52 protein-coding genes (1 of these 52 only partly in view) are annotated in these 56190 nt (G+C 68.1%); 29 read left to right on the forward strand and 23 right to left on the reverse strand.

All coding sequences use genetic code 11. The features are described from left to right. Positions 1 to 35: 35 nt before the first annotated feature. The gene (locus ACIBHX_RS51055; RefSeq protein ID WP_397076139.1) at positions 36 to 680 is read right to left on the reverse strand and encodes a response regulator; all 645 of its coding nucleotides are present in this window, start codon (positions 678 to 680) and stop codon (positions 36 to 38) included. Positions 681 to 805: 125 nt separating this feature from the next. On the opposite strand from ACIBHX_RS51055, the gene ACIBHX_RS51060 reads away from it, so the two are divergent. The 4 genes from ACIBHX_RS51060 (at position 806) to ACIBHX_RS51075 (ending at position 6406) form a co-directional block, all read left to right on the forward strand. Beyond that, the gene (locus ACIBHX_RS51060) at positions 806 to 1477 is read left to right on the forward strand and encodes a universal stress protein (RefSeq protein WP_397076141.1); all 672 of its coding nucleotides are present in this window, start codon (positions 806 to 808) and stop codon (positions 1475 to 1477) included. A gap of 67 nt (positions 1478 to 1544) precedes the next feature. Then, a complete protein-coding gene (locus ACIBHX_RS51065; RefSeq protein ID WP_397076143.1) occupies positions 1545 to 3173 on the forward strand; it encodes an MFS transporter in 1629 nt (542 codons plus the stop codon). A gap of 264 nt (positions 3174 to 3437) precedes the next feature. Next, the gene (locus tag ACIBHX_RS51070) at positions 3438 to 3860 is read left to right on the forward strand and encodes a hypothetical protein (protein WP_397076145.1); all 423 of its coding nucleotides are present in this window, start codon (positions 3438 to 3440) and stop codon (positions 3858 to 3860) included. A 26-nt stretch (positions 3861 to 3886) separates the two neighbouring features. Next, complete coding sequence (locus ACIBHX_RS51075) at positions 3887 to 6406, forward strand: DUF4132 domain-containing protein (RefSeq protein WP_397076147.1); 2520 nt, start codon at positions 3887 to 3889, stop codon at positions 6404 to 6406. A 466-nt stretch (positions 6407 to 6872) separates the two neighbouring features. On the opposite strand, the gene ACIBHX_RS51080 is transcribed toward ACIBHX_RS51075, so the two are convergent. Then, complete coding sequence (locus ACIBHX_RS51080; RefSeq protein ID WP_397076149.1) at positions 6873 to 8465, reverse strand: amidohydrolase family protein; 1593 nt, start codon at positions 8463 to 8465, stop codon at positions 6873 to 6875. A gap of 12 nt (positions 8466 to 8477) precedes the next feature. After that, a complete protein-coding gene (locus tag ACIBHX_RS51085; RefSeq protein WP_397076150.1) occupies positions 8478 to 9755 on the reverse strand; it encodes an amino acid deaminase in 1278 nt (425 codons plus the stop codon). A gap of 50 nt (positions 9756 to 9805) precedes the next feature. Here ACIBHX_RS51085 and ACIBHX_RS51090 point away from each other — a divergent pair, with 50 nt between their 5' ends. Further along, entirely contained in the window at positions 9806 to 10744 is a 939-nt protein-coding gene (locus ACIBHX_RS51090; RefSeq protein ID WP_397076152.1) for a LysR family transcriptional regulator, read from the forward strand. A 4-nt stretch (positions 10745 to 10748) separates the two neighbouring features. On the opposite strand, the gene ACIBHX_RS51095 is transcribed toward ACIBHX_RS51090, so the two are convergent. Genes ACIBHX_RS51095 through ACIBHX_RS51105 form a run of 3 tightly spaced genes read right to left on the reverse strand, consistent with a single transcriptional unit; the run spans position 10749 to position 12791 of the window. Continuing rightward, positions 10749 to 11546 carry an SDR family NAD(P)-dependent oxidoreductase gene (locus ACIBHX_RS51095; RefSeq protein ID WP_397076154.1) on the reverse strand — a complete coding sequence of 266 codons (798 nt, stop codon included), beginning with the start codon at positions 11544 to 11546 and terminating at the stop codon, positions 10749 to 10751. A gap of 25 nt (positions 11547 to 11571) precedes the next feature. Then, complete coding sequence (locus ACIBHX_RS51100; protein WP_397076155.1) at positions 11572 to 12330, reverse strand: SDR family oxidoreductase; 759 nt, start codon at positions 12328 to 12330, stop codon at positions 11572 to 11574. 8 nt (positions 12331 to 12338) lie between these two features. Then, positions 12339 to 12791: a 2,4'-dihydroxyacetophenone dioxygenase family protein gene (locus ACIBHX_RS51105; protein ID WP_397076157.1), complete on the reverse strand. Its 453-nt coding sequence runs from the start codon at positions 12789 to 12791 to the stop codon at positions 12339 to 12341. Between the two features lie 270 nt (positions 12792 to 13061). Between ACIBHX_RS51105 and ACIBHX_RS51110 the strand changes: the two genes are divergently transcribed. The 3 genes from ACIBHX_RS51110 to ACIBHX_RS51120 are packed head-to-tail and all read left to right on the forward strand — an operon-like array spanning position 13062 to position 13616. Continuing rightward, the gene (locus ACIBHX_RS51110) at positions 13062 to 13244 is read left to right on the forward strand and encodes a hypothetical protein (RefSeq protein ID WP_397076158.1); all 183 of its coding nucleotides are present in this window, start codon (positions 13062 to 13064) and stop codon (positions 13242 to 13244) included. An 8-nt stretch (positions 13245 to 13252) separates the two neighbouring features. After that, complete coding sequence (locus ACIBHX_RS51115) at positions 13253 to 13426, forward strand: hypothetical protein (RefSeq protein ID WP_397076160.1); 174 nt, start codon at positions 13253 to 13255, stop codon at positions 13424 to 13426. A gap of 49 nt (positions 13427 to 13475) precedes the next feature. After that, positions 13476 to 13616 (forward strand): hypothetical protein, encoded by a 141-nt coding sequence (locus tag ACIBHX_RS51120; RefSeq protein WP_397076162.1) that lies wholly within the window; start codon positions 13476 to 13478, stop codon positions 13614 to 13616. Between the two features lies 1 nt (position 13617). On the opposite strand, the gene ACIBHX_RS51125 is transcribed toward ACIBHX_RS51120, so the two are convergent. Further along, complete coding sequence (locus tag ACIBHX_RS51125; RefSeq protein ID WP_397076163.1) at positions 13618 to 14421, reverse strand: enoyl-CoA hydratase/isomerase family protein; 804 nt, start codon at positions 14419 to 14421, stop codon at positions 13618 to 13620. 45 nt (positions 14422 to 14466) lie between these two features. On the opposite strand from ACIBHX_RS51125, the gene ACIBHX_RS51130 reads away from it, so the two are divergent. The 7 genes from ACIBHX_RS51130 to ACIBHX_RS51160 all read left to right on the forward strand — a co-directional run bounded on the left by ACIBHX_RS51130 (position 14467) and on the right by ACIBHX_RS51160 (position 21474). Beyond that, positions 14467 to 15258, forward strand: coding sequence for an enoyl-CoA hydratase/isomerase family protein (locus tag ACIBHX_RS51130; RefSeq protein WP_397076164.1), 792 nt, complete (start codon positions 14467 to 14469; stop codon positions 15256 to 15258). Then, the gene (locus ACIBHX_RS51135) at positions 15255 to 16799 is read left to right on the forward strand and encodes an AMP-binding protein (protein ID WP_397076166.1); all 1545 of its coding nucleotides are present in this window, start codon (positions 15255 to 15257) and stop codon (positions 16797 to 16799) included. Before ACIBHX_RS51130 ends, ACIBHX_RS51135 begins: the two co-directional genes overlap by 4 nt. Then, positions 16796 to 17542, forward strand: coding sequence for an SDR family oxidoreductase (locus ACIBHX_RS51140; RefSeq protein WP_397076167.1), 747 nt, complete (start codon positions 16796 to 16798; stop codon positions 17540 to 17542). Before ACIBHX_RS51135 ends, ACIBHX_RS51140 begins: the two co-directional genes overlap by 4 nt. Positions 17543 to 17614: 72 nt before the next feature. After that, positions 17615 to 18274 carry a TetR/AcrR family transcriptional regulator gene (locus ACIBHX_RS51145; protein WP_397076169.1) on the forward strand — a complete coding sequence of 220 codons (660 nt, stop codon included), beginning with the start codon at positions 17615 to 17617 and terminating at the stop codon, positions 18272 to 18274. A 251-nt stretch (positions 18275 to 18525) separates the two neighbouring features. Continuing rightward, positions 18526 to 19872 (forward strand): amino acid permease, encoded by a 1347-nt coding sequence (locus tag ACIBHX_RS51150; RefSeq protein WP_397076171.1) that lies wholly within the window; start codon positions 18526 to 18528, stop codon positions 19870 to 19872. Beyond that, complete coding sequence (locus tag ACIBHX_RS51155) at positions 19872 to 20690, forward strand: 3-hydroxyacyl-CoA dehydrogenase family protein (protein WP_397076173.1); 819 nt, start codon at positions 19872 to 19874, stop codon at positions 20688 to 20690. Before ACIBHX_RS51150 ends, ACIBHX_RS51155 begins: the two co-directional genes overlap by 1 nt. A gap of 19 nt (positions 20691 to 20709) precedes the next feature. Further along, positions 20710 to 21474 (forward strand): crotonase/enoyl-CoA hydratase family protein, encoded by a 765-nt coding sequence (locus ACIBHX_RS51160; protein WP_397076174.1) that lies wholly within the window; start codon positions 20710 to 20712, stop codon positions 21472 to 21474. Positions 21475 to 21483: 9 nt separating this feature from the next. Here ACIBHX_RS51160 and ACIBHX_RS51165 read toward each other — a convergent pair whose 3' ends face one another. Further along, positions 21484 to 22131, reverse strand: a complete 648-nt coding sequence (locus tag ACIBHX_RS51165; RefSeq protein WP_397076176.1) for a TetR/AcrR family transcriptional regulator — start codon at positions 22129 to 22131, stop codon at positions 21484 to 21486. An 89-nt stretch (positions 22132 to 22220) separates the two neighbouring features. On the opposite strand from ACIBHX_RS51165, the gene ACIBHX_RS51170 reads away from it, so the two are divergent. After that, entirely contained in the window at positions 22221 to 23372 is a 1152-nt protein-coding gene (locus tag ACIBHX_RS51170; protein WP_397076178.1) for an acyl-CoA dehydrogenase family protein, read from the forward strand. Positions 23373 to 23403: 31 nt separating this feature from the next. Continuing rightward, positions 23404 to 24591, forward strand: a complete 1188-nt coding sequence (locus ACIBHX_RS51175; RefSeq protein ID WP_397076179.1) for a thiolase family protein — start codon at positions 23404 to 23406, stop codon at positions 24589 to 24591. Between the two features lie 108 nt (positions 24592 to 24699). Here the strand turns inward: ACIBHX_RS51175 and ACIBHX_RS51180 are convergent, their stop codons facing one another. Continuing rightward, the gene (locus ACIBHX_RS51180; RefSeq protein WP_397076180.1) at positions 24700 to 24873 is read right to left on the reverse strand and encodes a hypothetical protein; all 174 of its coding nucleotides are present in this window, start codon (positions 24871 to 24873) and stop codon (positions 24700 to 24702) included. Positions 24874 to 25122: 249 nt separating this feature from the next. Between ACIBHX_RS51180 and ACIBHX_RS51185 the strand changes: the two genes are divergently transcribed. Further along, positions 25123 to 26043 (forward strand): DUF6745 domain-containing protein, encoded by a 921-nt coding sequence (locus tag ACIBHX_RS51185; protein WP_397076182.1) that lies wholly within the window; start codon positions 25123 to 25125, stop codon positions 26041 to 26043. Beyond that, positions 26040 to 26195, forward strand: a complete 156-nt coding sequence (locus ACIBHX_RS51190) for a hypothetical protein (RefSeq protein WP_397076183.1) — start codon at positions 26040 to 26042, stop codon at positions 26193 to 26195. Before ACIBHX_RS51185 ends, ACIBHX_RS51190 begins: the two co-directional genes overlap by 4 nt. 90 nt (positions 26196 to 26285) lie before the next feature. Here ACIBHX_RS51190 and ACIBHX_RS51195 read toward each other — a convergent pair whose 3' ends face one another. Continuing rightward, entirely contained in the window at positions 26286 to 26984 is a 699-nt protein-coding gene (locus ACIBHX_RS51195; RefSeq protein ID WP_397076185.1) for a response regulator, read from the reverse strand. After that, positions 26981 to 28195, reverse strand: coding sequence for a sensor histidine kinase (locus tag ACIBHX_RS51200; RefSeq protein ID WP_397076186.1), 1215 nt, complete (start codon positions 28193 to 28195; stop codon positions 26981 to 26983). The genes ACIBHX_RS51195 and ACIBHX_RS51200 overlap by 4 nt, the downstream gene beginning before the upstream one ends. A 152-nt stretch (positions 28196 to 28347) precedes the next feature. On the opposite strand from ACIBHX_RS51200, the gene ACIBHX_RS51205 reads away from it, so the two are divergent. Then, entirely contained in the window at positions 28348 to 29433 is a 1086-nt protein-coding gene (locus ACIBHX_RS51205) for a lipocalin-like domain-containing protein (RefSeq protein WP_397076188.1), read from the forward strand. A 185-nt stretch (positions 29434 to 29618) separates the two neighbouring features. On the opposite strand, the gene ACIBHX_RS51210 is transcribed toward ACIBHX_RS51205, so the two are convergent. The 3 genes from ACIBHX_RS51210 to ACIBHX_RS51220 all read right to left on the reverse strand — a co-directional run bounded on the left by ACIBHX_RS51210 (position 29619) and on the right by ACIBHX_RS51220 (position 32213). Next, positions 29619 to 29996 (reverse strand): hypothetical protein, encoded by a 378-nt coding sequence (locus ACIBHX_RS51210; RefSeq protein WP_397076189.1) that lies wholly within the window; start codon positions 29994 to 29996, stop codon positions 29619 to 29621. Between the two features lie 583 nt (positions 29997 to 30579). After that, positions 30580 to 30960: a hypothetical protein gene (locus ACIBHX_RS51215; protein ID WP_397076191.1), complete on the reverse strand. Its 381-nt coding sequence runs from the start codon at positions 30958 to 30960 to the stop codon at positions 30580 to 30582. A 383-nt stretch (positions 30961 to 31343) separates the two neighbouring features. Then, complete coding sequence (locus ACIBHX_RS51220; protein WP_397076192.1) at positions 31344 to 32213, reverse strand: helix-turn-helix domain-containing protein; 870 nt, start codon at positions 32211 to 32213, stop codon at positions 31344 to 31346. Positions 32214 to 32284: 71 nt separating this feature from the next. Here ACIBHX_RS51220 and ACIBHX_RS51225 point away from each other — a divergent pair, with 71 nt between their 5' ends. Then, positions 32285 to 33142: a phytanoyl-CoA dioxygenase family protein gene (locus ACIBHX_RS51225; protein WP_397076193.1), complete on the forward strand. Its 858-nt coding sequence runs from the start codon at positions 32285 to 32287 to the stop codon at positions 33140 to 33142. Between the two features lie 184 nt (positions 33143 to 33326). On the opposite strand, the gene ACIBHX_RS51230 is transcribed toward ACIBHX_RS51225, so the two are convergent. The 4 genes from ACIBHX_RS51230 to ACIBHX_RS51245 all read right to left on the reverse strand — a co-directional run bounded on the left by ACIBHX_RS51230 (position 33327) and on the right by ACIBHX_RS51245 (position 38884). Continuing rightward, positions 33327 to 35750, reverse strand: coding sequence for a hypothetical protein (locus ACIBHX_RS51230; protein WP_397076195.1), 2424 nt, complete (start codon positions 35748 to 35750; stop codon positions 33327 to 33329). After that, positions 35747 to 36532, reverse strand: a complete 786-nt coding sequence (locus tag ACIBHX_RS51235; protein WP_397076196.1) for a carbohydrate ABC transporter permease — start codon at positions 36530 to 36532, stop codon at positions 35747 to 35749. Before ACIBHX_RS51235 ends, ACIBHX_RS51230 begins: the two co-directional genes overlap by 4 nt. 98 nt (positions 36533 to 36630) lie before the next feature. Further along, a complete protein-coding gene (locus ACIBHX_RS51240; protein ID WP_397076198.1) occupies positions 36631 to 37521 on the reverse strand; it encodes a carbohydrate ABC transporter permease in 891 nt (296 codons plus the stop codon). Between the two features lie 82 nt (positions 37522 to 37603). Further along, on the reverse strand, positions 37604 to 38884 hold the full coding sequence (locus tag ACIBHX_RS51245) for an ABC transporter substrate-binding protein (RefSeq protein ID WP_397076200.1): 1281 nt from the start codon (positions 38882 to 38884) through the stop codon (positions 37604 to 37606). A gap of 163 nt (positions 38885 to 39047) precedes the next feature. On the opposite strand from ACIBHX_RS51245, the gene ACIBHX_RS51250 reads away from it, so the two are divergent. Then, positions 39048 to 40082, forward strand: a complete 1035-nt coding sequence (locus tag ACIBHX_RS51250; RefSeq protein ID WP_397076202.1) for a LacI family DNA-binding transcriptional regulator — start codon at positions 39048 to 39050, stop codon at positions 40080 to 40082. Positions 40083 to 41365: 1283 nt separating this feature from the next. Beyond that, positions 41366 to 43783 (forward strand): glycosyl hydrolase family 95 catalytic domain-containing protein, encoded by a 2418-nt coding sequence (locus ACIBHX_RS51255; RefSeq protein ID WP_397076203.1) that lies wholly within the window; start codon positions 41366 to 41368, stop codon positions 43781 to 43783. 16 nt (positions 43784 to 43799) lie between these two features. On the opposite strand, the gene ACIBHX_RS51260 is transcribed toward ACIBHX_RS51255, so the two are convergent. From ACIBHX_RS51260 to ACIBHX_RS51270, 3 genes are all read right to left on the reverse strand, one after another. After that, positions 43800 to 44912: a transposase family protein gene (locus tag ACIBHX_RS51260; RefSeq protein ID WP_397076205.1), complete on the reverse strand. Its 1113-nt coding sequence runs from the start codon at positions 44910 to 44912 to the stop codon at positions 43800 to 43802. 69 nt (positions 44913 to 44981) lie between these two features. Further along, entirely contained in the window at positions 44982 to 47381 is a 2400-nt protein-coding gene (locus tag ACIBHX_RS51265; protein ID WP_397076207.1) for an ABC transporter permease, read from the reverse strand. Beyond that, positions 47378 to 48106, reverse strand: coding sequence for an ABC transporter ATP-binding protein (locus tag ACIBHX_RS51270; protein ID WP_397076208.1), 729 nt, complete (start codon positions 48104 to 48106; stop codon positions 47378 to 47380). The genes ACIBHX_RS51265 and ACIBHX_RS51270 overlap by 4 nt, the downstream gene beginning before the upstream one ends. A gap of 144 nt (positions 48107 to 48250) precedes the next feature. On the opposite strand from ACIBHX_RS51270, the gene ACIBHX_RS51275 reads away from it, so the two are divergent. Next, positions 48251 to 49459 (forward strand): sensor histidine kinase, encoded by a 1209-nt coding sequence (locus tag ACIBHX_RS51275; RefSeq protein WP_397076209.1) that lies wholly within the window; start codon positions 48251 to 48253, stop codon positions 49457 to 49459. Continuing rightward, positions 49456 to 50139, forward strand: coding sequence for a response regulator (locus ACIBHX_RS51280; RefSeq protein ID WP_397076211.1), 684 nt, complete (start codon positions 49456 to 49458; stop codon positions 50137 to 50139). Before ACIBHX_RS51275 ends, ACIBHX_RS51280 begins: the two co-directional genes overlap by 4 nt. A 642-nt stretch (positions 50140 to 50781) precedes the next feature. On the opposite strand, the gene ACIBHX_RS51285 is transcribed toward ACIBHX_RS51280, so the two are convergent. Continuing rightward, positions 50782 to 51183 (reverse strand): bifunctional DNA primase/polymerase, encoded by a 402-nt coding sequence (locus tag ACIBHX_RS51285; protein ID WP_397076229.1) that lies wholly within the window; start codon positions 51181 to 51183, stop codon positions 50782 to 50784. A gap of 54 nt (positions 51184 to 51237) precedes the next feature. Here ACIBHX_RS51285 and ACIBHX_RS51290 point away from each other — a divergent pair, with 54 nt between their 5' ends. From ACIBHX_RS51290 to ACIBHX_RS51305, 4 genes are all read left to right on the forward strand, one after another. Beyond that, positions 51238 to 51681: a hypothetical protein gene (locus ACIBHX_RS51290; RefSeq protein WP_397076231.1), complete on the forward strand. Its 444-nt coding sequence runs from the start codon at positions 51238 to 51240 to the stop codon at positions 51679 to 51681. 1585 nt (positions 51682 to 53266) lie between these two features. Beyond that, on the forward strand, positions 53267 to 54271 hold the full coding sequence (locus ACIBHX_RS51295; protein WP_397076212.1) for a hypothetical protein: 1005 nt from the start codon (positions 53267 to 53269) through the stop codon (positions 54269 to 54271). A gap of 240 nt (positions 54272 to 54511) precedes the next feature. Then, entirely contained in the window at positions 54512 to 54709 is a 198-nt protein-coding gene (locus ACIBHX_RS51300) for a hypothetical protein (RefSeq protein ID WP_397076213.1), read from the forward strand. 206 nt (positions 54710 to 54915) lie between these two features. Further along, entirely contained in the window at positions 54916 to 55500 is a 585-nt protein-coding gene (locus ACIBHX_RS51305) for a DUF2867 domain-containing protein (RefSeq protein WP_397076215.1), read from the forward strand. Positions 55501 to 55642: 142 nt separating this feature from the next. Here ACIBHX_RS51305 and ACIBHX_RS51310 read toward each other — a convergent pair whose 3' ends face one another. Then, positions 55643 to 56190, reverse strand: the end of a protein-coding gene (locus tag ACIBHX_RS51310) for a polysaccharide lyase 8 family protein (RefSeq protein WP_397076216.1). Its footprint extends 1741 nt past the window's final position; 548 of the gene's 2289 nt are visible here — the last part of the coding sequence; its start codon lies off the right edge, out of view; its stop codon occupies positions 55643 to 55645.

Here is a 56190-nt window from a genome sequence, read left to right on the forward strand (position 1 = left end):
TGCCCTCCAGCATCGCCGGGCCGGGCGGGCAGAGGTTAGAGGCTTTGGTCCCTGGTTCGCAGCCGGGCGGCCAGCGCGGCGGCCTGGGTGCGGCGCTGCATGTTGAGTTTGGCCAGCAGGTTGGACACGTAGTTCTTGACCGTCTTTTCGGCCAGGAACATTTTCTCGCCGATCTGGCGGTTGGTCAGCCCTTCGCCGATCAGCTCCAGGATGTGCTTCTCCTGCTCGGACAGCGCTGCCAGGGGGTCCTTTCTGGTGGCCTGCTCGCGCAGCCGGGTCAGCATCGCGGCGGTGGTCTGCGGGTCGAGCAGCGACTGGCCGCAGGCCACCGTCCGGACGGCGCCGACCAGGTCCGAGCCGTGGATCTGCTTGAGCACATAGCCGGACGCCCCGGCCATCACGGCCTCGAACAGGGCATCGTCATCGGCGTACGAGGTCAGCATCAGGCAGGCCAGGCCCGGCAGCCGGGAGCGCACCTCCCGGCACACCTCCACGCCGCTGCCGTCCGGCAGCCGCACGTCCAGCACCGCGACGTCCGGCCTGAGCGCCGGAATGCGGCCGATCGCCGACTCCGCGGTGCCGGCCTCGCCGATCACCTCGATGTCGTCCTCGGCTTCCAGCAGCGCCGCGACGCCCCGCCGTACCACCTCATGATCGTCGACGAGGAAAACCCGAATCATGCCTCCGACGGTAGCCCCTTCCAGATCCGAAAGGTAGGGACCAAGGTCCCACGTGAGAGGCTCCTGACGGCCCTACAACCCGCCGCTGGTCCTGGTCCAGAGTGACAGGCATGGAGCGATCTGACATGAAACCGATCGTGGTCGGTTATGACGGCTCCGACTTCGCCATGCAGGCTCTCGACTGGGCCATGGACGAGGCCGAGCTGCGCAAGACTCCGCTGCTGCTCACCCACACCTGGCAGTGGCCGTACGGCGAGGCCGCCGAGGAGGCCAAGTCCCACCTGCGCACGGCGGCCGAGCACGTGCTCTGGCACGGCGCGGAATGCGCCCGCAACACCAGCGCGATCACCGACATCCACACCGACCTGTACGAGGGACATCCGGCCCAGCACCTCATCGATCTGTCCGCCGACGCCGCCATGATCGTGGTCGGCTCGCGCGGCCTCGGCCTGCTGCCCACCCGGGTGCTCGGCTCGGTGGCCGAACACGTGGCCGCCCAAGCCGCCTGCCCGGTCATCGTCGTACGCGGACCCGGCCCCATCCCCGCGAGCACCCGACCAGGCCCGATCAAGGTCGAGGACGACGGCGGCGCCGTGCTCGAGTTCGCCTTCCACGAAGCCGAGCTGCGCGGACTACAGGTGACCGGAGCGCCGCCCGCCCTCTGGGGTGAGCGCTACCCCGGCGTCGAACTCGTCGAACAGCCGGAGGCCGGCCCCAGCCTGCTCGTGGTCGGCCGCAAACACGCCCGCCACACCCTGCACCACGCCACCTGCCCGGTGGCGGTGGTTCCTTCCTGACGTCAAGACCTGTACAGGCACGGCGAGCCACTGAAGAACTACTCGTCGTGGTCGAGATCATGCAGGTATGACGGGGAAGACATCGGCGAAATTCGTCCTGCTGACCCTGGCCGCAGGGCAGTTCCTGATGGCGCTCGACACCTCCGTGATGAACGTGGCGATCGCGTCGGTGGCCGAGGACGTGGGCACCACGGTGGCCGGGGTGCAGGGCGCGATCGCGGCGTACACGCTGGTCATGGCGGTCCTCATGATCCCCGGCGGCAAGCTGGGGGCGATCATCGGACGTAAACGCGCGTTCATGATCGGGTGCGTGATCTACGGTTGCGGCTCGTTCACCACGTCGCTGGCCCCGAACCTGCCCGTCCTGCTGCTGGGCTGGTCGTTCCTGGAAGGTGTCGGTGCGGCGTTGATCCTGCCCGCGATCGTGGCGCTGGTCGCGGGCAACTTCGTCCAGCAGCAGCGGCCGGCCGCCTACGGGCTGGTGGCGGCGGCCGGGGCGATCGCGATCGCGGTCGGACCCCTCATCGGGGGGATCGCGACGACGTACTTCTCCTGGCGGTGGGTGTTCGCCGGCGAAGTCGTGATCGTGCTGGTCATCCTGCTGTTCGCCCGCCGGGTGGCCGACGCCCCGCCGGACGTCCGCCCGCGCATCGACGTCGTCGGGGCCCTCCTGTCGGCGCTGGGGCTCGGGACCTTCGTCTACGGCGTGCTGCAATCGGATGTGTGGGGCTGGTTCATCCCCAAGCCGAACGGTCCCTCCTGGTTCGGGATCTCGCCGGTCGTGTGGCTGATGCTGGCCGGCGTGTTCGTGGTGTGGCTGTTCCTGCAATGGGAAAGCCATCTCGCCAAGCGCGGCAAGGAACCTCTGGTGGACCCCGGGCTGCTGCGCAACAGGCAGCTCGTGGGCGGCCTGACGATGTTCTTCTTCCAGTACCTGACGCAGCTGGGTGTCTTCGTCATCGTCCCGCTCTATCTGTCGGTCGCGCTCGGGCTGTCCGCCCTGGCCACCGGCGCGCGCATCACGCCGCTCTCCCTGCCGCTGCTGGCCGCGGCGCTCGCCATCCCTCGCCTGCTTCCCGAGGCCTCTCCCCGGCGGCTGGTACGGCTGGGGATGCTGTCGGTGACCCTGGGCGCCGCCGTCCTGCTGGCCGCTCTGGAGGTCGGCGCCGGCCCCGAAATCGTCACCGTTCCGCTGCTGCTGATCGGCCTGGGCATGGGCACACTGGCCTCTCAGCTCGGCGCGGTCACCGTCTCGGCGGTGCCGGACGAGCGGAGCGCGGAGGTCGGCGGCGTCCAGAACACCGTCACGAACCTCGGCGCCTCCATCGGCACCGCGCTCGCCTCCTCGATCATGATCGGCGCGATGACGAGTGCGTTCCTCACCGCCGTGGAGCTCAACCCGGCGATCCCCGCACAGGTCAAGCAGCAAGCGCAGGTGCAACTCGTCGGCGGCGTGCCCTTCCTGTCGGACGCCCAGCTGGAGACCGCCCTCGGCAAGGCCGGCATGCCTCCCCAGGCGGCGCAGGCAACGCTGCAGGCCAACGCCGACGCCCGCATCGTCGGGCTCAAGGCCGCCCTCGCCATCCTCGTGCTCGCCGGACTCATCTCACTGTTCTTCGTCCACCTGATCCCCACCACCCAGCCCGGCTCAGCCCGCCAGGAGGACTCGCCCGAAAACGAGCCGCCACCCTCCTGAACTGGCCGGCACATCGCTCGGTCAGTGCTCGAAGCTCCGCGGAGAGCGGATGCCCGTGCAGACGTTGGGGATGTTGCACGGCCAAAACGAGGTTCCCGCCCCGGGAGCGAAGGTCGGCCTTTCCCCACCCGAGCAAGCACCCGCGACCCGGCTCGACCTGGAACCGCGAGTGCTGTTCGCCCTGCGCACCTGACCGGTGAGGCCAGTTCACTGCGGTGACGGTATATGGCCAGATTGTCCGCCCGCTGTTCTATGGTGGCGGCCATGGTCGACATCGAGGTGCGCAGCCGGATGCCTGGCATGTCCGGCGATGACGTGCCGGCGGTCCTGGTACAGCTGGCCGATGATCGCACGACAGTGCGGGAGCTGATCCGGCGCACGGTCGAGGAGCAGATCCGGGAGCTGCGCGCCGACGCCGCGCGCTGCCGGCGGATCCTCGACCGCCAGTACCTGTCAGACGACGATCTCCGGACGCAGGCGAGCACCGGTGCGATCAGGATGCCGCCGCAGGTGCCGGCGGACCCGGACGTGACTGCGGAAGTGGCCCGGGCGCACCGGGCCTTCGCCCGGGGCACGTTCGTGGTCTTCGTCGGCGGACGGCAGGTCGTCGACCTGGACGAGGAGGTCACGCTTCGGCTTGGTGAGCCGGTCGTGTTCCTGCGGCTGGTCGCGCTGGCGGGAGGCTGATTGCGGTGGAGCGTCCCGTACCAGAGATGTACATCGACGTCGTCCATGAACAGCGCGAGGCGCTGTGGCGGCTGGTGGACCAGGCGCGGGTCGCGGCGAAGGTCGGCGATCTGGCGGTCCTGCGGGACACCGCCGAGGAGGTTCGGCTTCGGATCAAGCAGGGCGACGACCAGACGATCGGCAACCTGGCACCGCACGTGGGCGACATCGTCGCGGAGCTTGACGAGCTCTACGACGCCGGCTTCCCGGTCGACCGGCCGGACGACATCACCGGCTTGCTGGCCGCGCCGTGGCCGACGGCTCGCCGGAAAGCCCTGCTCGCTGCGTTCCTCGGGTGCGACGTCCGCCACCGGCTGCTGCTGGACGAAGCGGCGGAGCGGGCCATCGCCGCCACCGACACCCATCTGCTGCGCCTGCTTGTCTTCACCCCGCTGGGTACCCTGCGCCGGGAGACCGTGGCGCAGATTCTCGACACGCTGCACCGGGCCGGCGGCCTGGACGCCACCGTGGTCGAACGGGCCTTCACCGACGACCCCTACCTCGGCTACGCCATCATCGGCCAGTCGCCGACTGGCGACGCGACCAGTCCGCCGCTGGCCTGCGCGGACGCCGTACGGAAACACGTGGACGCGCTGACCTGGCGGCTCGTCTCTGCACCAGCCCCGCCCGACTGGGACGAGCTGCCTAAGGTGCCGGTACCGCGCGGCCTGCGGTTCGTTCGGGCGGCGCTGAGCTGGCACAGTGACCAGCGGGTGGCCGACCATCTCGGCGTGGCGGAACTGACCGACGCGGACCGCGGCGCCCTGCTCGACCTGTTGCGGGATCGGCCGGTGGAGGAGCAGCGCCAGGCGTTCGGATGGCGGCTGCGCGCGGGTGACGCCGACGCGCTGCTACCGCTGTTCGGCCTGGCATGCGCCGCGCCGTTGCTGCGCCTGATCCGGGCGATGCCAGTCCACGAAGCCACCCGCCAGGACCGGGCCGTCCTCCTCGCCGCGATCGAGGATGCCGGCGCGGACGCCACCCGGCGCCTGCTGCAACTCGAACCGAACGAGCTGGTCTCCGCGGTCATGGGGTGGAACCGCGCCCAGGTACTGAAGCGCGTCAAGCACAACGCGCTGCAGGGCATCGCCGCATTCGGGATGCTGCCCCTCGCTCCGGACGAGACAGTCCTCGACCGCTACCTGGCGTTGCGCGACTCCGCGAAGAAGGGCGCCAAGCTCGGCCCCAACCGCAGACACAGCCACGCCGCCGCGATCGCGATCGCCCTCGACCACCTGGCGCAGGTGGCCGGCATTCCGGACGCGAGCCGCCTCGAATGGGACTGCGAGGCACGCATCGCCACCGAGACCCCCACGGAGGCCGACGTCGGTCACTACCGGATCGCGTTGCGGTTTGACGGCGCCGACCCGACGATGACGGTCAGCCGGGCGGACAAAGCGCTGAAATCGGTGCCGGCCGCCGTCCGCACCGACCCCGGCTACCAGGAGCTGCGCAAGCACCAGGAGCGACTGCGGGACCAGGCTCGGCGGATGCGGGTCGGGCTGGTGGAGCGGCTGGTCGCCACCGCCGGGACGTTGGCGCCGGACGAGCTGGCCCGGCTGTTGTCGCTGCCTGCAGGTGCGGCGATGCTGCCCGCGCTGCTTTGGCGGGACCAGGCGGGCGTGATCGGCCTGCTCGAGCAGGCCGACACCACCGGCCCGATCGCCGCCGTCCACCCCGTCGAACTGCACGAGCTGGGGGTGCTCGCCGACTGGCAGGCGGAGATCGTGCGGCGTCGTCTCCGGCAGCCGGTCAAGCAGGCGTTCCGGGAGTTGTATGTGCTCACTCCAGCGGAACGCGAGGCGGGCGACGTGTCGCGGCGGTTCGCCGGTCAGACGGTCAACGGCGAGGTGGCGGGCCAGTTGCTGTCCGGCCGGGGCTGGTTCACCCACGGCGGGTACGACGACCACCAGGCGACCCGCGCCATCGGAGACGGCCTCATCGCGGTGCTGCGCTGCGACTTCCGCGGCTACTTCGGGCTGGGGAACGTCCTTGTCGGCGAGATCCGCTTCCTGACCGGCGGCCACCGTGACCCGGGCCGCTACGGCACCCCAGCGCCCCTCGTCGACGTGCCGCCGGTGGTGTTCTCCGAGGTCATGCGAGACCTGGACCTGATGGTGTCGGTCGCCGGCACCGAGCCGGCGGCGTACCTCTCGCCGGCGCAGGCGGCGAGCCGGGCGCAGGTGCTCGCGGCGCTCATCGCCGACCTGGGGCTGGCCCGGGTCACCGTCGAGGGGAACTCGGCCGTGGTACGCGGCACCCGGGCGACCTACCGGGTGCATCTGACCAGCGGCAGCATCCACGTCGACCCGGGCGGCTACCTTTGTGTGGTGCCCGCCTCGTTCGGCGCCATGGCGCACCGGCGGCTGTTCCTGCCGTTCGCCGACGAGGATCAGATGACGAGCATCATCCTGAGCAAGGTGCTCCTGCTCGCCGAGGACCAGAAGATCAGCGACCCGTCGATCCTGACTCAGCTCGATTCCCTCACCGGTAAGGCCGCCACCTGACGTGGCCTAACAGGGAAGACCCCGTCTACTCGCAACAGACGGCGTTCATCCTCGGTGTCCGCGGCAGAGTTGCAATGGCCCGAAGCCCTTCAGCATTGAAGACCTCCCTGAAGGTGGAGGTGAAGAGCGGGTCCCGATCGTGAATCAGGAACCGCAGCCCGGCGATGCGGTCACCCAAGTCCATGACCAGGTTGCGGGCCTGCTGCACCGTCCACGCCCCGGTCGGGTACGGTCACGCCGGCCAGGAACTGCCACCAGCTCGTCTGTCGTCGGCAAGCGCCGTGGGCAGTTGCTCATCGAGCGGACAAGGCCGCCGACCGAGCCCGTGGCGAAGACGCCGCCGAGGGTGGCCGGCGACAGATGGAGGTCGCACGTGCCGTACAGCAGGCACAGAGACCATACGATGATCATGGAGAAGTTGCAGCAGAACCCGATGAGCGACAGCGCGCAGCACCGAGCGCGGTGCTCAGCCGAGCCGGCGGACGGAACGACCGGGCCGGGCACCGGTGGGCCGACCCTCTTCGATGACCCACGTGCCTGCCACCATGACGAAGGGAATACCGGAAGGCGGCTGCCGAGGGTCGTCGTACGTCGCCAAGTCGCCGACCGTCTCGGGGTCGAAGAGCACCAGGTCGGCACGGTATCCGGGCTTGACCAGACCTCGGGTGGCGAGTCCGAGGCGGCGGGCGGGCCGTGACGTCATCTTCGCGACGCATTCCTCCAGGGGCAGCAGGTTGAGTTCGCGGACGTAGCGGCCGAGGAGTCGGGGAAAGGTGCCCCAGGCACGAGGGTGCGGCTGGGTTCCGGCGAGCAGCCCGTCACTCCCTACCGTATGGGCCGGATGGCGCATGATGGCACGCACGTTCTCTTCGTGCCCCACGTGCTGGAGGCATGTGGTGCCGAGCCGGTCGCGGACGAGCAGGTCGAAGTACACGTCCGCGGCCGCTCGTCCTTCTCGTACAGCGAGATCGGCGAGCCTGGCGCCCACGTACGCCTGGTTGCCGGGATCACGGACACCGCTGATCTGTACGGTGCTCCAGTCGACCGGTACGCCGTGACAGCCGTCGGACCCGAGTTCTTCCAGTTCCCGTCGGAGCCGCGACCGGGTGGGGAGGTCTTTCAGCCGGTCGATCAACGCTTGCGGGCCTCCCTCCGCAGCCCAGCTCGGCAGCAACGCGGCGAGCGTGGTCGAACCCGCGGTGTAGGGATAGCTGTCCATGCTGATGTCGCAGCCGCCGGAAAGAGCGTCGTCGATCAGGCGGAGAAGGTCGGCGGCGCGTCCGGCGTTGTCAGGGAAGTTCATCACGGTGTGTGCGAGGTGCAGGGGACAGCCCGAACGCCGCGACACCTCGATCATCTCGGCGTAGGCGGCGAGGGCGTCCCGGCCGTAGCTGCGGTGGTGCGGGCTGTGGTAGCCGCCGTGGGCCGCCACCACGCGGCACAGCTCGACGAGTTCCTCCGTGTCCGCGTACATGCCGGGCGGATACGTCAGGCCGGACGACATGCCGACGGCTCCCTGCCGCATCCCCTCGGTGACGAGCTCGCGCATCCTGTCCAGTTCGTCGCTGGTCGGAGGCCGGTTCTCCCAGCCGAGGACGAGCGCGCGCACTGTTCCGTGCGGGACGAGGTAGGCGGCGTTGATCGCGATGCCTTCGTCCAGGCGGTCGAGGTAGCCGCCCACGGTACGCCAGTTCCAGTCGAGATCCTCGGGATCGCCGTTCCAGCCGGCGAGTTGGATCCGTAGCTGCCGGAGAGTCGTGTCGTCGACCGGTGCGTAGCCGAGTCCGTCCTGCCCGAGGACCTCCAGCGTCACACCCTGTGCGGCCTTCGCCACGTGATACGGGTCGGTGAGGAGGGCGAGGTCGGAGTGCGCGTGCATGTCGATGAATCCCGGCGCCAGGACGAGCCCCTCGGCGTCCACTACGCGTCCGGTGCCTGCCGGTGAACGCGCGGGTGCTGTGATCTCCGCGATCACGCCGGCCTCCGTGACGACGTCGGCGCGGTAGACAGGGCGGCCGCTGCCGTCCACGACCCAGGCTCCCCGGAAGGTGCAGCTCACGAGTCCTTCACCTCAAAACAGCGTGCGGATGTAGTCGACGACGATGCCGTCATCGACCATGGGGATCAGGGGCCACTTGTCGAAGACCGTGCAGGGGTGCGAGATCCCGCAGCCCACCCAGTCGCCGACCTCGAGATGCGTGTCTGCGTCCACGGCGAGATAGGCGTGTTGATCGTTGAGCGCCACGACCTCCAGCCCCTCGGCCGGCCCCGAGATCCGATCAGAGCGGCGGATCTGACGCGGGACCGGCAGTCCCGCGTCGAAGGAGGCGTCTCTCTTGCCGAAGTCCAGCAGCGCCAGGCCGGGCTCCGGGCGGGAGATCACCTGGCTCCACAACAACAGCGCGGGCCACAGCGCGGGCGCCGTCCCGCGTGAGTGCGGCGCGAGCGCGGCGTAGAAGCCGTCGTCATGGGTCACGTACGCGCCACTGCGCAGCAGGACGCGCGTCGGCTGGGACAACATCCACGGCCCGGCCAGTTCCTCGGCCACGATATCGAAGTACGCGGTCCCGCCCGCACTCACCACGATCTCGTCCGCCTGCTTGAAACGGCCTTCGATGTCGAACTGCCGGGTTAGACCGGCGATGGTTCGCAGGTAGTCCCTGACGCTGGGCGGGGCGGCCCGTGTGGCGTCGTGCGCCATGGTGCCTTCGTAGCCGGACATGCCGATGAGGCGCAGTGCCCTGCTGTCGGCGACCGCCTCCGCCACCTGTCTGGCTTCCTCGGGGGTACGGCAGCCGGCGCGGCCGCCCACGGTGCCGAGCTCCACGACGACGTCCACCGGTCGCGGCCACGGCCGCGCCTGCAGGGCCTCATCCATCAGGGCGACTCCGCGCACGGAATCGACACAGCAGACGAAGGTGAAGCCGGGATCGGCGGCGAGCTCCGTCGCGATCCAGGAAAGCGCGGCGGCGTTGACCAGCTCGTTCGCGAGGAAGATTCGTGAGACACCGAAGGCGCGATACGTCCGCACCTGGGTGATCGTGGCGGCGGTCATCCCCCATGCGCCGTGAGCGGCTTGGCGGGCGAACAACTGCGGTGCCATGGACGTCTTGCCGTGCGGGGCCAGATCGAGGCCATGCTCGGCGGCGAACCCGGCGAGCATGGCGATGTTGTGCTCGACGGCAGTCCGTGACAGGGTCAGCACCGGGGTCGTGAAACCAGCCTCGAACAGGTCGAGGCGCGCCTGGGCGAGCTCGCCCACGCTGCGCCCCTGCATCGCCGGCGGCAAGCCCTTGAAACGCCAGTCGACATGTTCCGCGTGCAGCATCGCAAGCGCACGTTCGTCCATGTGAAACACTTCGGTGACTCCCCGCGCCCGAACATCCGTTGGTAGTGGCAATGTTGATCAATGACGTCCGCCCTGAATGGCTCGTGTCCTTCCTCGCCATCGTCGATTCGGGAAGCTTCAGCGCAGCCGCAGCGACGACTCATCGTTCGCAGCCCCGCGTGAGCACCCACGTGGCAGCGCTGGAACGCACCGTGGGGCTTCAGCTCCTGGACCGCCGCCGGCGGCCGGTGGCGTTGACCGACGCCGGCAGGGCGTTCGCCGCGCACGCCCGGGAGGTGATCGCCGCCATCCGGCGATGCGAAGGCGAGATGGACAAGTTCCGCGAGGCCAGCCGCGGCCTCGTGACGCTCGGGTGCTATCCGAGCGCGAGCGCGCTCTTCCTGCCGGAGCTGCTGATCGGGTTCCAGCGCCGGCACCCGGGGGTCCAGGTGGTCCTCGTGGAGGAGTCCACCCTGGAACTTGGCGCCGATCTCCTGTCGGGGGTTGTCGACATCGCCGTTCGGCCGGTCATGCCGGTGCTGCCGGAGGGAAGCACCGAGCGCGTCCTGCTCTGGGAGGAGCCGCTCGTCGCGGTCATTCCGGAGCGGCACCCGCTGGCCGACCAACTTGGCGATCTGCCCCTGGAAGCCCTCACCCGCGAGCCATTGATCACCATCGGCAGATCAGACCTGCCCGAATCCGGGAACCTGGAGACCTACGCCGCCTTTTCCGAAGTCGGCCATGACATCGAGCCCGTTCTCATGACCAACCAGCCGCAAACCCTGATCGCCATGGTTCGTGGCGGGCTCGGGATCGGGGTGACGAACCTTCTCGCGGGCCGCTGTTCCGATACGAGCGGTGTCCGGCTCAGGCGACTCTCCGGAGCCTTGCCCCGTCAGGTCGCGGTCCATTGGCAAGCCGACCGGCCCCTTTCATCGGCCTGCCGGCTCATGCTGGACGCTCTGAGACGTGAGCCGCTGCCCGACGGCACGCACCCGCCGCGAATCTGAACCCTCAGAACTCGTCGCCGAGAATGTCGGCGGTCATCACGGCGTTGCCCGCCAGAAGACCGCCGTCGACCGTCAGCGCCGTGCCGGTGATCCAAGAGGCCGCGCTGGAGGCCAGGAACAGGGCTGCCTCCGCCACGTCATCCGGCTCACCGATGCGGCCGAGCGGATACCAGCGAGCCAGACGCTGGTGGACGCCGGGGTCCTTCGCCTGGCGGTCGTTCCAGAACGGTGTCCGGATCGTTCCAGGGGCGATGAGATTGACGCGTACACCGCGCGGCCCATAACGCACCGCCAGAGCCCTGGTGAGGCTGAGCAGTCCGGCCTTGGCGGCGCTGTAGAGATCGTTGCCGAAGTACGAGAAGCCGTTCACCGAGCCGATGTTGAGAATCACCCCACTCCCACGCCGCAGCATGCCGGGAAGCACGGCCTGCGAGCAGAGGAAGGGCCCCTTGAGGGTGACGCCCACATCGAGATCCCACTCGTGCTCGGACAACTCCAGGAACGGCAGATCCAACGTGGATGCCGCGTTGTTGATCAGGATGTCGACCCCGTCGAAGGTGGATTCGACCTCCGCGGCCAGATTGTGCACGGAAACCGTGTCGGCGACGTCCACGGTGTACGCCCGGGCCCGATGGCCCGATGCGGTGATAGCCTCCGCGACCTCTCTCGCGGCATCACCGTTGATGTCGGCCACCGCCACGGTGGCCCCCTCGGCGGCGAAACGCTCTGCCAGGTTCCTGCCGATGCCGGAACCGCTGCCGGTGATCAGGACGACCCGGTCGGAATAGCGATTCATCGTCATGTTCTCTTCCTGTCCTTGTGTGCCTTCAGCGACCCAGCCATCCGCCGTCCACGACGAGGAGATGGCCGTTGACGTAGTCGGAGGCCTTCGATGCGAGGAAGACCGCGGCCCCGGCGATGTCGTCCGGCCTGCCCCAGCGGCCTGCCGGGATGCGATCCAGGATCTGCTGAGATCGCACGCCGTCATCCTGGAGGTCCTTGGTGGTGTCCGTGATGATGTATCCGGGCGCGATCGCATTCGACTGCACGTTGTACTCGCCCCATTCATTCGCGAGCACCTTCGTGAGGCCGGCCAGCCCGTGCTTGCTGGCGGCGTAGGACGCGACGTTGAGGCCTCCCTGAAACGCGAGCAGCGACGCGATATTGATGATCTTTCCCTGCCCGCGGCGAAGCATCCTGGGACCGATCAGGCGGCAGATCCGAAAGGCCGCGCTGAGATTCACCTCCAGCACGTCCTGCCAGTCGCCGTCGGAGAACCGCTCCGCCGGAGCCCGTCTGATGATCCCCGCATTGTTGACCAGGATGTCGACGTCTTCGGCGAGCCCGCCCACCACGTTCTGCGTCTGCCGAGCGTCGGCGACGTCGAACACCGCGGTACGAACCGTGCGGCCCAGTTTCTCGGCGTGCTCGCAGATGTCGTCGAGGTTCTCCCTGTCCGAGGCGGTGATCAGGTCCGCGCCCGCCTCGGCCAGGGCCAGCGCGATGGAGTACCCGATCCCGCTCCCCGCTCCGGTGACCATCGCCGTCTGCCCATGCAACGAGAACAGATTGTCGTCGTTTCTCATCGAACCGCCTAGAAGGTTATGGGAGCAAGCTCGACGCCGAACTGCTCGCAATGCCGTATGTAGCGGTCCAGCTTGCTGTGGGCCGTTTCGGTGCCGATGACATTGTCCTGGTCGTCCAGATACTCGAACGGTCCATGAATGGAGAACAGGGTAATCATTTCTTCGTTTCCGACGACTTCCAACGTGTGGATGTCGTCGTCAGCCTCGAACACGAAGTCCCCGGCCTTCGCGACCCAGTCTCGTTCGAGGTAACGCCAGGATCCCGCGAGCACGTAGGCTTCGACCGGCCCGAGGTGCCGGTGCCGGTTGACCCGCCCCGCACGTTGGACCTTGAGCAGGTTGATCCAGGTTCCGGCTTTCCGATTGATGCGCAGGGGTTTGAAATAGATGCCGTCCCCTTGCGGGACCCATGGGACTTTGCTCGCGGCCAGATACAGCTCTTCTTGCGCTGCTGAATGCATGAACAAATCCTTACGCCGAAACTCCGATGTTTCGAGCCAGATTAACGGGTAAGACTCCTGACCGGAATCGCGCGTTTCAGATAGTAACTATCCGCCTCGCGTATGAGAGCCGGGATCTCGCGGGCCGGCCTCCCGTTGAGCGAACCGCTCATTGAGCACGGCGCGGACGCGCTCGCGTTCGGCCTGCGACAACGCGGCCGGATGCGGCTTGCACGCCTTGGCCGGGCGGACCGGAGCCGGGCTTTGGCGGTTCTTGCGGTACCAGGTGGCTTGGGCTACCCCGGCGGCCTGGCACCGTCCATCTCCCAGCTCGAAGCGCTGTCGAGGGTGCTGTCCACCCAGCGGACCCTGCTCGTGCTCGACAACTGTGAGCACCTGCTGCATGCTTGCGCGTCACTCGCCGACCGCCTTGCCGTACGGCTGTTCCCCGGCGCCAGACCCTGCACGCGCTGATCGATCTGATGCACCTGGCCGGTCCCGACGAACGGCGTGCGCTCCAGCGCCGCCATCGCGACTGGGTCCGCGGCCTGGTCGATCGCGCCGCAGCGGAATGGTTCGGGTCGGAGCAGGCGGCCTGGTGTGCGCGGCTGAAGCTGGAGCACGCGCACCTGCGTGCCGCCCTCGAGTTCGTCTGAGCCGGCCCGGCGAGGCCGAGACTGCACTCCCTTCCTGTTCAAACGGTTCATGGACTTCCACGAGCGCTACGCCGTCACCTTGACCGGCGAGCTGGGCGAAAAGGCCTTCATGGAGGCGATGGCTCGTGGCCGCGCGTTGACGGTACGTCAGGCGACCAGCTGGACGCTCGGAGTGCCCGCAGGGGGTTAGCTCAGGACCTCGCGCGCTGGAACTCGGGAGGGCGCTTCTCCTTCAGCGCTGCGATGCCTTCCTGCGCCTCCTGACCGGCGAAACCGAGGAACTCGAGTGCGAGTGCGGCGTCGAAGTGCGGAGTGGCGGCTCTAAGCCAGGAATTGAGTGCTTGCTTGGTCCAGCGCAGGGCGTTGGGCGCGCCGGAGGCGAGCCGGGCGGCGATGTCCTCGGCTCGGTCGAGCACGTCACCCTCGTCGACCGCGAGGGACACCAGGCCGATGCGCTCCGCTTCGGCCCCGTCCAGCGGATCGCAGGTGAGCAGGTGGTACTTGGCCTTGGCCAGCCCGCACAGCAGCGGCCAGACCAGGGGCGCGTGGTCCCCGGCGGCGACGCCGAGTTTGGTGTGGCCGTCGATCAGCCGGGCGTTCTTCGCGACCACGGAGACGTCGGCGAGCAGCGCCACGACGAGCCCCGCTCCCACCGCCGCCCCGCGTACCGCCGACACGACCGGTTTGGTGAATTCGATCAGGTTGATCACCAGTTCCCTGGCCTCGCGCAGACCCGCGATCCGGGCTCTCGGGTCATCGGCCAGGCTCTGCACCCAGTCGAGGTCGCCGCCTGCGCTGAAGGTCCTGCCTGCTCCGGTGATCAGGACGGCGCGCACCCGATCGTCGGCCTCGGCGTCGCGCCAGATGCGGGTGATCTCCGCGTGTCCCGTCGCGTCCAGCGCATTGGCGCGGCCGGGGTTGTGGATGGTCACCTTCAGTACACCGTCTGCCGCCCAGCTCAGCCTCAGTCGCTGGTAGCCCGCGTAGCGATCCATGATCCTCCTTGACTTCTAGTATCGATCGATCGATACAATAACCTCATGCTACTTGATCCTGAAATCCCGGCCGAGGTAGTACTTCGCCATCGCGGCCAGGTGTCTGTGGTGACACTCCGTCGGCCGGAGGTGCGCAACGCGTTGTCGCGGCGGATGCTGGGCGATCTGGTGGACGCGCTGGTCGAGGCGGACCGGTGTGAACAGACCGGTGCCATCGTGCTGACGGGAGAGGGATCGGCGTTCTGCTCAGGGGACGATCTGGGCGAGGCCGCCGCGACCGACGCGGAGGCGTTCGACGGGGCCGTCGCGTTGCTCCAGCAGGTCACCGCGGTACTGCTCGAGGCGGACAAGCCGATCGTCGCCGCGATCAACGGCGCGGCAGTGGGAGGCGGGCTGGAGTTGACGCTGGCCTGCGATCTGCGGGTAGCCGCCCAGTGCGCCGTTTTCGCATGTCCCGAGGTGGCGTGGGGCCTGGTGGGTACGAACGGATCGTCGCTACTGTTGCCCGCTGTCGTCGGACACGGGCGTGCGCGGGACATGCTGCTGACCGGGTGGACCTATGACGCGACCTGGGCCCTGGCTGCCGGACTGATCAGCGAGGTGCTGCCCGACGACCAGGTTCTGGATCGGGCCATGACACTCGCCGAGGAACTGGTGAGCCGGTCGCAGGCCGTCCACCTGACACGACGGTTGCTGAGCGAGGCGATCCGAGAGGACGTCGCGCACGCGCTGGAGCGCGAGGCGGTGGCCGTGGGGGAGGCGCGACGCAGCAGTGCGGCCGAGGCGAGTCTGCGCGAGTTCGCGGCTCGCCGGGTGAACGGAGGGACACGGCGATGATTCTCAGCGACCTGATCGAGGCGCACGCGCGGCAACGAGCGGATCACCCGGCCTTGCGGATCGAGGACGAGACCCTCACCTACGGCGAACTGGCCGAGCAGGTCAGGGCAGTGGCCGCGGGCCTGGCCGCGAGCGGCGTTCGTGCCGGGCAGACCGTGGCGTTCGTCCTGCCCAACTGCGTCGAATTCGTCGTCGCCTGGTTGGCGCTGAGCCGGATAGGAGCAGTGGCGGCGCCGGTCAACACGGCGCTGCTCGGCGACGGGCTCGCTGCCGTGGTGAGGATGTCCGGCGCCGAGATCGCGATCGTCGACGAGCAGTTCCTGCCGGCGATCGAGGAGGCGCGCGGAATCCTGCGCACGGTCTTCGTCCGTGGCCGTGTCGGGGCGATGAACGAAGCGGTTCCCGTCCGAGCGTGGGCCGATCTGACGGCGCATTCCGGCCCCGCACCGCGCCACGAGACTCGTCCAGGAGACCCGAGCATCCTGCTGTTCACGTCCGGCAGCACAGGCCGGTCGAAGGCCTGTGTGCTCCCACATCGATACGTGTTGCGGCAGGCCGAGATCTTCACCGAGCAACTCGGCCTGACGGCGTCCGACGTGCTGTTCTGTCCTTTCCCGCTGTTCCACGCCGATGCCGCCATCTTCACCGTCGCTCCCGCGTTCCTGCTGGGCGCGACCGCGGCGCTGGTGGCGCGTTTTTCCGTGCGATCCTTCTGGCAGCAGGTCCGCCGCTATCACGCGACCGTTTTCGACTTCATGGGCGCCACCCTGACCATGCTGTACAAGCAGGAGCCCGCACCCGGCGACGCCGACAACCCGGCTCGGCTCGGCTGGGGCGTTCCGCTGCCGGAGTGGGCGGAGGACTTCGAGCGCAGGTTCGGGGTGGAGCTAGTCGAGGTGTACGGGCTCAGCGACACCGGCATCGTGCTGTACAACCGTCCCGGAGAGCCGCGCCGCCCGGGTTCGTGCGGTCGTCCCGTGCACCCCTTCGAGGTCAAGGTCCTGGGCCCAGACGGATTCGAGTTGCCGAGCGGCGAGGTGGGGGAGATCTGCATCCGCCCGCTCGAACCGCATGTGATCTTGAATGAGTACCTCGGCATGCCGGAGACCACCGCCCAGGCCTGGCGCGACCTCTGGTTCCATACCGGCGATCTCGCTCATCGGGACGAGGACGGCTACTTCTACTTCGCTGGGCGCGGGGCGGAGGTGATCCGCCGACGCGGGGAGAACATCTCCGCCCTGGAGATCGAAACCGTGGTCGGCCGGCACCCGGCCGTGCTCGAGGTGGCCGCGTTCGGCGTGCCCAGCGAGCTCACAGAGGAAGACGTGATGGTCGTGGTGACGCTCCGGCCGGGCCAGGAGCTAGAGGCGCGCGATCTGCTGACCTACTGCCAGGAGCACCTGCCTCGCCCCATGGTGCCGCGCTACGTCGAGTTTGCCGGTCCCCTGCCCAAGACACCCACTGAAAAGATCGACAAACGCGTGCTGAAGGAACGCGGTGTCGGCCACTCCACATTCGACGAGGAAAGGGCCTCTCCATGAGTGACAACTCCCGCACCGCGATCGTGACCGGCGGCGCCAAGGGCATCGGCGCCGCGATCGTCCGCAAATTGTCCGCATCCGGCACCTCCGTCGCGATCATCGATCTGGACGAGGAGGCGGCGCGGACGCTCGCGGACCAGGTGCCCGGCGCCTTCGCGCTGATCGCCGACGTCGGTGATCACAAGGCACTCGGCGAAGCCATCGAGGCCGCCTGCGCGCAGCTGAACGGCCTGGACGTGCTGATCAACAACGCTGGTTGGGACCACGTGCAGCGCTTCACGGACACCGAACCATCCCTGTGGGACAAGCTCATCCACATCAATCTGAAGGGCGTGTTCAACGCCACACATCTGGCCATACCTCAGCTCATCGCACGCGGCGGCGGCCGCATCGTCAATGTGGCCAGCGACGCCGGACGCGTCGGCTCCTCCGGGGAAGCGGTGTACGCCGCCTGCAAGGGCGGCACGATCGCCTTCACCAAGTCCATCGCCAGAGAGACCGCCCGCCACGGCATCACCGTCAACTGCGTGTGTCCCGGCCCCACCGACACCCCTCTACTCGACGAGATCAAGCGGGACGAGCGCGCCAAGGCCACGATGGACGCGATCGTTCGCGCCACTCCCAACAGGCGCCTGGCCCAGCCGGAGGAGATCGCCGAGGCGGTCGCCTTCTTCGCCGCCGCTCCGGCCCACGTCACCGGTCAGGTGCTCTCGGTCAGCGGCGGCCTGACCATGGCAGGGTGATCTGACAGTGGTGATCGCGGTCCGGTAGGTTCGACTGATACGAGAAGGCCTGGTGACAAGGTAGGAGCTGCGATGCCGCGCGTGCGCGCCTCCGAGGCGGCGGAAACGCCCCGTCGCATCCGTGAGGCGGCCATCAGCCTGTTCGCCGAGCGCGGTTTCCACGGCACGGGCATCCGCGACATCGCCACGCAGGCCGGGGTCACCCTGTCCTCGCTCTACCACCACTTCGGGAGCAAGGACGATCTGCTGGTGGACATCATGTTCTCCAGCACCGAGCCGCTCAGGCGCGCCGCCGAGCGTGCCGGCCAGGCGCTGGAGACGCCCTCCGAGCGCCTGGCCATGCTGATCGAGCAGCACGTCTGGGAGCACGTCACCGACCGCCTGGCCAAGATCGTCAGCGACACGGAGGTCAGGGCTCTGTCGGGGGAGCGTCGTGACCGCGTGGTCGGCCTCCGCGACGCCTACGAGAACGTGTGGCGGACCACCGTGGAAGAGGGTGCCGCCGCCGGGGAGTTCACCGTTTCACATCCGAAAGCGCTGACGATCGGCTTGCTGGAGATGTGTACCGCGGTGTCCCACTGGTTCCAGCCCAGCGGCGATCTCGCGCTGCGCGAGCTATGCCGTACGTACGCCGACGGCGGGCTGGGACTGATGCGGGCCATGAGGGGCGGGCGCCCGGTGCGACGCGCGGACCTCGACATCGGCGAGCCCACGCGTTTCCTTCTGCACTGATCGACACCTCTACGTCACCTCCTCTCCGTGACCAGAGCGTTATTGTATCGATCGATCGAATCAATTAGGCTGCGGCGCAAACGCCGAGGCGGCCGATGCCACACAGGTGAGCCGTTCGAGCGGCGCGTTTCGAATCCGCGTCCAGCCGACCACCGTGCTGGGCGTACTCGGAGGAGGCAGCCATGCCAGACCACATTGATTCGACTTCCCCAAGAAGGCTGAGGCGGGCACTGCGGCCTCGTCACCTGTCCATGATGGCTCTGGGCGGCATCATCGGAGCCGGCCTGTTCGTCGGCTCCGGGGCGGTCATCCACACGGCCGGAGCGCTGGCGCCGGTCGCCTACGCGGTAGGCGGGCTGATCCTGCTGCTCGTGATGCGCATGCTCGCCGAGATGGCCGCCGCGCGGCCGTCGGTGGGATCGTTCTCGGACTACGCCCGGCTCGCCCTGGGCAACGGAGCGGGGTTCATCATCGGATGGACCTACTGGTACTTCTGGGTGGTCGTGGTGGCCTTCGAGGCCATCGCCGGAGCCAAGATCATCGGAGGATTCCTCTCGGGCATCCCGCTCTGGGTCATCTCCGCCGCCGTCATGGGAGTGATGAGCGCGCTCAACCTGCTGTCCGTGCGCGGCTTCGGCGAAGCCGAGTTCTGGTTCGCGGCCGTCAAGGTCGTGGCGATCGTGGTCTTCCTGGCGATCGCGCTCGCCGGGTTGTTCGGCGTCCTGCCGGGGCAGCGGGTTCATGAGCTGGCCATCGGCGTCGGCGCGCTCACACCGGCAGGGGCCGCCGGAGTCCTGAGCGCCATCACCGTCGTCGTCTTCTCCTACTTCGGCGCGGAAATCGTCACCGTCGCCGCGGCCGAGGCCACCGACCCCGTCGCGGCTGTTACCCGGGCCGCCGGCACGGTGGTCTGGCGCGTCGTCATCTTCTACGTCGGCTCGATCAGCCTGATCGTGCTGCTGGTCCCCTATGGGGCGATCAAGGCGGGCGAAAGCCCGTTCGTCACGCTTCTGGATCGTCTCGGCATTCCGGGCGCGGCTCTGGCCATGCAGGCGGTCGTGCTGACAGCCGTCCTGTCCGTACTCAACGCCGGTATCTACACCGCCTCCCGCATGCTCTTCGCTCTCACCGCACGGGGCGAGGCACCCCGGGTTCTGGCCAGGACGACGACCAGGGGCACGCCCATCGGCGCGATCTTGCTGAGTACGGTGGCCGGCTGGGTGGCCGTCGCCGTCGCCTACCTCGCACCCGAAGCCGTCTTCGCCTTCCTGCTCAACGCCGCGGGCAGCGTGGCGCTGGTGATCTACGCCGCGATCGTGGTCTCCCAACTGCGGCTGCGTCGGCACATCGAACAGGAAGGCGGGGCCATGCCGGTCAAGATGTGGGGCCACCCGTACCTGAGCTGGTTCACCCTCGTGCTCCTGGTGGCGATCGCCGTCGGCATGCTGATCCTTCCGGATGCGCGTGAGCAGCTCGGGCTCGGGCTGATCGCGCCCGTGGGTATCGCGCTGATCTATCTCGTCCGGCGGCTGTTCGGGCTCCGGACCGCTCCGCGGAGCGCGCCCCAGCAGGCCACCGTGACCAGCGTGGAGGGATGATGACCGAGCATCCGCGGCACGTGACCGTCATCGGCGCAGGCACCATGGGGTGCGGCATCGCCGGCCTCATGGCCGCCGCCGGCAGCGCGGTCACCCTCATCGAGGTGGACCAGGCCGCGGCCGGCCGCGCCGCGGAACGCGTTCGCCGGGAGTGGCCGGAGCACGCCGACGCGCTGGAGATGGCTTGCGACATACGGCGCATTCCTGCTGAGACGGACCTCGTCGTCGAGGCCGTGGCCGAGCAGGCCGAGCTGAAGGTGGAAGTGCTCGCCGCCGCGGGCCGGGCGGCGCCGCACGCGGTTCTCGCCACGAACACCAGCTCCATCGCGATCAGCCGCCTGGCCAGGGCCGTCGGCGACCCCGGCAGATTCCTCGGGCTGCACTTCTTCAACCCGGTGGCCAAGTCGGCGCTGGTCGAGATCGTCACCGGCGAGCACACCGCGCCGGAGACCGTAGGACTGGCGAAGGGCTGGTGCGAAGCGTGGCAGCGTACGGCCATCGTCGTGCGGGATAGTCCTGGGTTCGCCACCAGCCGCCTCGGGGTGCTCCTCGGCCTGGAGGCGATCCGCATGGTGGAGGAGGGGGTGGCGGAGCCGTACGACATCGACGCCGCCATGGTCCTGGGCTACCGCCACCCCATCGGGCCGCTGCGCCTCACCGACCTGGTCGGGCTCGACGTCAGGCTCGCCATCGCCGAATACCTCAGCGGTGAACTCGGTGACCGGTTCTCGCCGCCACGGCTGCTGCGGGAGATGGTCGGCGACGGTCTGCTCGGCCGCAAGACAGGCCAGGGCTTCTACCCCTGGACCCGGCACTGACGGACAGAACGGAAACCCCATGAGCAGCGAAGTGATCACCGAGTTCGCCGACGGCGTCGCCGTCATCACGATCAACCGGCCCGAGGCGCGGAACGCGATCAACCGCGCTGTCGCGGAAGGCATCGCGGCCGCGATGGACGAGCTCGACAACCGGCAGGACCTCAAGGTCGGGATCATCACGGGAGCTAGCGACGTCTTCTGCGCGGGCATGGACCTCAAGGCGTTCCTGCGGGATGAGCGCCCGTTCGTGCCAGGCCGCGGGTTCGCGGGGCTGGTCGAGGCTCCTCCGCGTAAGCCGCTGATCGCCGCCGTCGAAGGGTACGCCGTGGCGGGCGGGTTCGAGGTGGTGCTCGCCGGTGACCTGGTGGTGGCCGCCGAGGACGCCCGGTTCGGTTTGCCAGAGGTACGGCGAGGCCTGGTCGCGGCCGGTGGTGGTCTGTTGCGGCTACCGCGTCGCATGCCGTACCACGTCGCCATGGAGCTCGCGCTGACCGGCGAGTTCCTGACCGCGGAGCGGGCGTACGCGCTCGGACTGGTCAACCGGCTCGTGCCCCCGGGAGGAGCGCTGGCCGAGGCGCGGCGGCTCGCCGAGACGATAGCGGGGAACGGGCCCCTGGCGGTTCACGTCACCAAGAAGGTGATCGTCGAGTCGCGGGATTGGCCGGCCGACGTGGCCTTCGAACGGCAGCGGGAGCTGACCGCGGCGGTCTTCGCCTCCCGTGATGCGACGGAGGGAGCCCGCGCCTTCGCCGAGAAGCGCCCGCCCGTGTGGACGGGGGAGTGAGGCACAGCCTTACTCGCTCTTCACCCTCCGATAGCGCAGCTCGAGCCCATCCAGGAGAGCCTCGAGACCGGCCGTGAACGCGCTCTCGTTGATCTCTTGCTGGCGCTCGGCGAGCAGGTGCGCCTGGTCGAGGTGCGCGTAACTGCCCTCGTACACCGTCGCGTCGTCGGGGAACCCGCCGGCGAAGGAGCCGAGCGCGGAACCGGTGATGAAATACCGCATCAGCGCCCCGATCCGGGTGGCCTCACGGCGAGGCCACCCGGCGGCGACCAGACCTCCGAAGACGGCGTCGGCGATGCGCAGAGCGTTGGGGCGCCGGCCGGGCCCCCGGGCGACGACGGGAACGATGTTGGGATGCGCGGCCAGCGTGGCACGGTAGGAGGCCGCCCACCCGGTCAGGGCCGAGCGCCAGTCACCGTCGTCGGCCCCCAACCGGGCGAACATCGAGGTGTCCACCTCGCCCAGGACACAGTCCACGAGCAGGTCGATCAGCTGCTCCTTGGTCGCCACGTGGTTGTAGAGCGACGGCCCGCTCACCCCGAGCTCGGTGGCCAAGCGCCGCGTGGAGACGGCGTCGAGCCCCTCGGTGTCGAGCAGGACCATGGCCGCGTCCACGATCAGGTCCCTGCTCAGCAACGGTCGGCGTGGTCGCGCCACGGGCCACCTCCCTCTCTAAAACTTGCGCCGCTAGTTTATCTGGACTAGCATCCCGGCCAAAACTTGCACCGCTAGTTTTAGGAGCAGGCATGGACCTGGCCTTGTCAGACGAGCAGATCGCGGTACGGCAACTCGCCGCCGACTTCGTCGACCGTGACATCGCTCCGCACGCCGCGGACTGGGACCGCGCGGAAAGCGTCGATCGGACGATCGTCGGCCGGCTCGGTGAGCTCGGGTTCCTCGGCCTGACGATCCCGGAGCAGTACGGCGGATCCGAGGGCGACCACCTCGCGTACGCCTTGGTGCTGGAGGAGCTCGGGCGCGGCGACTCGGCGGTGCGCGGCATCGTGTCGGTCTCGCTGGGCCTGGTCGCCAAGTCGATCAACACGTACGGCAGTGAGGAACAGAAGCTGCGCTGGCTGCCCGCCCTCACCAGCGGCCGCGCGCTGGGATGCTTCGCGCTCACCGAGCCCGGCAGCGGATCGGACGCGGCCGCGCTCACCACCAGGGCGGAGCGCGACGGCGGCGACTGGGTGATCAGCGGTTCCAAGATGTTCATCACCAACGGCACCTGGGCGGATGTCGCCCTGGTCTTCGCCCGCACTGGGGAGCCCGGTCACCGGGGGATCACGGCCTTTCTCGTGCCGTCTGACACCCCCGGCCTGGAGCGGCGGGAACTTCACGGCAAGCTCGGGCTGCGCGGTCAGGCGACGGCTGAGCTCGTGTTCGATGCCGTGCGCGTCCCGCCGGACGCCGTCCTGGGCACCGAGGGCAAGGGATTCTCCGTCGCCATGGCGGCGCTGGCCAAGGGCCGCATGTCGGTCGCCGCCGGATGCGTGGGCCTGGCCCGGGCGTGCCTGGAGGCGGCGGTCGCCTATGCCGGGCAGCGTGAGCAGTTCGGCAAGCCGATCGCCTCACACCAACTGGTCCAAGACCTGCTCGCGAACATCGCTGTGGACGTCGACACCGCTCGGCTGCTGGTATGGCGGGTCGCCGACCACATCGACCGCGGGCTGCCGTTCGCCACCGAGTCGTCGATGGCGAAGCTGTACGCCAGCGAGGCGGCCGTGCGCTCCGCCGACAACGCCATCCAGGTCTTCGGCGGCTACGGCTACATCGACGAATACCCGGTCGCCAAGTACCTCCGGGACGCCCGCGTCATGACCCTCTATGAAGGAACCAGCCAGATCCACAAGCTGCTCATCGGCCGAGCCCTGACGGGCGTCGCCGCCTTCACCTGAGCCCGTCCCCGCCGACCGGAAGGCACCTGTCATGCGTCCCGTCTACTTCGCCGCCGCCCGCCGAACTCCCATCGGCAAGCTGTGTGGCTCCCTTTCGACCGTACGTCCCGACGATCTGGCCGCCACCACCCTTCGAGGCCTGATCGCGGACATGCAGACCCTCGACCCCGCTCGGATCGACGACGTGTACTGGGGCGCCGCCAATCAGGCAGGCGAGGACAACCGCAACATCGCGCGCATGAGCGTCCTGCTCGCGGGCCTGCCGCATGACATTCCCGGTGCCACCGTCAACCGACTGTGCGCCTCGGGAATGGAGGCGGTCACGAGCGCCGCGCGCGCCATAGCCGCCGGCGAGGCGGACGTCGTCGTCGCCGGTGGCTCCGAATCCATGAGCCGCGCGCCGTTCGTGCTGGCCCGTCCCGAGGATTCCTTCCCCCGCACTCTCCAGACGCACGACACCCGGCTCGGCTGGCGGCTGGTCAATCCGGGCATGGCTGATCTGCACGGTGTCCTTTCCATGGGCGAGACCGCTGAAGAGGTTGCCAAGCGCTACCGCATCACCCGCGAGCAGCAGGACGCCTTCGCCCTGCGCAGCCACCAGCGGGCCGCCGACGCCCAGCGCAATGGCGACTTCGACCTCGAGATCCTGCCGGTCGAGCGCCCCGACGGCGTGACGGTCACGGCCGACGAATGCGTCCGCACCGACACCTCCGCCGAGCGGCTGGCCGCGCTGAAACCCGCCTTCCGCCCCGATGGCACCGTCACCGCTGGTAACGCGTCTCCGATGAACGACGGCGCCGCCGCGCTTCTGCTGGTGAGCGAGGAGGCCCTGGCGGATCTGGGGGTCGAGCCGCTCGGCCGCTACGTCGCCGGGGCGGCGGCCGGCGTGCATCCCGACGTGATGGGCCTCGGGCCGATCCCGGCCAGCCGCAAGGCTCTCGCGCGTGCCCGCTGGCGTGTCGGCGACATCGACACGGCCGAGATCAACGAGGCGTTCGCGGCCCAGGTCCTGGCGTGTGTGCGCGACATCGAGATCGATCCCGATCGGGCCAACACCGATGGCGGGGCCATCGCGCTTGGCCATCCGCTCGGGTGCTCGGGCGCGCGCATCCTCACGACCTTGCTCCACCGCATGGCGCGCACGGGTGCCAGGAACGGATTGGCGACCATGTGTGTGGGCGTGGGACAGGGCGTCGCCGTCCTCGTCCAGCGCGGCTGACATGACCCCCGAGGCCGGGCACCAGATCCGTTTCCTCACCGCGGCGCTGCGGAGGATCACTCCCCGCGGCTCCCGCGTCGCCCTCCTGTGCCCGCCCAAGGCCGTACATCACGCCGTCCTCGCCGCGGGAGCGACGCCTGTCCCGGTGAGCCAGCGGATGACGGCTGACGAGATCATGCGGATCCTCGTCGACGGCTGCGCCGTCCTGCTGTTGTGCCACAGCGACCGCGTGGCCGAGGGGGCCGAGGCGGCGCGGATGGCGGGGATCAGAATGTTCACCACGGGCCCGCCGTCCCGGGCTCCAGGCTCTGAAGGGCGGCTGGAAGACCTGGCACGGCCAGGCCACTCTGACGATGTCGTCTACACCGCCTCACCGATCAGGGAACGACCACGCCATGCACAGGGCAACCCGCGCAGGCGCTCCATCACTGCACCTGCCGGCTGCACAAGTTGCTGCCTGGACGGAATTTCGGCAGGCGCAAGGCCGGCAATTCGATGTCCCTCCGCCGGGGCCGCTGCAAGACTGATCACATGAGTGAGAAGGTCCCCCGCCTCACGAAGCTCTCCGCCGAGCATTGCGCGATGCTGTCGGAGGTGCGGGAGAAGTGGCTGCACGTCTCGGACGCCACCGGCCCGGCCGACCGGGAGCAGGCGGAAGCAGGCGTCGCCGACGCCTACCGGCTCGCTGGGCTGCCGGAACCCGACCGGATCGAATGGGCTGACTCCCCGATGGCCGCCACCATCGCCATGACACGCCATCAGGAGGACAGGGTCAGCCGCGAGATCCAGGCCGTGGGCGGCTGGCCGGAGTGGGGCGACCTCTGGGAGACGACATGGTGGCGGATCTCCGAGCTGGTCAAGACGCCGCTGCGGACGGGGGAGCGGATCGGTGAGGTGGTCAAGGACGAGGTGTACGAGCTGCTCACCACGAGCCGCTGGAAGGACCTCGGTCTGCCCGAGAAGGCGCACCCGCCCTCGGAAGTGGGGATGCTGCAGGACGGGGCCATCTTGGGCCAGCACGACGTGGAGCGGCTGGCCATGCAGGAGGCGTTCCGCGGCCTCGGGTTGATCGACGCGCCGCCGGCCGACGGGCTGGCGCGGGTGGCCCGCAGCGCGGGGTGGTGGTGGGCGCTGCGCGGCGCCGCCGTACTGACGGAACGGCCTGTCGAGCTGCACCTCGACGCGGACGGCCGGCCGCACAGTGCACACGGGGCCGCGGTGGTCTATCCGGACGGGTTCGGTGTGCACGTGTGGAAGGGTGCGCGGGTGCCCGAGCGCGTCATCACCGGCCAGGTCACGGGCGCCCAATGGCTGGCGGAGCCGCGTGGCCAGGTACGGCTGATCATCGCCGAGCGCATGGGCTATCAGTGGGTGCTGGACCAGGTGCCGAAGATCAGGATGGCGCGCGGCTGTGGTGCGTCACGGACCCCGGCAGCAGCGGCTACGGCGTGAGCAGGTCGTGGGTGATGCCCGAGGACATCTGGCTGCTGGAGACAGAGGACGGGCCGCGCCGCGTCCCACCCGACGTCAAGAACGCCAAGGCCGCCGCCGCATGGCTGAGCAGGTCAGTCGAGGACTACCGCCCGCCGACCCCGAGTTACTGAGAACGTGACCACGTCCCCTTCCCGGCGCTGACCAGCCGCCAGGGAGGACCGGCGATCCGGTGCCTGGCACACCGTCGGCGAACGCCGCGTTCATGGGCCAGGGCTGACCAGTCCCGTTTGGTAAGCGATGACGACCAGCTGCGCACGGTCGCGCGCACCCAGTTTCGCCATGGCGCGGCTGACATGGGTACGCGCGGTGGCTGGGCTGAGAAACAACTCGTTACCGATCTCGTGGTTGCTCAGTCCCTGTCCTACCAGGGCCAGCACCTCACGCTCGCGCTCGGTCAGCACCGCGAGCCGCTTCTCCGCGGCCCGGTCGACCTGGCGTCGCGCAGCGAACTGACGAATGAGGCGCCGGGTGATCCGCGGCGCGAGCAGCGCGTCTCCGGCGGCGACCACCCGGACGGCGTGCAGGAGCTCCGACGGCCCGGCGTCTTTGAGCAGGAAGCCGCTGGCACCGGCCTGCAATGCGTCGAAGACGTAGTCGTCCGTGTCGTAGGTGGTGAGGATGAGGACTCGGACCTGCTCCAGTCCGCGCGTCTCGGTGATCTGGGCGGTGGCTTGAATCCCATCCAGCTTGGGCATGCGGATGTCCATGAGGACTACGTCGGGGCGGGCGGCGCGGGTCCGCTCGACGGCTTCGTGGCCGTTGGAGGCCTCTCCCACCACCGTGATGTCCTCCTCCAGGTCGAGCAGGACCTTGAACCCAGAACGCACGAGAGCCTCATCGTCGGCGACCAGCACCTTGATCGGAGCGTTCACCGACGGGGACCCGGCCGCGGCGTTCATAGGCGCGACCCGGTCGGCACGAGGGGTAGTCGTGCCTTGACTTCGAACCCGCCGCCCGGAAGTGGGCTGGCGTCGAGTTCTCCGCCCAGCAGTTGACAGCGCTCGCGCATGCCGAGGATCCCGCGGCCAAGCTTGGCCGGTAGGTGCGGGTTTGCGGGGACATCGCCTGGGACGGCACGGCGGCCCTCGTCGGTCACGCGGATCTCCAAGACTTCGATCCCGGGGTTCAGCGCCACCGTCACCCGGGTCGGGCCGACGTGGCGGATCACGTTGGTGATCGATTCCTGCAGGATCCGGTAGGCGGCGCTGCCCACCGCGTTCGGCAACGGTGCCGCGGGCGGGGTTTCCTCGAGCTCGATGTCGAGCCCGGCCTCGCGTGCCTTGGCGGTCAGTTCGTCGATCTGCCCCAGGCCGGGGTACGGCAGGCGGTCGTTGTCGTCGTCACGCAGTACCCCGAGGATCGCCCGCATCTCCTGCAGCGCCCGGGAACTGGTCTGCTCGATGGCTCGCAGCGCCTCCCGCGCCACTTCCGGCCGCTTGTCGAGCACGTGCGCGGTGACGCCGGACTGCACGTTGATGATCGCTATGGCGTGCGCGACGGTGTCGTGTACCTCACGCGCGATCCGGACCCGTTCGGCGTCGACCCGAGCCCGCGCCTCCTCCTCGCGAGTCCGTTCAGCCAGCTCGGCGCGCTCCTGAGCATCGGCCGCGATGACCCGCCGGGACCGGACGGATTCGCCGAGGGCCACGCTCATGACGGACGCGCCGATACGGAAGAACACCCAGCCGATGGCGGCGCGCGGCTCGATGTCGGCCGCTGCTACCAGCCAGCCGATCGTGAGCAACGTGATACCCGCGGCTGCTGCCACCAGCGACCGGCGCCCGTCACCGTAGGCGGCGAGGGTGTACAGGGCGACGAAGAGCCCGAGCCAGCCGGGCCCGTCAGGGAAGTCGAAGCCGTAGTACACCAAGCTGGCGAGCGCGGCGGTGACGAACGCCGGCACCGGCCACCGGCGGCGGACTGCGACGACCACGCCGCTCATGATCAGCAGGATGTATCCCAGGTTTCCGAGGTCGGTGAGCGGCCGCGACGCCGCCTCGCCGGAATTGCGGACTATCGTCCCCTGAACCTGCATCACGGTGATGAAGAGCGCTAGCAACACGTCCTGCGCCTGTACAGGCAGGCGCCACGACGTGGCGGGGTGTTTCATGCCGCGATCCTACGGTTTCTCCCTCGGGGAGGCGCTCCGTCCAGACGCGCCTACCGCCTACCACAGCGGGTGTACACGAGCAGGCGTCGTCTACGCAGAACTGCCTGGACGCAGCCATCCGCTGTCGGAGGCGGCGGCGCCTCATCGACACGATGATCGACCCCGTGAAGGGGCGGCTTCGCCAGCTAGAGATGAGGACTCGTATGCAAAGACAGCAACGTCGATCAGTCGCGGCCATCGCCGCCCTGGTGCTCGGCGCGGTGCTGACTGTAGGGGTGTCGGTCCCAGCGACGGCCGACACCGATCCCGAGCCGGCGGCCACGGTGGCACCCGCCTTCCCGACGTTCGTGCGTCTGCCGGCCGATCAGGCGGCGCATCCGGACGCACGCCAGGAATGGTGGTACCTGGTCGGACACGTCAACACTCGTGGCCACCGGTTCGGCTACCAGGTGACGATCGGCGGCGCTGGGAGACCGCAGGTCATGATCGCAATCTCTGACAAGACGACCGGCGCGTTCTACACAGAGAGCAAGAGTTACTCCCTCGACCAGACCAGCTTTTCCACTACCGAGCTGGACATACGCACGCCGACGGCGACGCTGTCCGGGCCTATGGAGGCGATGCGCCTGCGCGCCACGCTGCCGGTCGGCGAAATCAATCTGACGCTCAAGGCGCAGGGGCCCGTGCTGTACAACAACGGGACCGGGCTGATCCCCTTCCTCGCCGGCACGAGTTACTACTACTCACTGCCCAGCCTGGCGACACAGGGAACGCTCAAAGTGGACAACCGCACCTATCCAGTGACCGGGGAGTCGTGGTTGGACCGCCAGTGGGGTACCTGGGACTGGAGCACCATGCAGAAGTGGACCTGGATGGCCGTGCAGCTGCCCAACGGCGACCGGGTCAACCTCTGGGACCTGTTCGCCAAGGGGGGTGAGTTCCCCTACGCCACCGTGCTCCGAAGGGACGGAACTCACGAGGTCGTCGCGGTGAATCCGCTCGCTGACACCACCTCCGGCTTCTGGACCAGCCCTACCAGCGGGCAGCGGTACGGCACGCGGTGGATCGTGAACATCCCCACGCTGGATACCAGCCTCACCGTCATCGCCAAGCCAGGACACGAACTCCAGAGCGCCTTCGGCGGCCTCTACGAGGGCGCGGCCACCGTCACCGGACGCTACCGGGGCAAGCCGATCACCGGGCAGGCGTTCGTCGAACAGAACGGCAACTGGCGATAGCGCATACCCAGCGGTGGTTGGGCGGCCGGCACCCACGTCGGCCGCCCAACCGCGTTCGCGCCGCACCGCGCGCAAAGGCCGAATCGGCTGGCGTTCTTGCTGGACTCGTACACGGTGAAGATGACACCGCAGAAGCGGCATCGGCGGAGTGGGATTCGATCGCGATGCCCAAGCGCGTGCAGCGGTTATGCGGGATCTTCGTGATCAGAGGGCGGCCAGATGCTCCGTAGTGGTCGCATGCCTTCCTCGACGTAGTCGGCGATGGGGCGGTTGGCGCCGTCGAGGTACCACTGCTCAAGCGCGGCGAAGTAGCCGAACGTGAGGGCGTTCGCGGTCACGCGAGCCTGCGTTTGGCTCAGCTGTCCGACCTCGGCGAGCAGCGGCGCGATCCGCTGGCTTGCGCGGTCGAGTGTGGCGCAGACGGTCATGCGCACCGATGGCTCGGCGAAGAAGTAGCGGACCCTGCGCCGCGGGCCCTTCTCGGCCTGAAGGCCTTCGCTTGCGCCCTCGGATGTGCTCCGATCGGACCAGAATCTCGACACCATCTGGGACTGCACCACCATCCAGCCAGGGGATTCGGGTGGCGCCGTCTACCGGGGCATCAGTGGCAGCAGCATGGTGCGTGCCATGGGCATCATCAGCGCTTACAGCCCGGATTCGTGCTACTCGCTGTACGCCAAGCTGAGCGGCGTCAAGGAGTGGGACTCCAGCATCAGCATGCCGCTGAACTAGCCGATCTCGTACGGCCCGGCGGGGGCGGTCGCAACCCCCAGCCGGGCCGTGTCATAACCAGTGAGCTCCACTGCAATTGAGAACCGAGCAAGGGCGTTCTCGTCTTTCTTGGGGTAGCGGCGACTCATGGTGAGCACGCTAAAGACGCACGGTGACAGAACCGCTCGAAAGCGACCTGAGGTGACATTCCTCTACCGTTCGCGATCTTGCCGATGACAGCGACGTGTCCGGTGAGCGGACTTGCGCGCGATCAAATATTGATCTACAAAGTAAAGGCATCCGTTCGTGTGGGGCCAGGCAGCCGGTGACCGCTCACAGCCACAGCGCTTTCCAACGGCGAGCGGGCAGCATGAACGCGCTTCCCGGCCCGCCGACGAGCAGATGAGCACACCGCGCTCCACGGCCGGCCCGTCCTCATCCGCAATCGTCGGCGAATGCCGTTACGCGCGCCATCGGCGCCGGTTCGGCCTCGTTGTCCGCCGGCTCGCCGTGCTCACCGGACTCACCGCCGAACGCGATGGCCAGGATGCTTCCCGGCAGCTGGCACCCAAGCCATCCTCGGTGCGCAAGGCACGCCGCCTGGTCCGCGCCTGCCTGGCCGACTGGCGACTCGACACCCAGAGCATGGTCACCGAGTTGCTTGTCAGGGAACTGGTCAGCAACGCACACGGGAGCATCCGTCTCACGCTCTCCTTCCAGGACGGTTTGTTCCGCTGCGAGGTCGAAGACGCAGATCCCGTTCCGCCAGGTCCCTGCCACGTTAGCGAAGATGACAAGAGAGAACGCGAGCTCCACCTGGTCGCGCGACTGGCCTGGTGCTGGGGTAGCGACCGCACACCTGCGGGCAAGGCAGTCTGGTTCGAACTGCCCGTACATTCATCCCCCAAGGCTGAAGGGCCTTATGGGGAGGAGCGGCAGGAGAGTAATCGTCAAGACCTGTCCCGCTCGAGAACACGGTTTCGCGTCGTGAACTGGGGATTAGCTGCGCGATCAGGGCGGTGGCTTGTGACCAGGTCAAACTCGTGCGCCACTCCCGTGGACGCGACCCCCGCACGGTGCTGATGAAGGCGCGGGCGATGAGGAGGGTTCTGCGCGCTGGTGGGCGCGTAGTCGCTCTGCTCCCGGGTGTCATCCTGCCAGTCCAGCGAAGTCCTTTCAGCCCTCAACGTGTCAGAAGCCTACGAGCGAGTGGCGGGGCCGCCCGTGACCATGCGGCGGTGCCGCGATGGCGTTGTGCCGGTTTCGCGGCGGAAGGCGGTTGCGAAGTGCTGAGATGAGGAGTAGCCGAGCTCTGTCGCGATTGTGGTGATCGAGAGATCGGTCTCACTGAGCAGGAGACGGGCGCGTTCCATGCGCAGGCGGGTGCGGTAGCGGCCAGGGGTCTCACCGATCTCGCTACGGAACACTTCGGCGAAGTGGGCGGGCGACAGGTTCGCGGCGGCGGCCAGGTCACCGACCGTGAGGCCGTCGGCCAGACGGTTCGCGATGAGCCGCTTGGCCGTTGCGATGGCCGGGTGCATGGCCAGATGGTGGCCCGGCGGTCGGCCGTCAGCCAACCGAGACGCCTCGATCAGGAGCAAGGCGGCGCTGTGGGTCAATCCTGCCGCGCGCAGCGGGTGGTGTGTGGTCACCTCCCGCAGGAACAGCTCGAATGGCGTGACCATCGATCCGGCATCGTTGATCACGAACGGCTGGCGTTGCCGCCAGACAGGGTGCAGATCGTCCGGCGATAAAATGTCCGCGGGGGCGAGCGCGGCGAAATGGAAGTGGTAAGGGGCCGTGCTGGAGGCTGCCATCGCATGCGGCACACCTGGAGGCACCGCCAGCAGACCGCGCGACGGAACATGCCAGGTCCGGGCCGCCACAGTCCACCGGGTCGACGGACCGGCCACTTGCAGGTACAGCTCCCAGACATCGTGGGTGTGGGTGCGGATCACCCAGCTGGTGGGGGCGTGTTGATCACCGGCGTGAACAAGTCCGGGGACGCCGGCGTGCCGCAGGTGTGCGTGGAATCCGGCGCTGAGCCCGGTGGGGCGGTCGATGTACACCCGAGGATTATGTACATGTGCCCGGGTCGCCTGCACGCTTGAGCAGGGTCGCTTCGCCTAGCGTCCTGGGCATGGCGAACACACTGTTCACTCTGCTGCCAACCGATGAGGATGTGGCGTTCTACCGGGAGAACGGATATTGGATCTCCCCGCCGATCCTCACTGATGAGGTGCTGGATGCCGCCGAGATCGGCATGCGCCGCCATTACGCCGGAGATGTCGACCATCATCTACCCGGGGACCCGGACGGGCCCCTATGGGGGTGGCGCTCGGCCGACGGCGACGTGCTCCGCAAGAGCGACTATGCCTCCCTGCGGGTTGAGGAACTGGCGCTCCTGGTCCGCCAGTCCGTCATTGCCGGATGCGCCGCCAGGCTCGCCGGGGCGCAGGAGATCCGGCTGTGGCACGACCAACTGCTGTACAAGCCAAGCGGTTCAGATCGGCAGGGAAACGTCGGCTGGCACACCGACCGGCAGTATTGGCGCGGCTGCTCCAGCCAGGAGATGCTGACCGCGTGGGTGCCGTTCCACGACATCACCGAGTCCCACGGGCCCGTCATGTTCGCGGCGGGCAGCCACCGCTGGAGCGAGCAGGCCGATCTCAGCTTCTTCGACCAGGACCTGACCACGATCAACCGCTACGCCACCGAGCGCGACGTGCGCATCGTCACCGCCACGCTCACTCGTGGGCAGGTCAGCTTCCATCACTGCAAGACCCTTCACGGAAGCGGCCCCAACCACAGCGGCGAACCGCGCCGATCGATCGCCATCCATCTACAACCTGGCGACAACCACCACGTCACCGCACACAACGCCGATGGCACCATCGTCACCCACAACAACGACCGCCTGGTCGCTCCCCAGCCGGACGGCTCACCCGACTACGCCGACCCTGCCGTGTGCCCCGACTTGTGGCCACAGGTTTGTTGATCTTGCTTCGAGAATGAACCACCTTGGTTCGCGGCCAGTAGCGCTGAAACAATCAGTCCCGCCAAGCCGGACCACCCGGTACGTCTTGGCGGGACTGGTCGTTCCGCCACCATCACCCCCGGGCCGGCCTCGTCAGCCGAGAGCATCACCTCGGTCTTCGGCCGGCCCGTCCGCGCCCATAGCCCTATCCTTCCGTCAGTCGAAGTGATCCTTTCGAGGGGGTTCGGCCTCCCGTCGTCACCGGCCAGGTGAGGATCGGGTTGCGTATGGCGGTCGAGTGCTCGTCGATCGCGGCTTGGTCCAGTGTCGGCAGAGTCAGCAGCCCATAGCGGAGTGTGACCCGTCCGGTCTGAACCTGCGGGTAGTTGGTGTCCCAGTAGTTGTTGGCGACCCAGCTCAGCAGCAGGGGGTTGCGGGGGCGCGGGACAGTGTCCAGCGGCGGGCCGAAGTGGAAGTCACCGAACTGGACCAGCGGCGCGTCGGGGGTGAGCAGGACGACCGCGCCGTGCTCGTCGCCCATCGCGGCAATCGATTGCACGGTCACCCAACCCCGGGACGCCCCCGGGAGCTGGTCGGCGTCCAGGGTGACCGCCAGGCCCGCCGTATCGAAGGCGGCGTTCCACCCTTCGTCCAAGGCCAGCGGGAGGGCGAAGTAGGTGCCGGTCGGTGACGGGCCATTGGCGAACCCCACCTCGATCTCGATGGCGATGACCGGGTCGGTGGCGCTGAGGGAGATCCGTTGGATCAGGTGGGTGAGGCCCGGCGCCTCGAAGCGGCGCTCGAGGCGGATCTGTCCAGGCCGTTCCTCGACGGTACAGGCCGTGACACGTCTGGCGTGTTCAAGAGCGCTCGCCCAGTCCTGCCAGCAGGACTCGTCGAGAATCTCCTTGTCGAGGTTGCGCTGGTAGTAGGCGCGCCGGGTGCTGTCCACGAGCGGGTCGGGGCGTTCCCGGATGACAGAGAGCAGGTCGACGCCCGGCCGCGGACTGAGGATTTCTCGGTCGCGCTTCCGGTCGATCAAGGAGGTGATGCGCCCTGAGTCCGGTTCGTAGGTGAGGACGTGGAAGGGCGATTCGATCTGGCCGATCGACTTGGTTCGAGTGATGGCCGCGGCGAAGTTCAGCTCGCGAGCGGATCCTTCCTGCTCGACGATCCGATGTGTTGGCTGGCCGGGGAAGTTTGGGGTCGGTAGCTCGTCCAGCGCGAGGATCTGCCAGGACAGCGGATCCAGGGCGACCGTTCCGAAGGACTTGCGCGGTTCGCGGGGGGTCTGCAGCCGCCAGGGCCGGTTCTCGTACGCCATCCGGCTGGCGCGGTAGGTCCGATCGGTGGCCGGCGTCTTTTCGTCGAACCAGGCGGCGGGCAGGTCGAGCGTGACCTCGCGGCGATAGGGGGTCGGGTTACAGACCAGCACGCCGGCGATGCCCCTGTCGGCCAGCGGGTTCTGGGCCAGTCGTTCCAGGGCGTCCATGACGGACAGACTGGCCAATTCGTGGCCCTCGTGGGCGGTAGCCTGCTTGATCGTCTCGATCGACTGAGCCTGGAGGTTTCCGGGATCGGTGTCCCAATAGCTCCAGGTGTGCTCGTCGAATGTATCGACGCACTCGGCTGCGCGCGCGATCACATGTTCGCTGCCGCCGAGGATCTCCGCGGCGGCCAGCAGAGGCTTGGACCGCTGGTTGACCGCGGTGGCGACGGGCGTGCTGCCGTATCCGAAGCTCCAGTAGTCGGTCCAGTCGCCGCGCAGGACCGGGATGTCGCCATCGGGCACGCGCAAGACCCGCTCCCGCAGGTCTTCAAAGGTCGCGTAGCGGATGCGCGGACCGCGCTGCTGATCGTTCCAGCGCTGGATCAGGCTCGGCATGTACGGGTTCGGTGGCGCGTTGTCCCAGAGGATCGGGGAGCAGGTGGAGGTGAGGTAGACGAACGGCAGCGTGTAGCCGATCTCATGCAGATGCTGTTCGTACTCCTTCCAGCCGATCGCCGCCTGGTCCACCGAGTCGTCCCAGGCGTTGAAGATCTGGTCGAACATCGTGTAGTGGTTGCCGTTGAAGACGCGCAGGAACCGGCCGGATGGGGTTTGCCAGCGGAAGAGCCCCGGCCGTGGCCTCACGGGCCGCCCCAAGTGCGTGTTGCTGGCCATGACGAACAGGTCGACGCCGACGTCGAGGAGTTCGTCGGCGATCGGCCAGGGGACGCCGTTGACGTCGTGCTGGCACGCCACCCTGATCGGTTGCCCGACGACGTCCTCCAGCCGGTGCTTGCCGTCGAGCAGCCGCCGAATACCCGGCGGGTCTATCAGTGCCGAGATATGCCAGCGAAGTGCGGCCAGCCCGATGCGTCCCTGCTCGTACAGGGCCCTGAACCTCGCGACCTGACCTGGGGAGGCTTCTGCCAGCCACCGCAGGACCGGCTCGGTGGCCTCGCACGTCCACTTGGGTCTGGCGTCCTCAGGGAGGTCGGCCGTCTGTTCGAGCCAGTCGACGGCTTGCGAGATGTACTCGGTCTGCAGCTGCCACAGAACCGGCTGCGAGTGGGTGTAGCCCACGTCGAGGTGGCTGTGATGCAGGACGAGGATCTCCTCGACGTCGAGGGGCGTGTCGGTCACTTGGTGGCTCCTGAGGTGAGTCCGGCGATGAACTGTTTCTGCAATGCCAGGTAGCCGACGACTGGGAGGAGCGCGGCCAGGAACATGACGCCGAACAGCTGGGCGTAGTTGATCGAGTACTGGCCGATCGACAGGTACAGGCCGGTGGTGATGGTCTGGCCGTGCAAGGGGCCGAGGATGAACTGCGGGTTCATGAAGTCGTTCCAGATCCACAGCGACAGGAAGATCGAAACGGTGGCCGTGGCCGGGCGCAGCAGCGGCATGACGACTGTCCACCAGATGCGCAGGCCGCGGGCACCGTCCAGGGCGGCCGCCTCGATGATCTCGCCGGGGATGGCGCGCAGGAAGCCGGAGTATACGAAGACCGCGAATGACAGGTACCCGCCGCCGACGTTGGACAGGATCAGTCCCGCATAGGTGTGGTCCAGGTGCAGGAATGTCAGGATGCGGATGGTCGGCAGCAGGATCACCGCCGGGGGAATCATGAGCCCGGAGGCGAACACGGCCAGCACGATCCGGCGCAGGCGGGGCGAGCGCTGGGACAGCCAGAAGCTGAACGCCGCAGCCAGTGGGATGATGAGGATGACGGAGGCGACGACGGTGACTGTGCTGTTGGCCAGGCCGACCTGGATCAGCTGGTCTGAGCGTCCGAAGGCATCGGTCAGGTTACGCGGAGTCGGTGGGGCCGGCAGGGCTGCTGGGCTCTGAACGATCTGATCCTGCGTCTTGAACGCGTTGACGATCGTCAAGTAGATCGGGGAGACGAAAGCCAGAGTCAGCATGGCCGCGGCACCCCAGCGTAGCCGCGGGCCAACCCTTGGCCGCCTGCTTCCTGGCCGCGCGGCCGGAGCCGATGTCCTGGTGCGTTCGAGCAAGGCGGTCACAGGTCCACCTCCCGGCGGCGCAGCAGACCGGTCACCGAAAGGGCGATGACGGCGGACAGGACGAGGAGCAACATCGCCACGGCCGAGGCGTAGCCGAACCGGTCGTCGGTGAAGGCGAGCTTGATGATGTACAAGGCGGTGGACTGCGTGGAGTCGGCCGGTCCTCCAGAGGTGAGGACTGCGATGATGTCGTAGAGCTTCAGCATCGCGATCAGGGAGATGGTGACGCTGATCGTGGTGCCCGGCGCCAGCATCGGAAAAGTGATGGCGGTGAACTTCTGCCGCCATCCGGCACCATCGACCGTCGCGGCCTGATACAGCTCGGCCGGGATGGACTGGAGCGCGGCCAGGTGCACGACAGTGGTGAACCCGGTGAGCACCCACGCGGCCACCACGCCGATGGACAGCATCGCCAGGTACGGTGTCCCGAGCCAGGCAACGGGCTTCCCGATGATGCGCAGGTGCAACAGCATGTCGTTGAGCAAGCCGTCTTGGGCCAGGATGGACCGCCAGACGAAGCCGACGATGACGCCGGAGATCACCTGTGGCAGGAACGCCACGGTACGCATCATCCGGTAGCTCAGGGAGGTCTTGTTCAGCAGCAGGGCGAAGCCGATCCCGGCGGCGTTGGCGACGACGGTGACCGCCATGGCGAGCGTCAGCGTGAAGCCGATGCTGGAGGCCAGCGCGTCGTCGTGGACCATCGCCTGGTAGTTGTCCAGCCCGACGAAATCGGCGCGCGCCAGCAACGGGTTCTCGTTGGTCAAGCTCTTCCAGGCACTCATCAGCACCGGCACGACGATGAACAGGGCGTACAGGCCGAGCGCCAAGACGGCGATCGCTGTCAGCCCGGGATCGCCACGCCACCGGCGGGCACGGGTTCGCATGAAGTCTTCTCTCGGTGATGAGGTCAGGGCGAGATGGGGCAGGAGCCAGAGGCCGCCTTCCCTGGCGCCGACGATTTCACGGCTATTCGACCGCGTTGTTCCAGGCGGTGTCGACCTTGGTCAGCGCACCCTTGACGTCGTCAGAGGTGAACAGCGCCTGGCTGGCGGCGTAGAAAGCGTCATTCAGGCCGGGAGGCATGGAGTCGTCGTTGGTGGCCCATCCGAACGCCGAGACCTTCGTGTTCTGGTCCGTGACGTAGGCATAGGAGTCCTTGAAGACCCGGGTGACGTCGACGTTGTAGTCGGCCAGCGTCTTGCCCTTCAGCATCGGGAACGCGCCGTCGCCCTCGATCAGGGACTTGAGGTTGGCCGCGTTCAGCGACCATGCTTGGGCGAACTGGGTCGCCTTGGCCGGATCGACCGATTTGGCGCTGACCGCCATCGACCCGCCGACAGCGAACGGCACCACTGTCGAGCCGTCTTCGGTGGGCGTGAGGAACGCACCGAAGTCGTCGGCGTGGTCCTTGGGGACAGAGCCGAGGAACCAACTGCCCATGATGTACATCGCGGTCTTGCCGTCGGTGAAGTTCTTGATGGAGTCGGCGTATTTGACGCCGAGCGCACCGTCCTCGAAGTATCCAGCCTTGACCATGTCCCGGTATTTCTGCGCCGCCGAGACCACGTCGGGGTCGGTGAACCTGACCTTGCCCGCGTAACGGTCCTGCAACCATTGCGGGTTCTTGCCGAGCACGTCCGCGGACAGGATGCCGACCAGCGGCATCGAGGCGGCGAACGGGTCGCCTCCCCCCAACTCGATCGGAGTGATACCGGCAGCCTTCAGCTTGGCGCAGAGGGCCATGAACTCTGACCACGTCTTGGGGGTGGCGGCGATCCCCGCCCTGGCGAACAGCTTCTTGTTGTAGAAGACCTCAGGGATGACCTGGGAGTTGGTCGGCGGGATGTACACCTTGCCCTTGAGTGCGTTCCCTTGCGGAAGCAGGAAGTTCGCGTCCACCCAGGCCTGGTCGTACGGCTTGAGCAGCCCTGCCGAGACGAAGGTCGACGGGGTGATCGACTGCAGCAGGTCCGGGAACTGCCCGGAGGCCTTGAGCTGCTTGGCGAAGGCATCCCGGTCCGTGCTCGGGGCGACCACCTTCTTGATCGTGAGGCCGGGGACCTGCTTGGTCGCGTTCGCGATCGAGGCGTCCCAGAAGGTCGAGGTCAGGCTTGGCGTCTCGAACGTCATATAGGTGAGCGTGACGGTGCTGCCCTTGCCCGCGCCGTCGGTGTTTGGCGCCGAGCACCCGGCGACCAGGGCAATACCGACAACGAGACCAGCGGTGAGCAGGCGCTTGTACCGCATGGAGCCCCTCCAGGAGAATGATCGAACCTGCGGGTGCGCCCGGACCGGGTCAACTCCGCGAGACCTTTGGGATAACGTTGTTCGGCAGAGTTAAGATGACGTTCCGCGACATGTCAAGGGCCTCGACGCGAAGAACCGCCGGGGGCACGGGAGGACCTGAGAGATGATGGCTCGGACCGGGCAGGACAACGGCCCGTCGGGAGGCAAGCGCGGCAAGCGGCCGACCATGGTCGACGTGGCCCGCGAGGCCGGTGTGGCGCTGCGCACCGTATCGCGCGTGGTCAACCAGGACCCGACGGTCGGTGCCGACTACGCCGCGCGCGTCCGCGCGGCCATCGCCGCGCTCGATTTCCAGCCGGATGAGCGGGCCCGGCAGCTGCGCCGCGGCGTGTCCGGAACGATCGGCGCGGCAGTGCGGCGCATCGCCGAGGCGAACCCGGTGCTGGCCGCCATCGAGACCACCGCGCGCGCCGCCGGGCTCACTCTGCTGGCCTCATCGACCGATGACGACGAGACGCGCGAGCGCGAGGTCGTCATGTCGATGTGCCGGCGACGACTCGACGGCGTCATCGTCGACCCGATCGGCGACTCACACTCCTACCTGAAGCCGGAACTGGACGCCGGTACACCGATCGTGGCGGTGGACCGTCCGATGGCCGGAGTGATGGTGGACAGCGTCATGTCCGACAACGCCGCCGGCATCGGGATGGCCTTCCGCCACCTCGTCCAGCGCGGCCACCGCCGTATCGCCTATATCGGCGACCACGAGCGCGTCTTCACCGGGCGTGAGCGCGCGGCGGCGTTCCGGGCCTGCCTGGTCGCGCACGGCGAGCCGGTGGAAGGGCTCGTATACCCCGGAAACATCGACCGCGCGCGGATCGCCAAGGCTCTGGAGACCGCACTGCACGGTCCCTCGCCAGCCACCGCGCTGGTCACCGGCAACGCTGACACGACCACCGAAGTCCTGCGCTGCCTCGGCGAGCGGGCGACCCGGCTGGCGATCGTCGCCTTCGACGACGTACCGCTGGCCGACTTGCTGCGGCCCGCCCTGACCGTCGTCGCGCAGAACACCGCCGAGCTCGGCGGCACCGCCGTGGAACTGCTGCGTGCCCGCATCGCCGATCCGAGCCGACCGGTCCAGAACGTGACGGTCCCGGTCTCGATGATCGTGCGCGGCTCCGGGGAACTACCCGCCTGACCGGGACGGAAGTTACGGCCAGATTGCCGCGTCTTGACACGGAGGCAAGAGTGCGGAACCTTGCGGAATAACGTTATTTCAACGCGCACCCCTATAGGAGCGTGGTCATGTTCCGACGTCGTCGCCCGCAGCGAACTTGGATGATGATGATCCCCGTTACCGCGCTGGTCGGTGCGACCCTGACCGAGATCACGGCAGCATCCGCGCAGGCCGACCCGATCACCACCCGCCACGCTGTCGCTGGCGCTGGAGCCGGGCACCACGTACAACGTCGCCGTCGCCGTCAAAGCCGGCACCGAGTCCGCCAACTACACCTCCGACGCCGAATCCCTGACCCCGGCCCGCATCTCCTCACTAAGCACCGCCCATCGGGCCTGGTGGCAGAGCTACTGGTCGCAGTCCTACGTCGAGATCCCCGACAAGGCGATCGACAAGAGGTGGTACGGCTCGCTGTACCTGCTGGCGTGCGTCTCGCGCGGGAACGCCTGCACCCGGCCTGTGGGGCAACTGGATCGCCGGACCCATGGCCTGGAACGGTGATCACCACACGAACTACAACTACCAGGCACCGTTCTACGCCGCAGGTTCGCGTCGCGGGCGGACCGTTCTACGGTGGCCAGGGTGGGTGTGTCTCGGCGATGCGCCGCACCGCGGCATGCTGCTGACGCCCGTCGGCAGCTGCCGGGCCCGGTCGTCCGGGCGAAAGTTCAGGGGCCGTGATGGCTTGACACGCGAGTACAAGGTCACTCTATCCTCGCCCCCAGAATAACGTTATCTCATTCCGGAGTCCCTTCCGCCCCACTTGCCAGGCCAGAAACATCTTCCTGGAGATCCGATATGCGGCACAACCTTCTCTCGGTCTGCCTCGCAGGTATCGCCCTGGTTGCCGGGTGCTCCGCGCCGGGCTCTGCGAACAACGGCAGCACCACGCTCACTACATGACGTTCGAGGCCCCTAGCCTGACCTCGAAAATTCTGGGACGCCTCAATCGCAGCCGCCGAGAAGCAGGTACCGGGCGTGAAGATCAAGAAGCCGGTCACCTCGGGCGGAAACCGCGACGCCTACGCCAAGCAGCTGCAGGCCTCTGGCCCGTGACGACCTTGCGCCGTGCTTTCCGGTGAGGGCCATCTCTGACAGAGGCGAGGACGACGAGAGGAGTGCATCCCGCAGATCGGAATGTCAGGAATGTATGCGAACCAAGGAGGATTCGAATGAGCGGTACCAGAATTCTGCGTCGCATCGGCGCAGTATCGTTAGCAGCCTGCATAGGAGCGAACACTCTCGTGGCGGCGACACCCGCAACGGCCGCGAGCGACGCGGTCGGGGCCGGCACGACACCGGATTGGAAGCGGATTCAGAAGATCGTCGGCGGAATTTCCGGCGAATGGACTGATGACGGCTACGCGGGGGCGTACTCCGACAAGATGCCGGACACCGCCCTGCTCGGCAACGGCGACGTCGGGGTCACCTCGGCCGGCGCGGCAGGGCAGAAGACGTTCCTCGTCTCGAAGTCGGATTTCATCTCAGCGGGCGACCTGAAGGGCGTGTTCAACAGCGGCGACAACCTCACCAAGCCACTGCCGATCGGCGGCATCACGATCCAGGAGCGGAGCACGGCGGGCACAGGCAACCTCGCTCCGACAGCGCCGGGGCAGACGGTGACGACGCACGAGGTGCAGGACATTCTGGACGCGAGGATCAACACGACCATGTCGATCGGCGGCGTACCCCTGGCGATGAAGACCTGGCTCGCGCCCGACAAGAACGTCCTGGTGACTGAGGTCACCTCCCAGGGGAAGTCGCCCGTGGATCTCGAGGTGAAGACCTGGGGAAAGAAGGGCAGCACAAACTACCCGGTCGCAAGCGCGATCGAACAGGGCGTCGCCACGGCGAGCCGCTTCACCTACAACAACGCGCCGAGCAACCCCGCCTCCTGGCGGTCGCAGGCGACCCTCGCCACCGGCGTCGTGGGAGCAGAGACGACAGCCTCGGCCGACGCCGCCGCGGGAGGCGCGCTCACCGATTTCACGCTCGAGCCACGCACGACGGTGCAGATCGTGACTGCGATCGGCGGCGGTGGAAAGACCTACGCCGCCGACGGTTCTCTGCAGACCGCGGATCCGGTCGCCGAAGCCGTAGGCATGCTCGCAAAGGCCGATGACGCGGATCTCCTCCGCGAGCTCGAGAACGAGCACGGTCGGTGGTGGAAGGACTTCTGGTCCGCGTCCTACATCGATCTGCCAAACCGTCCCGAGGCGATGCGCTACTACTACGGAGCGCAGTATCTCCTCGGCAGCACCTCCAGGGCGGGGAAGCCGGCCCCCGGCCTGTACGGCATCTGGCACACGACGGACAACCCGAGCTGGTCGTCGGACTACCACCTGAACTACAACTTCATCGCGACCTTCTTCGGCACGAACTCCAGCAACCGTCCCAAACTGTCGTTGCCGGCTGGCGAAGGAGTGCTCGCCTTCGCCGAGGAGGGCGGTCGGCGTGCAGCGGACCCCGCGCAGCTGCGCAGGATGAACGCCTCCTACGTGGACAGCAGGCCGAATCTGCAGGGCGGGATCAATGACGCGTTGCTCTACCCGGTGGGGATCGGCCCGTGGGGCACGGTCACAGACGACAACTATCTGTCCGAGGCGCTAAATGCAGCATTCAGCGCCTACCCGCTGATCCAGTACTACCACTACACCCAGGACCGGCAATACTTGGAACAGAAGGTCTACGGCTACCTCAAGCGCTGCGTGAACTTCTACGACGCGTGGCTCGACAAGTCGGGCGAGACGTACACCCTCTACGCCGGCTACAACGAAGACTCGTGGGCGACCAACCCCGCCGTCGAACTCGCCGCGCTGAAGAACGTGCTCACGGAGCTCATCGACGCGAGCGTCACCCTGGACCTGGACGCAGACCAGCGCGCGCATTGGCAGGATGTCCTCGATCACCTTGCCCCGCAGCCCACCAGCACCTGGAAGGAGAAGCAGGTCTACTCGCTCGCGGAGAAGGAGTGGAAGAACGGACAATGGTTGCCGTTGGCGAACCCAGTTCCAGCAGACGGCAACATCATCCCGCTCGACATCGTCGTCCCGGGCGGACAGCTCGGCTACTACTCTCCGAATAAGGATCAGCAGATCGCGCGCAACACGATCGATGTGTTCGGTAGTGATGCTTGGAAGCAGATCAACAACTTCCCGCGCATCTTCAACGACGCGGTGCAGTCGCGGTACCCGGCCGATGCCGTGCTTGCCCGGCTGACCGAGACGATCAACGCGCAGATCAAGCCCAACCTCCGCATCAGCGACAGGACGCACGGCGTGGAGAAGATCGGCGCCACGGCCGCGATGAACAACATGCTCCTGATGAGCGACCAGGGCGTGGTGAAGGTGTTCCCGAACTGGGTCGCCGGCGAGGACGCCTCTTTCTCAAGACTCCGCGCGGAGGGAGCCTTCGTCGTCTCGGCCGCCTACGACGGCGACTCCAACAGGATCGGCGACGTCACCGTCACAAGCGAAGCTGGCAAGCGCCTCACGATCGCTGCCCCGTGGAAGGAAGGAGCCGACGTGTTCGACTCCACCGGAGCGGAAGTTGAGACGACCCTGGGCACCGCGCCGAACTGGTCGACCGAGAAGACCGTGACCTTCGACACTCAAAAGGGGGAGACGTACACGCTGCGTCCTCACTATGGTGTCACGCCATGATCGTTGGGTAGCGCCCTTACCAAGGAACGTGCCCCCTCCCCGCGCTGAGCGGAGGGTGGGCACGTCCTTCGACGATCCGAGATCCGCGAGGTGATGTCGACCTGGAAGAGGTGGATCGACAACGGATGGATGACGCCGCCGGACATGAAGACCTCTGACTGCCTGACCGCGATGGCGGCGGGGAAGATCGGGATGCAGCCGCTCGCCACGCGGGCAACGGCTTCTTCAAGACGGCCGCATGACCGACGAGAACTACGGCGCATTCCTGTACCGACGTGCGGCTTGACCTGCCCGGATGATTAATCGGCACCCGCACGGTCAGGACGAGAAGCGCCCGCAACAGGTTCGTGGCGCGGGCGGGGTCGCTGCGCAGCTTCGTGAGGACGCGCCTGTTCTTCAGGTGCGCGAAGCCGTGCTCGACGGGTGCGCGGGCGGCTGAGATCACCTTATTGGCGGTCTTCTGGCCGGTGTTGAGCTTGTGGGTGCGGGTGGCCTTGTAGCCAGTGATCACCACCTGGTCGTCGCCGTCGGGGTCGAGACCGAGGAAGCCGAGGTCGGCCAGGGCGCCGAGGCCGGCGGCACGCAGGTGGTTGAGGATGTGGTCGCGGCGGGCGGCGGTGATGTCGTGGGTGCGGCCGGGCCAGGCGGCGGAGATCCAGATCAGCCGGCCGTGTTCGTCGGTGAGCGCGAGGAAGTGCAGGCCATGGCATTTGTGTTTGCCGCAGTAGTTCGGTCTGTTGTCCTTGCCGGTGCGGCGGTGGGTGGGGATCAGGGTGCCGTCGATCAGCACGACCTCCCCGCCGCGTTTCGCCACTTTCCGTATAGCGCGGTCCAGGCGGGGGCCTTGGCCGCCAGCAGGGCGACGACCTCGTCGCACCAGCGCCTCATGGTCGTGGCCGAGATCTGGTTGCCGCCGGCGAGGTCTGCGGCGCGCTGGTCGTGGCGCAGCACTGCCAGCACGAGCACCGCGATCCGGCCCGCAGGCTTGGACCGCCACCCGTGATCCGATCGCCTTCAGACGCTTGCGCAGCAGGTCGGCGACGTGGGCGACGGTGCTCGTGGACAGCGGCAGACGGCACTGGTAAACCAGGGAGATGGCGTCCCCGGCCTGCTTCTTGTTCTTCGTCACACAAGTTCAACGAGCACCGGGGCCGCCTTGGTCAAGATGGTAGATCTTCAGTGCTACGAGCGACCGGTTCTACTCGGTCCGCAGCGCGGTGGCGGTCCGGGAGCGCGCCGCCCACCCGGCCGGCAGCAGTGCCCCGAGCAGGGCGATCGCGATCCCGCCGGCCAGCAGCGGGAGCAGTATCCCGGCGGTGTAGACGTGGGTCACGCTCGGCGGCAGGTTCCTGCCGATCGCGTTCCCCATCTGGGTCAGCGTCGCCTTCTCCACCGCCATCCCGATCGGGACCCCGATCAGCCCTGCGACCAGGCCGGTGAGGCTCACCGAGGTCAGCACCATCGCGATGGTCTGTTTGGGCGTCATCCCGAGGGCCTTGAAGATCCCCAGGTCGTGGATCCGTTCCCGGGTGTCCTGCACCACGGTGTTCAGCACGCCGAGCGCGGCGACCGCGATCATCATCAGTGTGAGGGTGGCCACCAGGGCGCTCATGGTGAGCACCGTGTAGTTCTCGTACGTGATGTTGGGGCTGGCTTCGGCGTGCAGCGGGGTCAGCGCGGGGGCGGCCGAGGCGGACCAGTCCGGGCCGCTGACGTTGTCGGCCAGCTCGACGTTGAACTGGGTGATGTACGGCGTCAGACCGGCGGCGGTGAACGTGGCCGTGTCGGTCATCACGACCCCGTTGCTGCTGGCATCGAAGTCGATGCCGACGATCCGCAGCGGCAGTCGCTTGTTGTCCTGCGTCACGGTGACGGTGTCGCCGACGTGCATCCCGGCCGTCGAGGCCAGGTGGTCGTTGATCACGGCTTCGCCGGGGTTCTGGTACCAGCGGCCGTTAACCAGCCCCAGGTTGGTCCAGGACAGGTCGCCGGTGGTGGTGTCCACCATCGTATAGTCCCCCGTCGGCGCGCCGATCACGGTCGCGCCGCTGTTGCCCCAGCCGAACGCGGCCTTCGTGCCCGGGATCGAGGCGAGCGCGGCGGCCACCTTGGTGGAGTCCAAGTGGGGGTTGGCAGGGCCGCCGGGGGAGTGGAAGCCGGCGGGCGTGCCGGCGGGCACCACGATCATCGACGCGGCGTTGAGGCCGGTGGTATCCGTGTCCATGTACTTGGTGAACGCGGTCTCCAGCCCCATTGCGAAGGTGACGCTGACCGCGCCGAACAGCACCGCGGCGCCGACCAGCGCGGCCCTGGCCGGTTTGGCGAACGGTTGGGCCAGTCCCAGCGACATCGGCCGGGGCAGCGGCAGCCGGCTTGCCAGGCGCTGCGCGCCTTGGCCGCGCTTGGCCTTCGGGGCGCGGCCGACGACCAGGGTCTGCACCGCCGGCATTCGGCCGGCCCGAAGTGCCGGGATGAGCGCGGTGATACCGACGATGACCAAGGTGCCGATCGGCACGACGAGGCTGACCCACACCGGCAGGTTGGTGTCGGCGGCACCGAGATTCTTGCTGGCATTGCCCAGGACCGGAACAGCCAGCAGGTTGCCGACCAGCGTGCCGCCCACCACGCCGATCGTCGCCGGGATCAGGGCTTGTGCGGCGTAGGCGCGGGCCACCTGCCAGGGGGTGAAGCCGAGCGACTTCAGGATCCCGATGCGCCGGATTCCCGAGACCACCGCGCCGCTGACCACGATCGCGATGATCAGCACCGACAGGAACAGGCCGAGGATGCCGAAGACGATCAGGAACGGCACGAAGGACTTTGCGTTGCCGACGGCCTGCTTCTCCACGGCCAGGTAGGACTGTCCGCTCTCGACCGAGCCGACCGGCGCGGCGGCGGCGATCGCCTGCTTGTCCGTGGTGAGGTCGGCGTCGGTCCCGGACTTGGCGAACCGGTAGAGCATCTGCTCGTCAGTCTTGGCGCCGGCGGCGGTCAGCCGCGCGAAGCCGTCGGTGGTGAGGAAGCCGGTCGCGGTGTTGGTCAGCGAGTTCGCTTGGCCGACGACCTTGAACGAGGGCTTGCCCGGCAGCGAGTCGAACACCACGGAACCGCCTGCGCAGTGATGGTCCCATGAGGACAGGACGATCTCGTTCGCGGTGGTCGGCCACCTGCCCTGGACCAGGGCCAGATGGTCCAGGCCGGAGGTGCCGGCCAGGTCGGGTCGGGTGGCGGCGATGACCGGCGCGTTGGCGCGACCGGCCATCGGCATGCCCGGGGCGATGTTCGCGGTGCAGTCCGTGCCGAAGGTCGTGTTCAGGGCGGCGGTGACCGGGTACGGCCCGGACGCCTCGGTGACGCCGGCGGCGTGCGCGGTGGCGGCGGCCTGCGCGGCAGTGGCCTTCGAGCCGTCGAACTGGACCGACAGATGCGCGCCGTTCCGGGCCTTGAAGGCGTGGTCGAACGGGGCCTGCACGACGGCCAGCAGACCGAGCGAGAGCACCGAGGAGGTGACGGCCGCGAACGTCGTCAGGGCCATCACGAGGGACTGCACACGACGCCGGCCGACGCCGGAGCGCACGACCTTGCCCAGGGCGCTCATCGGCTCACTCCCGCCGAGCTGTTGGAGGTGGCGCCGCTGACCGTGTTGACCACGTCTCGGGCCACGGCACCGTCCACCAGCTCGATCGTGCGTCGCCCGGTGTTCGCGGCCAGGTGGATGTCGTGGGTCACCAGCAGGATGGTCTGACCCTCGGCGTTCAGATCCAGCAGCAGCTGGCGCACGTCCTCGGCCGAGCGCGAGTCCAGCGCGCCGGTCGGCTCGTCGGCCAGCAGCAACGCCGGCCGGTTCATCAGGGCCCTGGCCACCGCCACCCGCTGCCGCTGACCGCCGGACAGCCGCTGCGGGTAGGCCTTGGCGTGCCGGTCGATACCCAGCGAGGCGAGCAACTCGGTCGCCCGCCGCTTCACCTCGACCTTGCCCATCCCGGCCAACTGCGCCGGAACCATCACGTTGTCCAGCACCGTCAGGTCGTCGAGCAGGTTGAAGAACTGGAAGATCATGCCGATGGAAGCCCGCCGGTACTTCGCCGAACCGGCCTCGCCGAGTTGATCGACCCGAGTTCCGTTGACGGTCACGGTGCCGCTGGAAGGCTTGTCCAGACCCGCGACCAGGTTCAGCAGCGTCGACTTGCCACTGCCGGAATGGCCGAGGATCGCCACGCACTCACCAGCCGCCACGGACAAGCTCACCCCGGCCAGCGCGGGCGGGCCGTCATCGTATTTCTTTGTCGCGTCTTGCAGATCGATCATCGGCTCGTTCGTCATGGCCCTGAACCTAGGAACGAACCGTGATCCATCGCGTCGGCCGGCGGATGTCACCTCTCCCCCCAGGCCATCGGTCCGGCGGCGTACCCCGCGTACATCCCCGGGGCGACGCGCAGAGCCGACGCCAGTCAATACGATCTCCGCATGGAAGAGCTGCTCCAGCGTTTTTCGACATCGGCACCCGTGGCCTGGCTGACGTCGCGGGCCGTGGTGCTGGCCGCCGCCTGCTTCTACGCGCTGATGCTCTTCTGGACGATGCCGGTCGGTCCGATCCGGCACAATGGCGGCCCGTTCCGGTTCCCCGACCTCGGGCCCGACCAGATGATCGGTCTCTGCCTCGTGCTCGCCCTGCCGATCCTGCTGGTGCGCCGTCTGCCCGCGGCGGTCTTCGCGGCGGTCCTGGGCGAAGAAGCAGCCCTCAGTGACCTCTTCGGCGCGCAGCCCTGGATCGTGCTCCTCCTGCTCCCGGTCCTGGGCGGGTACCTCGCCGCCCGGCGGCCGAAGGCTGCCGCCGTCGGCTCCGTCGTGGCCGTCGCGACCGTGTTCGTCGAGCGCACCTTCGTCCACTCCAGGGAATCCGTCGGCTACGCGGCCCCGTGGGCCGGGCAGTTCGCGTTCGTGTTCGCGGTCGCGTGGGTCTTCGGCGGGGTGTACCGCAAACGCCGCGAATACCTCGAAGCCCTGCACGAGCAGACCGCGGCCCGCGCCGTCATGGCCGAGCGGCTGCGGATCGCCCGCGAACTGCACGACAGCGTCGCGCACAGCATCGGGATCATCACGGTGCTGTCGGGAGCGGCGGCGCGGGTCGTGGAGACCAAGCCCGAGCAGACGCGGCAGGCGCTGACCGGCATCGAGACCACCAGCCGGGAGACGCTGCTCGGGCTGCAGCGCATGCTCGGAGCGCTGCGCCGCGCCGAGCCCGACGACGCCATGCCGGGGGCCGCTCCGCTGGCGCCGGCCGGCAGCCTGGCGGACGTCCCGCGGCTCGCCGAACGCACGGCCGACGCCGGGGTGCGGGTCCACGTGACCTGGCAGGGCGAGCGGCGCCCGCTGCCGCCGGAGATCGAGCTGTCGGCGTTCCGGATCGTCCAGGAGTCGGTGACGAACGTGGTGCGGCATTCCGGCGCGCGGACGTGCCGGGTCGCGGTCGGTTACGAGCCGACAGGAGTGACGATCGAGGTGGTGGACGACGGTCCCGGCAGGCCCGGCCGTCCGAGGCTCTCGGCGGCGGCCGGCGGGAGCGGCTTCGGCCTGCTCGGCATGCGCGAGCGGGTGACGTTGCTGTCCGGCCAGTTCAGCGCGGGCCAGCGTCCGGAGGGCGGATTCCGGGTGGCGGCGAGGCTCCCGGCATGAGCGTGCGGGTACTGCTGGTCGATGACCAGCCGCTGATGCTGGTCGGGCTCGCGATCCTGATCGGCGACACCGACGACCTGGAGGTGGTCGGCGAGGCCGGCGACGGCCGCGAGGCGGTGCGCCTGGTGCGTGAGCTGCGGCCGGACGTCGTGGTGATGGACATCCGGATGCCGGACATGGACGGGATCGAGGCGACCCGGCAGGCGACCGCCGAGCCGGACCCGCCCAAGGTGCTGGTGCTGACGACCTTCGACGACGACGAGTACGTCTACGGCGCACTGCGCGCCGGGGCCAGCGGATTCCTGCTCAAGAGCATGGCCCTGGACGCGATCCTGGACGCGATCCGCGTGGTAGCGGCCGGCGACGCGTTGATCGCGCCGAGCGTGACCCGACGGCTGATCGCGGACTTCGCCGGAACGTCCGGCCCCGCGGCCCCCGAGCCGGACGCCGAGCCCGCCGCGGACTCAAGTCTCATCGCGGGGATCACCGACCGGGAGCGCGAGGTGCTGGCACTGGTCGGACAGGGACTGTCGAACGCTGAGATAGCCGAGCGGTTGGTGATCAGCGCGGCGACGGCGAAGACGCATGTCGCGCGTCTGTTCGCCAAGCTCGAAGCTCGGGACCGCGTCCAGCTGGCGATCATCGCCTTCGAGGCCGGACTCGTGCCGCGTAGACGGTAGGGCCGGACGAGAAGAACGATCGAGACCACGAGTTCGCCGCGTTCCAGATGCGCCAGCACACCCACCTGGCCGCAGCGGGACTCGAGTCGAGGTTGTTCAGGAAGCCACCATGGACCCCACCTGCGCCTCCTCGGGCGGCGGCGCGAGGTTTGGTGTCGGGCGAGCGCGGGGCGACAGGTGGCCCACCCATCCGGCAGGCCGATCGGCAGCGGGGGCGAAATCGGTCAATTGCGCCCCCATCCCAGGATCCAATCAGGACACGATCGTCACCTATCCGTCTCTCACAGCGAGGGCCAGCTGCGGGCATCGCCGGCAGCCGGCTCACGCAGCGGCGGCGCCGAGACAGGCGGTATGGCCCGCGGCGGGGGCGCTGGTGTATCCGCGACCACGGCCCGCCGTGTGTCGGCGGCTGGGGGCGAAGACCTCTTGATGGGTGCGGACGCCTCAGGCGGACTGCCCCCGCACATCCCGATCCGGCCGTCCGGATCGGGATGCGGCGCGTCCCCCTCCGAACGCACCGCCTCCTCCATGCACACGACCGGGCGGGGAGTTCATGACGCGGCCGCGTCCTCATCCACGGTCGAAAACAGGAACCCCGGCCGACGTCGGCCGGGGCTCCTGATCGCATCGGAGGGAGCGTGATCAGCCCCATGAGCTGAGGTCGACGGCGTCGGCCTGGCGGGTGGAGCTCCGCCGATGGGACGCCGGCCGGTCGGCCGGGAGCGGTGAGCCGCCGCGGCCGCCGGCGCCGGGCCCGCGGGTGTCGATCCCCGGCCCGAGCGGCGAGCCCGGACTGCGGCCCGCGGTCGAGCCGATGACGAGGTCGGCGGGCACCGTGAAGTACAGGTGCAACCCGCCCGAAGGGGTGCGGACGGTGAGGGTGTCCGGCCAGGCCTGGCTGTGCTGGTCGCACAGGGCGGCGAAGCGGGCGATGCCGTCCTTCACATCGAGGTCGATGCCGAGCACCCGGGAGCGCCAGCAACCGACGCCGATGTTGTCGCCGGCGCCGACATTTCGGAAACACCAGAGTAGGGGGTTACTCAGGCGCTCCCGCGATTTCCGGGTGAGACTCGGGGCTTCGCGAGGAAAGGACGCTCGATGAAGTTCGCAAGCCTGCTCGTCGCTCCTGTGGCTCTGGCGCTCATGGCCTCGCCCGCGTTCGCGGCGGGCACGAAGGCGTGGGGGCCGTACAGCAAGGCGGGTGTCAGCGCCGCCGGGACGCTCACCGCCAGCGGCGAGGACCACGAGGTACTGCCCACGGCCGACACCGTCAAGATCAAGGGCAAGGTCACGGACCGCTCCCGCGGCAGCAACTGCGGGTGGCTGCTGCTGAGGATCACCCACCGCGAGGGGAACAACCTGCCGTTCTTCGACAGGTCGGTCATCTCATGCACGTACGGCACGCCTAAGAGCTTCACGCGCACCTACCACGACGTCTACCAGGTCGAGTTCAAGGTCTGTAGCGCGCCGAAGGCCAGCAAGCCGTCGCTGACCTGCTACTACTCGGGTTCCTGGAAGGTGGGCTACCTGTCGCCGCACTAACCCACGTCACGCCTTCGCCACCTCGTGTCCCGGTCGGACGTTGACGGGGATGTGGGGACAAGAGAACCCCTATAACGGCCGCCCCCGTCACAGAGGGGGCCGAGGAGTTCGACCCGCGCGACTGGGAACGCGTGGACGCGATGGTGGCTCTCGGCGTCGCAGCCGATCAGGACGTGGCCCAGCTCGGCGAGGCTCTGTCTGTCGCCGTCCGCGATGTCGCCTCCGCCACGCCCAATGACGGCCGCCCGGCGAGCGGCGGCTATTGCCCGCCGTGGCCGCTGCGCGCCGCGCTCCTGCGCCAGCCGATGCAGCCGACCGTCGAGGCCGAGGTCGTGGTCCTCAGCGCGCGCATGGGCCAGGACCTACCGCCCCGCCTGATGGGCCTGCTGATGCAAGCCGGACGCCCGTCGGCGCTGACAACCGACCGCGCACTTGTGCGAGCCCGCAACGCGATGGCCGCCGTCCCGGCGCGTAGAGCCTGTCCGTTCTGCCTGTCCCGCCCCGTCCCGAGATGGCCGCCCTGTTCGCCGAGGACAACCACTTTGTCTACTGACGGCCCGCCTTCGGCCACAGGCGCTGCCATGCCTTCCTGGGGCGAGCGAGCCAACCGTTGCCGTACGGCAACGCCGTCCAGGTGTTTCGGGCCGAAACACCTGGACACAAGTTCGATTCGACATGCCTTACTTGCCAGACGAGATCATCTCTCTCTGACCTGCGAGGATCACTAACGGGATTTTTCGTTCCGATGCTCGTCATGCCCCAAGATAGCGGCGGACCGAGCGGGCGCTGCCACGGTAGCCCTGAGCAGCGATCTCGGCGTGCAACCGTGCGCCGTCGTGTATCGGGGCTTGAGCAGCAACCGAACGGAAAACGGCGTTAGCGAGCCGGTTCAGGCGGAGTTACCGCCGTTGGCCGTTCCGATGCGGGTGGCGTAGACCCGGTGAGCTTTCCGCTCGGCGGGGCTGGCGGTGTCGGCGGCCAGCGCGGAGCTCTGCTGGAGTGCGGCGTGGTGGAGGGTGAGGGGTGCGGTGAGGCGGATGGTGTGGCCTTGGATTATGAGTCCGGGACGCCATGTGATTCGATGCCGCTCTTCATGATCCTTTAGTGCGAAATCCCTGGTGGGCAGGCCCTTGTGGTGTTCACGTTCCTGGTGGACGTCCCCCAGGGAAAGAGATCTCGGGAACCTCTTCCAGGCCCCGCCCGCGGCAATGCGGCACGCTCGGGGGCGTAGAGAACCCCCAGCCGGCCAGCTTGGGCAGACTCTCGCCGGAGGCCGGGTGTCGGGCCTGAGTGGTGTTCGGGCACAACGATTATCGGCACGTCATCCAAGGGGTCGCCCCTGCCTGTGGCAGGAATCGATCGGTTCCCGCCAGTCGCTCGCAGGAGTGGCGCTGGTAGCCGAAAATTCCGGGGCAACTTCACGGCCATGACCTGTGCATCGGCATCCTCGAAGATCATCATTACTTTGCGTATTCAATGATCACTTAGCGTGTGCATGGGTGGTTGGATGAGGATGCACGCGCGGTCCACTCCCGGATCGGTTGCAGTGCCTCTGATCCGAGTCGACGTAGAAGGAGAGGTGTCGATGAGCGTGCCCGTCCCTGTGGTGATGGTGACGCGTGTGTTGATCGCGCTGCCGCTGTTGCTGACCGCCCTGCAGGGCGCCGCAGCGGCCTCCACCCCACACCTCGCCGTGCCCGCCGCGGCGGTGGCAGCACGGCCTGGTGGTGATGGTGGCGGCGGGCCGGTGCCCGGGCCGCGCGGCGCAGCACCGGAGATCCAGCAGCCGCTTACGGATGTTGAGCCCAAGGCCGTACCGCCGCGACCGGCCCGTCCAGACGTGGCCTCGGTAGCCGGCCGCCAGATCGCCCAATACGGGCCGATGACGGTACCGGCGGGCGAGGTATGGCGGCAGTGGGTCTACTGCCCGTCCGGGATGCGGGCGGTGAACGGCGGGGAGTCCAACAACAGCCCCGGCGGGATTCAGCTCATCCACACCGGCCCGTACACCCCGAGCACCGACGCGGGCTGGATCGTCAACGTGCGCAACCTCTCCGGCTCCGCCGCTGACATGACCGTCTACGCGGTCTGTGACTCCAATGTCAGCGACTATCTCTTCACCGAAGGCGCACACCGGATAGCCGAGCCAGGCGTCTACCGCGCCGCCTCCGCGACGTGCACCGATGGCCGCAAGGCCGTGGGCGGCGGTTTCTGGCCAGTACCCAACACCGTCAGCGCTCCCGCTCTGGCACCGGGCTCCACCGGAGACACCTGGACCAACTACGTGCGCAATACCGGCGATGCGAACGTGGACGTGTGGCCGTACGCCGTCTGTGTGAGAGGCACCGGGCCCTATCAGGTCGTAGAAGGCGCACTCCTCACCGTTCGCGTGGGTCAACTCGCCTCGGCTTCCGCGACCTGCCCCCAAGGTTGGCGCCTCATCGGCGGGGGCGTGCTCCAGCCGCACAACACCCCGGTCGGCGCCGTCACCGACAACTACCCGGAGTCCCTCTCTTCCTGGCGGTCCTACGTCCGCAACGACTCCCCGTATGAAACAAGGATCCAGGGTGTCGCCTTCTGCACACTCTGACGAGTGCTGGTGATCATCGGTTGCGTGCGGCCCGCATTCGCCGGCCGCACGCACCGCCCAGCCTCCGGCTACCTCGCCCCTGGTGTTGCTCAGCAGGGAGCCAGGGCCAAGTCATGGGCCTCGGCCACTCCATGTACCGCAGGCTGCCTCGGTAGCGGCCGTAGACGGCGATGACCTCCAAGGCGTACCTGGAGGACGTCGGTTGCCGGGCGCGCTAAGGACGGGAAGTTCCCGGCCCTCATGGAGCAGATCCTCGCCGATGCCGGGATTCAAACGGTGCTCACCGGCGTCCCTATACCGCGGATGAACTCCGTCATGGAGCGGTGGGTGCAAGTGAGCTTCTGGACCGCTGTCTGCTCTGGAACGAACGCCGCCTACGGCACGCTCCGCGCGAGTACGAACACTTCTACAACCAGCACCGAGCACACCAAGCCCTGACTCAGGCGGCTCCTCTACGCGCCGTCCCGGATCCGGCCAGACTGACCAACCTCGACGTACGCCGACGAGACCGTCTCGGCGGAGCTCAACTGCATGGACGGATTTTTCGGCAGGCGCAATGACCTCCGGTTGACCCCGACTATACGGTCCCGTATGGGGCGGTGTTAGCCTCTTTCCATACGCAATCGTATGGAAAGGGTGTGCCCATGAGACTCCCCGCAACCGCCTACACGTCCAGGCCCTGGCGCATCCACGAGATCGCCGGCGACTTCCGTGTCGAGGACGTGTGGGCGCTACCGACACCGGGCGGTCCCGACGACCTCGCGCGGCTCGTGCGCCAGTTCGCCGGCGGCGACGGGCCGGGCGGCTTCACCCCTCTGACGCGCGCGCTCTTCGCGATCCGGTGGAAGCTCGGGAAGCTGCTCAGGTGGGACGAGGCCGACGCGGGCCTCGGGGGCCGGGTGCCGTCGTTGCGGGATCGGTTGCCCGCGGACCTGCGCGAGGGCACGCGGGGACCCGATCGGGGTCAGTTCACCTCCGTCTACCAGACGCACGACGAGTGGGCGGCCGAGATCGCCAACAAGACCATGCAGGGGGTGATGCACATCGGCTGGGTCCCTGACGGCGCCGGTGGCTACCGCGGCCAGATGACCGTCCTGGTGAAGCCGAACGGGTTGTTGGGCGCCGTGTACATGCTGGGCATCAGGCCGTTCCGCTACCTGGGCGTGTATCCGGCGATGCTGCGGGCGATCGGGCGCAAGTGGCAGGCGAGCGAGCCAACGACCTTGTGACTCGGCGGAGCGCGAGCGGCTGGGCAACGTCGCGGTGTGGCTCACCTTGACAGGGAAGAAGTCTCTTTGTCGTGGTCTGATCGTTGATCTCGTACCCGACTGCCCGAGACTGTCGAGGTCCGGCTTCGAGCGCCTCGGAGGTTCAGATGCGCACCACCGCGGTGTGGGCGTGCCCGCGGCTGCCGCCGACTTCCACCTTGACCGCGCTCTTGGCCTTGCGCACGCTGCGGTCGCTTTCCTTGACCGATTTCACCGGCCAGGGCAGCGTGATCTTCACCTCGTCGGCGGTCCTGGACGGGTCGGAGACCGCGAGCCGTACCTGCTTGTGGTCGCGGCTGATCAGCAGCGTGCATGGGCCGTCGGCGGCGAGCGGTCCATCCGTGGTCTCGACGGTCCCCGCGCGCCAGAAGACGGCGGCGAGCATGTTGTCGCGGGAAATGGCCTGCACCGCACCGGAGTTGGCGAGGATCTCGATCCGCCGGCCGTAAGCTGCGGTCTGCGCGATGGAGGCGTCGGGCAGTACGGCATAGGCATAGCGTGCCTTGTGCGGATCGGCGCCGTGGTCGATGAGGATCGTTGTGTAGTGCCTGGTGGTGGGGGTCTGGTCGCCTCCGGTGGTGGCGCCCTTGTCGATGTCCCGCCAGCGGCCGGTGCGCTTCTTGCGGATCACCTTCACGTCGATGCCGTCGA

It is taken from the genome of Nonomuraea sp. NPDC050536, from assembly GCF_044457685.1.
GTDB lineage: Bacteria > Actinomycetota > Actinomycetes > Streptosporangiales > Streptosporangiaceae > Nonomuraea.

Excerpts from the sequence above, each read along its gene's own strand:
- ACIBHX_RS51205 (WP_397076188.1), top strand. The coding sequence starts at position 28,348 with ATGATCGACCCCGTGAAGGGGCGGCTTCGCCAGCTAGAGATGAGGACT.
- ACIBHX_RS51300 (WP_397076213.1), top strand. The coding sequence starts at position 54,512 with ATGGAGCAGATCCTCGCCGATGCCGGGATTCAAACGGTGCTCACCGGC.
- ACIBHX_RS51135 (WP_397076166.1), top strand. The coding sequence starts at position 15,255 with ATGATTCTCAGCGACCTGATCGAGGCGCACGCGCGGCAACGAGCGGAT.
- ACIBHX_RS51070 (WP_397076145.1), top strand. The coding sequence starts at position 3,438 with ATGGTCGACATCGAGGTGCGCAGCCGGATGCCTGGCATGTCCGGCGAT.
- ACIBHX_RS51060 (WP_397076141.1), top strand. The coding sequence starts at position 806 with ATGAAACCGATCGTGGTCGGTTATGACGGCTCCGACTTCGCCATGCAG.
- ACIBHX_RS51240 (WP_397076198.1), bottom strand. The coding sequence starts at position 37,521 with ATGCGAACCCGTGCCCGCCGGTGGCGTGGCGATCCCGGGCTGACAGCG.
- ACIBHX_RS51290 (WP_397076231.1), top strand. The coding sequence starts at position 51,238 with ATGAAGTTCGCAAGCCTGCTCGTCGCTCCTGTGGCTCTGGCGCTCATG.
- ACIBHX_RS51130 (WP_397076164.1), top strand. The coding sequence starts at position 14,467 with ATGCTACTTGATCCTGAAATCCCGGCCGAGGTAGTACTTCGCCATCGC.
- ACIBHX_RS51085 (WP_397076150.1), bottom strand. The coding sequence starts at position 9,755 with ATGGACGAACGTGCGCTTGCGATGCTGCACGCGGAACATGTCGACTGG.
- ACIBHX_RS51200 (WP_397076186.1), bottom strand. The coding sequence starts at position 28,195 with ATGAAACACCCCGCCACGTCGTGGCGCCTGCCTGTACAGGCGCAGGAC.
- ACIBHX_RS51095 (WP_397076154.1), bottom strand. The coding sequence starts at position 11,546 with ATGACGATGAATCGCTATTCCGACCGGGTCGTCCTGATCACCGGCAGC.
- ACIBHX_RS51120 (WP_397076162.1), top strand. The coding sequence starts at position 13,476 with ATGGACTTCCACGAGCGCTACGCCGTCACCTTGACCGGCGAGCTGGGC.
- ACIBHX_RS51105 (WP_397076157.1), bottom strand. The coding sequence starts at position 12,791 with ATGCATTCAGCAGCGCAAGAAGAGCTGTATCTGGCCGCGAGCAAAGTC.
- ACIBHX_RS51275 (WP_397076209.1), top strand. The coding sequence starts at position 48,251 with ATGGAAGAGCTGCTCCAGCGTTTTTCGACATCGGCACCCGTGGCCTGG.
- ACIBHX_RS51225 (WP_397076193.1), top strand. The coding sequence starts at position 32,285 with ATGGCGAACACACTGTTCACTCTGCTGCCAACCGATGAGGATGTGGCG.
- ACIBHX_RS51140 (WP_397076167.1), top strand. The coding sequence starts at position 16,796 with ATGAGTGACAACTCCCGCACCGCGATCGTGACCGGCGGCGCCAAGGGC.
- ACIBHX_RS51065 (WP_397076143.1), top strand. The coding sequence starts at position 1,545 with ATGACGGGGAAGACATCGGCGAAATTCGTCCTGCTGACCCTGGCCGCA.
- ACIBHX_RS51195 (WP_397076185.1), bottom strand. The coding sequence starts at position 26,984 with ATGAACGCCGCGGCCGGGTCCCCGTCGGTGAACGCTCCGATCAAGGTG.
- ACIBHX_RS51270 (WP_397076208.1), bottom strand. The coding sequence starts at position 48,106 with ATGACGAACGAGCCGATGATCGATCTGCAAGACGCGACAAAGAAATAC.
- ACIBHX_RS51265 (WP_397076207.1), bottom strand. The coding sequence starts at position 47,381 with ATGAGCGCCCTGGGCAAGGTCGTGCGCTCCGGCGTCGGCCGGCGTCGT.
- ACIBHX_RS51185 (WP_397076182.1), top strand. The coding sequence starts at position 25,123 with ATGAGTGAGAAGGTCCCCCGCCTCACGAAGCTCTCCGCCGAGCATTGC.
- ACIBHX_RS51245 (WP_397076200.1), bottom strand. The coding sequence starts at position 38,884 with ATGCGGTACAAGCGCCTGCTCACCGCTGGTCTCGTTGTCGGTATTGCC.
- ACIBHX_RS51055 (WP_397076139.1), bottom strand. The coding sequence starts at position 680 with ATGATTCGGGTTTTCCTCGTCGACGATCATGAGGTGGTACGGCGGGGC.
- ACIBHX_RS51280 (WP_397076211.1), top strand. The coding sequence starts at position 49,456 with ATGAGCGTGCGGGTACTGCTGGTCGATGACCAGCCGCTGATGCTGGTC.
- ACIBHX_RS51170 (WP_397076178.1), top strand. The coding sequence starts at position 22,221 with ATGGACCTGGCCTTGTCAGACGAGCAGATCGCGGTACGGCAACTCGCC.
- ACIBHX_RS51175 (WP_397076179.1), top strand. The coding sequence starts at position 23,404 with ATGCGTCCCGTCTACTTCGCCGCCGCCCGCCGAACTCCCATCGGCAAG.
- ACIBHX_RS51210 (WP_397076189.1), bottom strand. The coding sequence starts at position 29,996 with ATGGTGGTGCAGTCCCAGATGGTGTCGAGATTCTGGTCCGATCGGAGC.
- ACIBHX_RS51090 (WP_397076152.1), top strand. The coding sequence starts at position 9,806 with ATGTTGATCAATGACGTCCGCCCTGAATGGCTCGTGTCCTTCCTCGCC.
- ACIBHX_RS51075 (WP_397076147.1), top strand. The coding sequence starts at position 3,887 with ATGTACATCGACGTCGTCCATGAACAGCGCGAGGCGCTGTGGCGGCTG.
- ACIBHX_RS51235 (WP_397076196.1), bottom strand. The coding sequence starts at position 36,532 with ATGCTGACTCTGGCTTTCGTCTCCCCGATCTACTTGACGATCGTCAAC.
- ACIBHX_RS51305 (WP_397076215.1), top strand. The coding sequence starts at position 54,916 with ATGAGACTCCCCGCAACCGCCTACACGTCCAGGCCCTGGCGCATCCAC.
- ACIBHX_RS51125 (WP_397076163.1), bottom strand. The coding sequence starts at position 14,421 with ATGGATCGCTACGCGGGCTACCAGCGACTGAGGCTGAGCTGGGCGGCA.
- ACIBHX_RS51155 (WP_397076173.1), top strand. The coding sequence starts at position 19,872 with ATGACCGAGCATCCGCGGCACGTGACCGTCATCGGCGCAGGCACCATG.
- ACIBHX_RS51250 (WP_397076202.1), top strand. The coding sequence starts at position 39,048 with ATGATGGCTCGGACCGGGCAGGACAACGGCCCGTCGGGAGGCAAGCGC.
- ACIBHX_RS51150 (WP_397076171.1), top strand. The coding sequence starts at position 18,526 with ATGATGGCTCTGGGCGGCATCATCGGAGCCGGCCTGTTCGTCGGCTCC.
- ACIBHX_RS51295 (WP_397076212.1), top strand. The coding sequence starts at position 53,267 with ATGAGCGTGCCCGTCCCTGTGGTGATGGTGACGCGTGTGTTGATCGCG.
- ACIBHX_RS51160 (WP_397076174.1), top strand. The coding sequence starts at position 20,710 with ATGAGCAGCGAAGTGATCACCGAGTTCGCCGACGGCGTCGCCGTCATC.
- ACIBHX_RS51145 (WP_397076169.1), top strand. The coding sequence starts at position 17,615 with ATGCCGCGCGTGCGCGCCTCCGAGGCGGCGGAAACGCCCCGTCGCATC.
- ACIBHX_RS51115 (WP_397076160.1), top strand. The coding sequence starts at position 13,253 with ATGCACCTGGCCGGTCCCGACGAACGGCGTGCGCTCCAGCGCCGCCAT.
- ACIBHX_RS51100 (WP_397076155.1), bottom strand. The coding sequence starts at position 12,330 with ATGAGAAACGACGACAATCTGTTCTCGTTGCATGGGCAGACGGCGATG.